55 protein-coding genes, 1 pseudogene and 2 riboswitches (2 of these 58 only partly in view) are annotated in these 56582 nt (G+C 65.0%); of the genes and pseudogenes, 39 read left to right on the top strand and 17 right to left on the bottom strand.

All coding sequences use genetic code 11. The annotated features are described in order from the left end of the window. From ribD to PSOLE_RS04320, 12 genes are all read left to right on the top strand, one after another. Nucleotides 1–205 carry the 3' end of a bifunctional diaminohydroxyphosphoribosylaminopyrimidine deaminase/5-amino-6-(5-phosphoribosylamino)uracil reductase RibD gene (ribD, locus tag PSOLE_RS04375; protein ID WP_074858114.1) on the top strand. The gene continues 911 nt to the left of window position 1, outside the view, so the window shows 205 of its 1116 coding nt (coding positions 912–1116); its start codon lies beyond the left edge, outside the window; the stop codon is at nt 203–205. A gap of 63 nt (nt 206–268) precedes the next feature. Continuing rightward, nucleotides 269–423, top strand: a riboswitch (FMN riboswitch). A 126-nt stretch (nt 424–549) separates the two neighbouring features. Next, on the top strand, nt 550–1212 hold the full coding sequence (locus tag PSOLE_RS04370) for a riboflavin synthase (RefSeq protein WP_003463215.1): 663 nt from the start codon (nt 550–552) through the stop codon (nt 1210–1212). A gap of 12 nt (nt 1213–1224) precedes the next feature. After that, the gene (ribBA, locus tag PSOLE_RS04365) at nt 1225–2304 is read left to right on the top strand and encodes a bifunctional 3,4-dihydroxy-2-butanone-4-phosphate synthase/GTP cyclohydrolase II (protein ID WP_074858116.1); all 1080 of its coding nucleotides are present in this window, start codon (nt 1225–1227) and stop codon (nt 2302–2304) included. A gap of 315 nt (nt 2305–2619) precedes the next feature. Then, entirely contained in the window at nt 2620–3096 is a 477-nt protein-coding gene (ribH, locus tag PSOLE_RS04360; protein ID WP_074858119.1) for a 6,7-dimethyl-8-ribityllumazine synthase, read from the top strand. Further along, nucleotides 3093–3572: a transcription antitermination factor NusB gene (nusB, locus tag PSOLE_RS04355; protein ID WP_003463208.1), complete on the top strand. Its 480-nt coding sequence runs from the start codon at nt 3093–3095 to the stop codon at nt 3570–3572. Before ribH ends, nusB begins: the two co-directional genes overlap by 4 nt. Next, complete coding sequence (gene thiL / locus PSOLE_RS04350; RefSeq protein ID WP_074858122.1) at nt 3569–4522, top strand: thiamine-phosphate kinase; 954 nt, start codon at nt 3569–3571, stop codon at nt 4520–4522. Before nusB ends, thiL begins: the two co-directional genes overlap by 4 nt. Nucleotides 4523–4537: 15 nt before the next feature. Then, nucleotides 4538–5065 carry a phosphatidylglycerophosphatase A family protein gene (locus PSOLE_RS04345; protein ID WP_074858125.1) on the top strand — a complete coding sequence of 176 codons (528 nt, stop codon included), beginning with the start codon at nt 4538–4540 and terminating at the stop codon, nt 5063–5065. Between the two features lie 46 nt (nt 5066–5111). After that, complete coding sequence (locus tag PSOLE_RS04340; RefSeq protein WP_244597219.1) at nt 5112–5807, top strand: substrate-binding periplasmic protein; 696 nt, start codon at nt 5112–5114, stop codon at nt 5805–5807. A gap of 18 nt (nt 5808–5825) precedes the next feature. Further along, a complete protein-coding gene (locus PSOLE_RS04335; RefSeq protein WP_003463199.1) occupies nt 5826–6470 on the top strand; it encodes a TIGR02281 family clan AA aspartic protease in 645 nt (214 codons plus the stop codon). A 111-nt stretch (nt 6471–6581) separates the two neighbouring features. After that, nucleotides 6582–7202, top strand: a complete 621-nt coding sequence (gene ribA / locus PSOLE_RS04330; protein WP_074858131.1) for a GTP cyclohydrolase II — start codon at nt 6582–6584, stop codon at nt 7200–7202. After that, a complete protein-coding gene (locus PSOLE_RS04325; RefSeq protein WP_074858134.1) occupies nt 7199–7612 on the top strand; it encodes an MFS transporter in 414 nt (137 codons plus the stop codon). The genes ribA and PSOLE_RS04325 overlap by 4 nt, the downstream gene beginning before the upstream one ends. 1 nt (nt 7613) lies before the next feature. Beyond that, on the top strand, nt 7614–8408 hold the full coding sequence (locus tag PSOLE_RS04320; RefSeq protein WP_074858136.1) for a cobalamin-binding protein: 795 nt from the start codon (nt 7614–7616) through the stop codon (nt 8406–8408). A 100-nt stretch (nt 8409–8508) separates the two neighbouring features. On the opposite strand, the gene PSOLE_RS04315 is transcribed toward PSOLE_RS04320, so the two are convergent. The 7 genes and pseudogenes from PSOLE_RS04315 to PSOLE_RS04280 form a co-directional block, all read right to left on the bottom strand. Further along, entirely contained in the window at nt 8509–10449 is a 1941-nt protein-coding gene (locus tag PSOLE_RS04315; RefSeq protein ID WP_074858139.1) for a TonB-dependent receptor, read from the bottom strand. Nucleotides 10450–10543: 94 nt separating this feature from the next. Continuing rightward, nucleotides 10544–10745: riboswitch (cobalamin riboswitch) on the bottom strand. Nucleotides 10746–10861: 116 nt separating this feature from the next. Then, on the bottom strand, nt 10862–12751 hold the full coding sequence (gene dxs / locus PSOLE_RS04310) for a 1-deoxy-D-xylulose-5-phosphate synthase (RefSeq protein WP_074858142.1): 1890 nt from the start codon (nt 12749–12751) through the stop codon (nt 10862–10864). An 82-nt stretch (nt 12752–12833) separates the two neighbouring features. Then, nucleotides 12834–13784: an alpha/beta fold hydrolase gene (locus PSOLE_RS04305; protein WP_074858145.1), complete on the bottom strand. Its 951-nt coding sequence runs from the start codon at nt 13782–13784 to the stop codon at nt 12834–12836. Between the two features lie 195 nt (nt 13785–13979). Continuing rightward, nucleotides 13980–14156: pseudogene (locus PSOLE_RS04300) on the bottom strand (biotin carboxylase N-terminal domain-containing protein); the annotation flags it as partial. 149 nt (nt 14157–14305) lie between these two features. Next, the gene (locus tag PSOLE_RS04295; protein WP_074858147.1) at nt 14306–15193 is read right to left on the bottom strand and encodes a polyprenyl synthetase family protein; all 888 of its coding nucleotides are present in this window, start codon (nt 15191–15193) and stop codon (nt 14306–14308) included. Continuing rightward, complete coding sequence (locus PSOLE_RS04290) at nt 15190–15432, bottom strand: exodeoxyribonuclease VII small subunit (protein ID WP_074858150.1); 243 nt, start codon at nt 15430–15432, stop codon at nt 15190–15192. The genes PSOLE_RS04295 and PSOLE_RS04290 overlap by 4 nt, the downstream gene beginning before the upstream one ends. 281 nt (nt 15433–15713) lie before the next feature. Beyond that, nucleotides 15714–16490, bottom strand: a complete 777-nt coding sequence (locus tag PSOLE_RS04280) for a sulfite exporter TauE/SafE family protein (protein WP_074858156.1) — start codon at nt 16488–16490, stop codon at nt 15714–15716. Nucleotides 16491–16635: 145 nt separating this feature from the next. Here PSOLE_RS04280 and pcaQ point away from each other — a divergent pair, with 145 nt between their 5' ends. From pcaQ to pcaC, 24 genes are all read left to right on the top strand, one after another. Continuing rightward, entirely contained in the window at nt 16636–17568 is a 933-nt protein-coding gene (pcaQ, locus tag PSOLE_RS04275; protein WP_074858158.1) for a pca operon transcription factor PcaQ, read from the top strand. Nucleotides 17569–17695: 127 nt separating this feature from the next. Then, nucleotides 17696–18415 carry a protocatechuate 3,4-dioxygenase subunit beta gene (pcaH, locus tag PSOLE_RS04270; protein WP_074858161.1) on the top strand — a complete coding sequence of 240 codons (720 nt, stop codon included), beginning with the start codon at nt 17696–17698 and terminating at the stop codon, nt 18413–18415. Between the two features lie 12 nt (nt 18416–18427). Then, nucleotides 18428–19036 (top strand): protocatechuate 3,4-dioxygenase subunit alpha, encoded by a 609-nt coding sequence (gene pcaG / locus PSOLE_RS04265; protein ID WP_074858163.1) that lies wholly within the window; start codon nt 18428–18430, stop codon nt 19034–19036. Then, on the top strand, nt 19026–20048 hold the full coding sequence (gene zapE / locus PSOLE_RS04260; protein WP_074858165.1) for a cell division protein ZapE: 1023 nt from the start codon (nt 19026–19028) through the stop codon (nt 20046–20048). The genes pcaG and zapE overlap by 11 nt, the downstream gene beginning before the upstream one ends. Next, nucleotides 20042–20989 (top strand): AEC family transporter, encoded by a 948-nt coding sequence (locus tag PSOLE_RS04255; RefSeq protein ID WP_074858168.1) that lies wholly within the window; start codon nt 20042–20044, stop codon nt 20987–20989. The genes zapE and PSOLE_RS04255 overlap by 7 nt, the downstream gene beginning before the upstream one ends. A gap of 161 nt (nt 20990–21150) precedes the next feature. Continuing rightward, nucleotides 21151–21996 carry an IclR family transcriptional regulator gene (locus PSOLE_RS04250; RefSeq protein WP_055987375.1) on the top strand — a complete coding sequence of 282 codons (846 nt, stop codon included), beginning with the start codon at nt 21151–21153 and terminating at the stop codon, nt 21994–21996. A gap of 348 nt (nt 21997–22344) precedes the next feature. Then, entirely contained in the window at nt 22345–23301 is a 957-nt protein-coding gene (locus PSOLE_RS04245; protein WP_074858171.1) for an AraC family transcriptional regulator, read from the top strand. A gap of 294 nt (nt 23302–23595) precedes the next feature. Next, entirely contained in the window at nt 23596–24957 is a 1362-nt protein-coding gene (benA, locus tag PSOLE_RS04240; protein ID WP_074858174.1) for a benzoate 1,2-dioxygenase large subunit, read from the top strand. Next, complete coding sequence (gene benB / locus PSOLE_RS04235; protein ID WP_074858177.1) at nt 24958–25446, top strand: benzoate 1,2-dioxygenase small subunit; 489 nt, start codon at nt 24958–24960, stop codon at nt 25444–25446. Between the two features lie 82 nt (nt 25447–25528). Beyond that, nucleotides 25529–26539: a benzoate 1,2-dioxygenase electron transfer component BenC gene (gene benC / locus PSOLE_RS04230; RefSeq protein ID WP_074858180.1), complete on the top strand. Its 1011-nt coding sequence runs from the start codon at nt 25529–25531 to the stop codon at nt 26537–26539. Between the two features lie 210 nt (nt 26540–26749). Further along, nucleotides 26750–27514, top strand: a complete 765-nt coding sequence (locus PSOLE_RS04225; RefSeq protein ID WP_074857016.1) for a 1,6-dihydroxycyclohexa-2,4-diene-1-carboxylate dehydrogenase — start codon at nt 26750–26752, stop codon at nt 27512–27514. 117 nt (nt 27515–27631) lie between these two features. Next, a complete protein-coding gene (locus tag PSOLE_RS04220; RefSeq protein WP_074857013.1) occupies nt 27632–28972 on the top strand; it encodes an MFS transporter in 1341 nt (446 codons plus the stop codon). Nucleotides 28973–29031: 59 nt separating this feature from the next. Next, nucleotides 29032–30153, top strand: a complete 1122-nt coding sequence (locus PSOLE_RS04215) for a muconate cycloisomerase family protein (protein WP_074857011.1) — start codon at nt 29032–29034, stop codon at nt 30151–30153. 16 nt (nt 30154–30169) lie between these two features. Continuing rightward, entirely contained in the window at nt 30170–30460 is a 291-nt protein-coding gene (catC, locus tag PSOLE_RS04210) for a muconolactone Delta-isomerase (RefSeq protein WP_074857008.1), read from the top strand. A 30-nt stretch (nt 30461–30490) separates the two neighbouring features. Further along, nucleotides 30491–31432 carry a catechol 1,2-dioxygenase gene (catA, locus tag PSOLE_RS04205; RefSeq protein ID WP_074857005.1) on the top strand — a complete coding sequence of 314 codons (942 nt, stop codon included), beginning with the start codon at nt 30491–30493 and terminating at the stop codon, nt 31430–31432. A gap of 120 nt (nt 31433–31552) precedes the next feature. Then, nucleotides 31553–32761, top strand: coding sequence for a benzoate/H(+) symporter BenE family transporter (locus PSOLE_RS04200; RefSeq protein ID WP_074857002.1), 1209 nt, complete (start codon nt 31553–31555; stop codon nt 32759–32761). An 85-nt stretch (nt 32762–32846) separates the two neighbouring features. Beyond that, nucleotides 32847–34127: an OprD family porin gene (locus tag PSOLE_RS04195; protein WP_074856997.1), complete on the top strand. Its 1281-nt coding sequence runs from the start codon at nt 32847–32849 to the stop codon at nt 34125–34127. A 52-nt stretch (nt 34128–34179) separates the two neighbouring features. Continuing rightward, on the top strand, nt 34180–35049 hold the full coding sequence (locus PSOLE_RS24905) for a methyl-accepting chemotaxis protein (protein WP_074856994.1): 870 nt from the start codon (nt 34180–34182) through the stop codon (nt 35047–35049). 125 nt (nt 35050–35174) lie between these two features. Further along, nucleotides 35175–36023, top strand: a complete 849-nt coding sequence (locus PSOLE_RS04185) for a CoA transferase subunit A (protein WP_074856988.1) — start codon at nt 35175–35177, stop codon at nt 36021–36023. Next, entirely contained in the window at nt 36023–36805 is a 783-nt protein-coding gene (locus PSOLE_RS04180; protein WP_045736180.1) for a CoA-transferase subunit beta, read from the top strand. The genes PSOLE_RS04185 and PSOLE_RS04180 overlap by 1 nt, the downstream gene beginning before the upstream one ends. Continuing rightward, on the top strand, nt 36802–38007 hold the full coding sequence (pcaF, locus tag PSOLE_RS04175) for a 3-oxoadipyl-CoA thiolase (protein WP_074856985.1): 1206 nt from the start codon (nt 36802–36804) through the stop codon (nt 38005–38007). Before PSOLE_RS04180 ends, pcaF begins: the two co-directional genes overlap by 4 nt. A 143-nt stretch (nt 38008–38150) precedes the next feature. Then, a complete protein-coding gene (locus PSOLE_RS04170; RefSeq protein WP_074856983.1) occupies nt 38151–39503 on the top strand; it encodes a 3-carboxy-cis,cis-muconate cycloisomerase in 1353 nt (450 codons plus the stop codon). Between the two features lie 9 nt (nt 39504–39512). Next, complete coding sequence (gene pcaD / locus PSOLE_RS04165) at nt 39513–40301, top strand: 3-oxoadipate enol-lactonase (protein WP_074856981.1); 789 nt, start codon at nt 39513–39515, stop codon at nt 40299–40301. Nucleotides 40302–40406: 105 nt separating this feature from the next. Next, complete coding sequence (pcaC, locus tag PSOLE_RS04160) at nt 40407–40802, top strand: 4-carboxymuconolactone decarboxylase (protein WP_074856978.1); 396 nt, start codon at nt 40407–40409, stop codon at nt 40800–40802. A gap of 80 nt (nt 40803–40882) precedes the next feature. Here pcaC and PSOLE_RS04155 read toward each other — a convergent pair whose 3' ends face one another. The 7 genes from PSOLE_RS04155 to pobA form a co-directional block, all read right to left on the bottom strand. Continuing rightward, a complete protein-coding gene (locus PSOLE_RS04155) occupies nt 40883–42577 on the bottom strand; it encodes an FAD-dependent oxidoreductase (RefSeq protein WP_074856975.1) in 1695 nt (564 codons plus the stop codon). A gap of 233 nt (nt 42578–42810) precedes the next feature. Continuing rightward, on the bottom strand, nt 42811–44745 hold the full coding sequence (locus PSOLE_RS04150; protein ID WP_074856972.1) for a methyl-accepting chemotaxis protein: 1935 nt from the start codon (nt 44743–44745) through the stop codon (nt 42811–42813). 107 nt (nt 44746–44852) lie between these two features. Further along, a complete protein-coding gene (locus PSOLE_RS04145; protein ID WP_074857024.1) occupies nt 44853–46094 on the bottom strand; it encodes an OprD family porin in 1242 nt (413 codons plus the stop codon). A 177-nt stretch (nt 46095–46271) separates the two neighbouring features. Beyond that, on the bottom strand, nt 46272–47594 hold the full coding sequence (locus PSOLE_RS04140) for a TRAP transporter large permease (RefSeq protein WP_074856969.1): 1323 nt from the start codon (nt 47592–47594) through the stop codon (nt 46272–46274). Further along, nucleotides 47591–48121, bottom strand: coding sequence for a TRAP transporter small permease (locus PSOLE_RS04135; RefSeq protein ID WP_244597218.1), 531 nt, complete (start codon nt 48119–48121; stop codon nt 47591–47593). Before PSOLE_RS04135 ends, PSOLE_RS04140 begins: the two co-directional genes overlap by 4 nt. A 58-nt stretch (nt 48122–48179) precedes the next feature. Further along, a complete protein-coding gene (locus PSOLE_RS04130) occupies nt 48180–49232 on the bottom strand; it encodes a TRAP transporter substrate-binding protein (protein WP_021489542.1) in 1053 nt (350 codons plus the stop codon). 206 nt (nt 49233–49438) lie between these two features. Next, nucleotides 49439–50629 (bottom strand): 4-hydroxybenzoate 3-monooxygenase, encoded by a 1191-nt coding sequence (gene pobA, locus PSOLE_RS04125; protein WP_074856967.1) that lies wholly within the window; start codon nt 50627–50629, stop codon nt 49439–49441. Between the two features lie 131 nt (nt 50630–50760). On the opposite strand from pobA, the gene PSOLE_RS04120 reads away from it, so the two are divergent. Then, entirely contained in the window at nt 50761–51630 is an 870-nt protein-coding gene (locus PSOLE_RS04120) for a helix-turn-helix domain-containing protein (RefSeq protein WP_074856965.1), read from the top strand. Between the two features lie 53 nt (nt 51631–51683). Here PSOLE_RS04120 and PSOLE_RS04115 read toward each other — a convergent pair whose 3' ends face one another. The 3 genes from PSOLE_RS04115 to PSOLE_RS04105 form a co-directional block, all read right to left on the bottom strand. Further along, nucleotides 51684–52685 (bottom strand): tripartite tricarboxylate transporter substrate binding protein, encoded by a 1002-nt coding sequence (locus PSOLE_RS04115; protein WP_074856962.1) that lies wholly within the window; start codon nt 52683–52685, stop codon nt 51684–51686. A gap of 69 nt (nt 52686–52754) precedes the next feature. Further along, nucleotides 52755–54269, bottom strand: coding sequence for a tripartite tricarboxylate transporter permease (locus tag PSOLE_RS04110; protein WP_074856959.1), 1515 nt, complete (start codon nt 54267–54269; stop codon nt 52755–52757). A 13-nt stretch (nt 54270–54282) separates the two neighbouring features. Continuing rightward, a complete protein-coding gene (locus PSOLE_RS04105; protein ID WP_074856956.1) occupies nt 54283–54753 on the bottom strand; it encodes a tripartite tricarboxylate transporter TctB family protein in 471 nt (156 codons plus the stop codon). 554 nt (nt 54754–55307) lie between these two features. Between PSOLE_RS04105 and PSOLE_RS04100 the strand changes: the two genes are divergently transcribed. Together PSOLE_RS04100 and PSOLE_RS04095 are read left to right on the top strand one after the other, a co-directional pair. Continuing rightward, a complete protein-coding gene (locus PSOLE_RS04100) occupies nt 55308–56084 on the top strand; it encodes an IclR family transcriptional regulator (RefSeq protein WP_074856954.1) in 777 nt (258 codons plus the stop codon). A gap of 280 nt (nt 56085–56364) precedes the next feature. Beyond that, on the top strand, nt 56365–56582 hold the 5' end (the start) of the coding sequence (locus tag PSOLE_RS04095; RefSeq protein ID WP_074856951.1) for a Gfo/Idh/MocA family protein. 838 nt of this gene lie beyond the right edge of the window; only the first 218 of its 1056 coding nucleotides appear in the window; it begins with the start codon at nt 56365–56367; the stop codon falls past the right edge of the window.

Below are 56582 nucleotides of genomic sequence, written 5' to 3'. Positions count from 1 at the left end.
GCCGCGTCTGGCCGGCGCTTTCGCCCGTTCCGGCTTGGTGGATGAGTACCGCATCTTCGTCGCGCCCAAGCTGCTCGGCTCCAGTGCGCGGCCGCTGTTCGAACTGCCGCTTAACCGCATGGCCGAAGCGCCGGAGTTGCAGATTCTCGATATTCGCGCCGTCGGCGACGACTGGCAGATCACCGCGGTACCCAAGGCCAGATAGCGCACGGGCCATGCGTCGCGGCGATAAATGTGATAAAACGCCACGCGGCCATTCATATGGCCGCAACGTTCTCAGGGCGGGGCGAAATTCCCCACCGGCGGTAATGGTTCGTAGAACCTAGCCCGCGAGCGCTCGCCACGGCACCTGCCAGGCGAGGTCCAGCAGACTCGGTGCGATTCCGGGGCCGACGGTATAGTCCGGATAAAGAGAGAGCGGGATTCCCTCCACGGGCGCCTCGTGCGTGTCCGCGAAATCCCTATCGATCGGCATTGCCCTGTTTTTGACCAAAACAGGAGTTCGTCCATGCTGTTCAGCAATACCTTCAACGTGAAACCGGAGGGCGCATGTTCACCGGCATAATCGAAGCCATCGGCAGTATCCGCGCCATGACGCCGAAAGGTGGCGACGTGCGCGTTTACGTGGCCACCGGAAAACTCGACCTGGGCGACGTCAAGCTCGGCGACAGTATCGCCGTCAACGGCATCTGCCTGACCGCCGTGGAACTGCCAGGCGACGGCTTCTGGGCCGATGTCAGTCGCGAGACGCTGGCGCGTACCGCCTTCGTCGACCTCAAACCCGGCAGCGCCGTCAATCTGGAAAAGGCCCTGACGCCCACCAGTCGCCTCGGCGGCCATCTGGTCAGCGGTCACGTCGACGGCGTCGGCGAGATCGTCTCGCGTGCCGATAACGCCCGCGCCGTGCAGTTCAAGGTGCGCGCGCCGCGTGAGCTGGCCAAGTACATCGCGCATAAGGGTTCGATCACCGTCGACGGCACCAGCCTGACCGTCAACGCGGTCGATGGCGCCGAATTCGAGCTGACCATCGTGCCGCATACCCTGGCCGAGACCATCATGGTCGACTACCAGGCCGGGCGTAAGGTCAACCTCGAGGTCGACCTGCTGGCACGTTACCTTGAGCGCCTGCTGCTCGGTGACAAGGCCGCAGAACCCAAGGCCTCAGGCCTGACCGAAAGCTTTCTCGCCGAACACGGCTACCTGAAGAATTGAGGAGACGCCCCGATGGCGCTCAATACCGCTGAAGAACTGATCGAAGACATCCGCGCCGGCAAGATGGTCATCCTTATGGATGACGAGGATCGCGAGAACGAAGGCGACATTATCATCGCCTCCGAATGCGTCACCGCCGAGCACATCAACTTCATGGCCCGTTTCGCCCGTGGCCTGATCTGCATGCCGATGACCCGCGAGCGCTGCGAGCTGCTCAAGCTGCCGCTGATGGCGCCGCGCAACGGTTCCGGCTTTGGCACCAAGTTCACCGTCTCCATCGAGGCGGCCGAAGGCGTGACCACCGGCATCTCCGCTGCCGACCGCGCACGCACCGTACAGGCTGCCGTGGCGCGCAATGCGGTGGCCGAGGATATCGTCAGCCCCGGCCACATCTTCCCGCTGATGGCCCAGCCCGGCGGCGTGCTGGCCCGTGCCGGCCACACCGAAGCGGCCTGCGACCTGGCGCGTATGGGCGGTTTCGAACCGAGCGGGGTGATCTGCGAGATCATGAACGACGACGGCACCATGGCCCGTCGCCCGGAGCTGGAGAAGTTCGCCGAAGAGCACGGCCTGAAGATCGGCACCATCGCCGACCTGATCCACTACCGCCTGATCCACGAGCGTACTGTCGAGCGCATCAGCGAGCAGCCGCTGGACACCGAGTTGGGTCAGTTCAATCTGGTGACCTACCGGGACGGCGTCGAGGACACCGCACACATGGCGCTGACCCTGGGCACCATCTGCGCCGAAGAGCCGACCCTGGTGCGCGTGCACAACATGGACCCGCTGCGCGACCTGTTCCTGGTCAACCAGCCGGGCCGCTGGAGCATGCGTGCGGCCATGGCCGAAGTGGCCAAGGCGGGTAGCGGCGTGGTGCTGCTGCTCGGCAATCCGTTGACCGGGCCGGAGTTGCTGGCACTGATCAGCCGTCAGCAGCCGGCCAACCCGGCGACCTATAGCACCGTGGGTGCGGGCTCGCAGATTCTGCGTGATCTTGGCGTGCGCAAGATGCGCCTGATGAGCTCGCCGATGAAGTTCAACGCGATATCCGGCTTCGATCTCGAAGTTGTAGAATACCTGCCGGCTGATTAAAAGCGGCCCGAAGGGCCAAAGCTGATGACCCTCTCCCTCTGGGAGACGACTGCATGGATGCAGGAGGTAGGGCGACGCAGGATGCTCAAGCCGAGGGTGCCCGCAGGGCGGGAGAGGGTATTTCGGTGTATATCGCATGCCCTCTCCCCCGACCCCTCTCCCGCAAGCGGGAGAGGGGAGCTAAAGCACGTAGCCCGGATGAAATCCGGGAAGATCGGCACACTGGCCCCGGATTGCATCCGGGCTACGCTGACAAACGAATTTTATTTTCGGAGCGCAAGGCGCTCCGGCTCTTTAACCCATGTGAGACCCGTCATGACCCTGAAGACCATCGAAGGTACCTTCATCGCCCCGCAGGGCAAATACGCCCTGGTGGTAGGCCGTTTCAACAGCTTCGTCGTCGAGAGCCTGGTCAGCGGCGCCATCGACGCCTTGGTGCGCCATGGCGTGCAGGAAAGCGACATCACCATCATCCGTGCGCCGGGTGCCTTCGAGATTCCGCTGGTCACCCAGAAGGTCGCCCAGCGTGGCGAATACGCGGCGATCATCGCCCTCGGTGCGGTCATTCGTGGCGGCACCCCGCACTTCGAATACGTGGCAGGCGAGTGCACCAAGGGCCTGGCCCAGGTTTCCATGGAATACGGCGTGCCGGTCGCGTTCGGCGTGCTGACCGTCGACTCCATCGAGCAAGCCATCGAGCGCTCCGGCACCAAGGCGGGTAACAAGGGTGCCGAAGCTGCGCTGTCTGCCCTGGAAATGGTCAGCCTGCTGGCGCAGTTGGAGGCCAAGTGAGCAACTCCGGTAACGGCCAGCCGGCCAAGAAGGGGCCCAGCGGCAAGATTCTCGCACGCCGTGAGGCCCGTACCCTGGCCATGCAGGCGCTGTATTCCTGGCACATTGCCGGGCAGCCGCTGAACGAGATCGAAGCGCAGTTTCGTGTCGACAACGATTTCAGCAAGGTCGATGGCGCTTACTTCCACGAAATTCTGCACGGCGTGCCGCGACAGAAGACCGAGCTGGACGAGGCCTTCACGCCGCTGCTCGATCGCCCGCTGGAAGAGATCGATCCGGTCGAGCTGGCCATCCTGCGCCTGTCCACCTACGAGCTGAAGAACCGCGTCGATGTGCCCTACAAGGTGGTGATCAACGAAGGTATCGAGCTGGCCAAGGTGTTCGGTGCCACTGACGGGCACAAGTTCGTCAACGGCATCCTCGACAAGCTCGCGCCCAAGCTGCGTGCGGCCGAAGTCAACGCCAACAAGCGGTGAATGAGTTCGAGCTGATCCGTCGCTATTTCGCCGCCGCCCGTTGCGCTCAGGGTGGTGACGGCGTGGTTCGCGGTATCGGCGATGACTGCGCCCTGCTGGCGTTGCCAGCGGGTGAGCAGTTGGCGGTGTCCACCGATACGCTGGTTGCCGGGGTGCACTTTCCCGACACCTGCGATGCCTTTCTTCTCGGTCAGCGTGCGCTGGCCGTCTCCGCCAGTGACCTGGCTGCCATGGGCGCTACGCCGCTCGCTTTTACTCTCGCGCTTACCTTGCCGAGCGCCAGTGAAACCTGGCTGGCCGAGTTCGCACGTGGCCTGCAACAGATGGCCGAGAACTGCTCGCTGGCGTTGGTCGGTGGCGACACCACGCGTGGCCCGCTGAGCTTGACGCTGACCGTGTTCGGCCGAGTGCCGAGCGGGCAGGCGCTGCTGCGCAGCGGCGCGCAAGTGGGCGATCTGCTTTGCGTGGGCGGCGCGCTGGGTGACGCCGCGGGCGCGCTGCCGCTGGTGCTGGGGCAGCGCGAGGCGGCGGCGGACATCAGCGAAGCCTTGCTGGCGCGCTACTGGTCGCCGCAACCGCAATTGGCTTTGGGGCAAGCGCTGCGTGGTCGCGCCACGGCCGCGCTGGATATTTCCGACGGCCTGTTGGCCGACTGCGGGCATATCGCCAAGGCTTCACAGGTCGCCCTTAAGATCGAACTGGAGCAAGTGCCGCTGTCTGCAGCGCTGCGCGCCTTTGCCGGTGAAGAGCAGGCGCGGGTCTGCGCGCTCGGTGGTGGCGATGACTACCGCCTGGCCTTTACCCTACCGCCAGCGTTGTTCGCCGACATTCAGCGTGACTGGCCTGACGTCAGGGTTGTCGGCCGTGTGCTGAACGGCACCGGGGTGCAACTGCTGGATGCCAACGGCCAGCCAATCGAGCCGCCGCGCGGCGGCTATCAACATTTCTGACAGGACGGAGTGCGTGTGACCGATCACCCCAACCAGGTTCCCGCCGAATACGTACCGCCCTCGGTGTGGCGCAATCCGTGGCACTTCATCGCCTTCGGCTTCGGTTCCGGCACGCTGCCCAAGGCGCCGGGTACCTGGGGCTCGCTGGTGGCGCTGCCGTTCGTGCCGCTGTGGCAGATGCTGCCGGACTGGGGCTACTGGCTGCTGCTCGGGGTCACCATGCTGTTCGGCTTCTGGCTGTGCGGTAAGGTCGCCGACGACCTGCGCGTGCACGACCATGAAGGCATCGTCTGGGACGAAATGGTCGGCATGTGGATCACCCTCTGGCTGGTGCCCGAGGGTTGGGTCTGGTTGCTGCTAGGCTTTCTCATGTTTCGTTTGTTCGACATCGTCAAGCCCTGGCCGATTCGCTGGATCGATCGCCACGTACACGGCGGTGTTGGCATCATGCTCGATGACATCATCGCCGGGGTCTTCGCCTGGTTGGCCATGCAGGGGCTGGTGTGGGGTTGGGATCGTTATGCAGCGCTGTTGGGCTTTTAGAGAGGCAAGCAAAGATGGCTGCGAGGCTGTTGGCATTGCTGCTGGCATGAGCGTAATCCTGACGGCGCATGCCGAACTGCAGCCGCCGGACGAGATTCAGGTGGCCAGCGAAGTCTGGGAAGGGCACACCAATGCCGACGGCCCGGGCATGGCCTGGGGTATCCTGCGTGAGGTGTTCGAGCCGGTCGGGGTGCGCTTGCATGTGCAGAGCGTGCCTTACACCCGTGCGGTAGGTCTGGTTCAGCGTGGCAGTGCCGATGCCTGGGTGGGTTCCTACCGCGATGAAATAGATGAAGGTGTGCTGTATCCGCGCTGGCATTACGACGGCGAGCGCGTCAGTGCACTCGGTCTGCGCGGCAAGCCGGCCCCCACGCTGGAGTCGCTCGGTGAGCTGCATCTGGCCTGGAAGCGCGGTTACGAATACCAGCGCTATCTGCCGAATGTGCGGCATTACCGGGAAGTTCGGCAGCATAGCGATATTCTTGGCATGCTTGATCAGGGGCATGCCGATTTCCATATCGACTCCCATTCGGAACTCGAGCTGCTGCTGGCGAATGTTGCGCGACGCGGCCGCTATCAGTTGGTCGAGCTGACCTGGTTGCCGCTTTACATCGGTTTTGCCGATAACGTCAGAGGGCGCGCCCTGGCCGAGCTGTTCGATCAGCGCATGGCGCTGCTGGTCAAGGCCGGGACGTTACGGCCAATCTTCGCGCGCTGGCAGCAGCCTTATCCCTTCGATTGAGCCGGGAGGCCGTCCTACATGCAGTTTCGTCACTGTCTCGCCGTGTTGGCGCTGTTGGGGTCGAGTGTTGTCTGCGCTGCTTCTCAGGTTCAGGTGGTTGGGCTGTTCCCCGGTGCCGCAGTGGTCAATGTCGATGGCCAGCGCAAGCTGGTGCGGGTCGGCCAGACCGGTCCGGGTGGGGTAGAGGTGGTCAGCGTCGACAAGCAGGGCGCGGTGCTGCGTGTCGAGGGTGTCGAGCGCGCCTATCCACTGAGTCGTGAATACAGTGCCGGTTTCGCCGAGCCGGTAAGGAAGCGTCTGAGCATCGCCAAGGGGCCAGGTGGTCACTACTGGATCACCGGTTCGGTCAACGGCCAAAGCGTGCCATTCCTAGTGGATACTGGTGCCACGTCGGTTGCTCTCAACGAAGCCCAGGCGCGCCGCCTAGGCATCGACTTTCGCGTCAGTGGGCAACCGCTCACGGTCAGCACGGCCAGTGGCACGGCGCGGGGCTGGCGGGTCCGCCTGGATCGGGTCAAGGTCGGCGATATCGAGGTGCTTGGTGTCGAGGCCGTGGTGTTGGAGGGTGGCGCGCCCGCCGAAGCATTGCTCGGCATGAGCTTCATGGGGCGGGTGGGCTGGCGCGAAGAACAAGGCATGCTGGTGCTCGAATCCAAGCTTTGAGGTTGCCATTGACCGTTTCGATACTGATGATCGGCAATTCTGACTGACCCGCCAGTGGGGGCTGCTGATACAATGCCGGCCCTGTTTCGTACTCATTGCCAGGAGCATCCGGTGTCCGTCGTGTTCGTCGCCGCCTCCCAACTGCCCACCCCCTTTGGCGTGTTCACCATGCATGGTTTCCTCGATGAGGCTACCGGCAAGGAACATGTCGCCCTGACCTTCGGCAACGTCGCCGACGGTGCACCAGTGCTCGGGCGTCTGCACTCCGAATGCCTGACCGGCGACGCGCTGTTCAGCCTGCGTTGCGACTGTGGTGCCCAACTGCAGGCTGCGCTGCAGGCCATCGCCAACGAAGGTCGCGGCGTGCTGCTGTATCTGCGTCAGGAGGGCCGGGGTATTGGTCTGCTGAACAAGATTCGCGCCTATGAACTGCAGGACGGCGGTGCCGATACCGTGGAAGCCAACGAGCGCCTGGGTTTCGGCGCCGACCAGCGTGATTACGCCATCTGCCTGCCGATGCTCGAGCATCTGGGCATCGACAGCCTCAAGCTGATGACCAATAACCCGCGCAAGGTCAAGGCGCTGGGCGACATGGGCATCGCCGTGGATCACCGTGTGCCGCTGCAGATTGCGCACAACCCCTACAACAAGCGCTACCTCGCCACCAAGGCCGGCAAGCTCGGTCATATGCTGGGCAATCAGCATCAGGGCGAGACCGAGGGCAGTCTGTGACCCGTGCTCAGGTCAAGCGCCGCCTGGCCCTGGCCTGGTGGCGTCAGCTGGCTGTGGCGCTGGCGCCTCTGTTCATGTTCAACCTGTTGTTCGGCGGAGGTAACGCCACGGTTCTGAGCATGCCGCTGTTCATTGCCGGCCTGGCCTCGATGTTCGTCAGCCTGCCGTTGTTCTCCGCCTACAAGCGCGCCCTGATCGCCACCGATAAGGCCCTCGACAGCGACGACGAACCAGCCGCCTGGCTGGAGCTGGATCGTGTGCGTTTGCGCGCCTTGCTCGGCGCGGCCCTGCCAGCCTGGATCGCCGCACTGGCCGTGCTGGTTGGCCTGGAGGCGATACCGCTGGTGCTGCTGGCGCTGTCCTCCATCGTTCTGCACAGCCTCTACCGCATACCTCGTCAACTCGGCTGAGATGCGTACGTGGCTGCTCGCCCTGTGCCTGTTGGCGCTGCCGTTGGCTGCCGCCGAACGGGTGATCAGCCTGGCGCCTTCGCTCAGCGAAATCATGCTCGACCTGGATGCTGCTGACCTGCTGGTCGGCGTGCTCGAAGGCGATGAGCGTCCCGCCGCGCTGGCGCACCTGCCCACTGTTGGTCGTTATGGTCAGCTGGAATTCGAGCGCCTGTTGCAGCTGGCGCCTGATCTGATCCTGATCGCACCTGGCAGCGTGCCGCCGGCGCAACAAGCGCAGTTGCAGCGTTTCGGTATCGACCTGTTGATCGTCGAGCCGCAGCGCCTTGACCAACTCGGCGAGGCCTTCGTGCGCATTGGCGAGCGAGTGGGCCGGACGGAGCAGAGCGAGCGGCTGGCGGCTGAGTTTCGCGCCGAACTGGACGCGCTGCGCCAGCGCTATCGGCGTGAGCAGCCCCTGACGGTGTTCTACCAAGTCTGGCACCAACCGCTCTACACCATCGGTGGTGAGCAACTGATCGGTGACGCCTTGCAGGTGTGTGGCGCACGCAACCTGTTCGATGACCTGCCGCAGCCGGCGCCTCAGGTCAGCGTCGAGGCGGTGCTGGCGCGTGACCCGGACGTGATACTCGGTGGCAGCAATGCCGAGCTGAGCGCCTGGCAGGCCTGGCCGCAGTTGCATGCGGTGCGCCGGGGGCAGGTATGGGCAGTGCCGGACAAGGGCCTGGAGCGGCCCAGCCGGCAGATACTGGGGGCTGTCGAGCGGTTGTGCGAGCTGATGAAGACTGCGCGATAGGCCTCCTGCGCGGTGCTTGATCGGGTAGGGCGGGTGCAACCCGCCAGCGCGATCAATGGCGGGTTGCACCCGCCCTACTAGCAACGTCAGCCGTTGTGCCTTAGAAGCGATAGCCGATGCTGAGCTGGACATCCTCGCGGGCGGCGGGGTACAGGCCCTTGTTGCCGGGCGTCCACTGGCTGTAGGTGGCGTAGCTGTCGTAGCGTTTGCCGGTGAGGTTGTTGACCCGCAGCTTGCCGACGAAGCCTTGCCGCTCGTAGCTCAGCGCCGCGTTGAACAGGGTGTGGCCGCCTTCGCGCGGGAGCTGCTGGGCGTCGTCGCTGGCGAGGTAGCGGGCACCGGTGTAGACCGCTTCGAGATAACCCGTGAGGCCCGGCAGTATCAGGTAGTTGAGGTTGGCGCTGGCGGTGTGGCGGGCCACCCAGGGCACTTCGTTGCCCCTGAAGCTGCCGGCGCGGTATTCGGAATCGGTGAAGCTGTACTGGCCGCCGATAGCCAGCCTGTCGCTCAACTGGCGGCGTGCTTCCAGCAGCAGGCCGTCGCGGCGGGTCTTGTCCAGGTTGATATTGGCGCCGGTGGCCAGCGGGTCCCAGGGCATGGGATTGGCGATGGCCGAGTCGTACATCAGTTCGTCGTTCAGGTCCAGGCGGTACAGGGTGGCCTGGTAGCTCTGGATCGCGTCGCGCCATTCGATGCCGCTTTCCCAGGAGCTGCCGGTCTGCGGCTTGAGGAAGGTCACGTCTGGCAGGACGAAGCCGTTTTCCTCGACGTTGGCCCAGCGCAGGACATCTTCGCGTTTGAGGAACAGGCGGGTCTGTTCGTTGGCCTGCCAGCTCAGGCCGATACTGCTGCTGCCTTCGCGGTCGTCGTGCCGGCGGTTGGCGGCATGGTCGCTATCTTCCACCTTGCTGCTGCGGTAGCCCAGGGTCAGGGTCAGATCGCTGCCCAGTTGCTGGCTGTATTGGCCGTACCAGTCCTTGAGGGTCTGCTCGGCATCGCTGCCCCAACTGGTCTGGTAATCGCTGACGATACGGTCGTGGCCCAGCAGCAGGGTGCTGCTGCCCAGCGGCGTGTCGAAGCGTCCGGTCAGACGCGGGCTGACGCTTTCGATGCGGGTGTCCTGGTCGTAACGCCCCACGCCGAAGCTGCCGACGCCGTCCTGGTCGCTGTGGCTGTAGTCGAGGTTGGCGGTCCAGATCGATCCCAGTTGCTGCTCGAGGGCCAGGCGGTGTACCTGGGTCTTGCTGTCGTTCCAGGCGCTGGAAACGCTCTGGCGACGATCCGCGCGGCGCTGAGCCAGGCTCAGGGCATCGGGGTAGAGCAGTTCGTCGTCGATGCTCTGGTATTCGTAGAGGGCGTGGCCGCTGTCGTGATCGTAACGCAGGCGGGTGAAGGCGCTGCTGTAGTTGGCATGGTTGTGGTCGCGGTAGTTGTCGCGGTTGCGTGTTTCGCCGCTGGCATAGAGTGAGAAGCCGGCGCCCAGGGGCTGGAAGATATGCCCGCGATAGGCCTCCAGGTCGTGACTGCCACGGCTGGCTTCCAGGTAGGCTTCGCGGCTTTGCGGCGTGCGCGTGACGATGTTGATGACGCCGCCGACCGCCTGGTCGCCATACAGCACGGTGCCGGCGCCACGGACGATCTCGATGCGCTCGATATTGGCCAGCGCCACGCTGTTCAGTGCCGGGCCGGACAGGTTTGGCTGGTTGAGGCGACGGCCATCGACCAGTACCAGGATGTTGTTTATGGCATTGTCACCGAAGCCGCGCAGGCTGATGACGGCGCGGTTGCCGTCGCCCATGATGTCGCGGATCTGCACGCCGGCCTGGCTGCGCAGCAGGTCGAGCAGCGAGGTGGCGGCGCTGTCGTCGATCTGTTGGCGGTCGATGACGGCGACGCTGGCCGGGGTGGTCTGCTGGATCGGTGTGGCGCGGGTGATTACCTGGGGTGGCAGTTCCAGAGCGCTTTCGCGGGCTTGATCGGTGGCGCCCAGGGTCAGGCTCGGCGCCAGGGCGATGGCCAGGGCAAGGCGGGACAGTTTCATTAATTATTTTTCCTCAAAGGTCGACAGACTTTCGAGGAGGGCAGGCGCAAGCGCGACGCAGGGCAGCGCTTGACGGTGCTGCCCTCCGCAACACCTGTCACAACGCACCAAGGCCGGTCTCCGGGCTGCCGACTCGCGCTGGTCTCACCTTCCCGGGCGCTTGCCCAGTGGTCTGTCGAGACAGCGTGCAATCGCGGGGATTGCGGTCGGTTTACCGTTGCGGGGGCAGCGCAGGTCTTTCACCTGCTTCCCGTTTAACGCCCAGAATCGGGCGAACCTCGGTACAGCAAAACGCCGCGCACCATAATGCGCGGGGGGCCAAAGCACAAGGCCGGGGCGGGCGTGGGAGCGGACTTGTCCGCGAAGCTTTTCCGCTCGTTTTATTCGCGGACAAGTCCGCTCCCACAGGGTTCTACAGCCGCGCCAGGCGCTCGCGCACCGCCGATTCGATGCCGGCCTCGTCGAGGCCGCACTCGGCGAGCATCTGGCTCGGCTTGGCGTGCTCGACGTAGTAGTCGGGCAGGCCCAGGTGCAGCATCGGCAGCTGGATGTTCTCGGCGACGAAGAATTCGCTGACCGCACTACCGGCGCCGCCCATGATGCTGTTTTCTTCGATGGTCACCAGCAGCTCGTGGCTGCCTGCCAGTTCGCGCAGCAGGGCTTCGTCCAGCGGTTTGACGAAGCGCATGTCGACCACCGTGGCATCCAGGGTTTCACCGACGCGCAGGGCTTCGGCCAGTTGCACGCCGAAGGCCAGCAGGGCGACGCCCTTGCCCTGGCGGCGCACCACCGCCTTGCCAATTTCCAGCGGCTCCAGGCCAGCATCGAGCGGCGCGTTGGGGCCGGTGCCGCGTGGATAGCGCACCGCCGCCGGGCCGTCGAACAGGTGGCCGGTGGTGAGCATGCGGCGCAGCTCGTTCTCGTCGCTCGGCGTCATCACCAGCATGCCGGGGATGCAGCGCAGGTAGGACAGGTCGAAGCTGCCTGCGTGAGTCGGGCCGTCTTCGCCGACCAGGCCGGCGCGGTCGATGGCGAACAGCACGTCGAGGTGCTGCACGGCGACGTCGTGGATCAACTGGTCATAGGCGCGCTGGAGGAAGGTGGAGTAGATCGCCACCACCGGCTTGGCACCTTCGCAGGCCATGCCGGCGGCCAGGGTCACGGCGTGCTGCTCGGCAATCGCCACGTCGAAGTAGCGCTCGGGGAAGCGCTCGCTGAACGCCACCAGATCCGAGCCTTCCTTCATCGCCGGGGTGATGCCAACCAGGCGGTTGTCAGCGGCGGCCATGTCGCACAGCCACTGACCGAATACGTTGGAGTATTTCGGGCCGCTTGGCTTCTTCGGAGCGGCTACCGGGGGCACCGGTTCCAGCTTGGTGATGGCGTGATAGCCGATGGGGTCAGCCTCGGCCGGGGCGAAACCCTTGCCCTTCTTGGTCACCACATGCAGGAACTGCGGGCCGTCGAGGTCGCGCATATTGCGCAGGGTGGCGAGCAGGGTCGGCAGGTCGTGGCCGTCGATGGGGCCAACGTAGTTCCAGCCCAGCTCCTCGAACAGGGTGCCGGGCACCAGCATGCCCTTGGCGTGTTCCTCGACCTTGCGCGCGATTTCCCAGGCGCCGGGCAGGCGCGAGAGGATCTTCTTGCTGCCCTCGCGCATGCTGGCGTAGGTGCGGCTGGAGATGATCTTGGCCAGGTAGTTGGACAGGCCGCCGACATTCTTGGAGATCGACATGTCGTTGTCGTTGAGGATCACCAGCATGTTGGCGCCGACGTCGGTGGCGTGATTCAGCGCCTCGAAGGCCATGCCGGCGGTCAGTGCGCCGTCGCCGATCACCGCCACGCTCTTGCGCTTCTCGCCCTTCAGGCGGGCGGCGATGGCCATGCCCAGCGCCGCGCTGATGCTGGTGCTGGAGTGGCCGACGCCGAAGGTGTCGTACTCGCTCTCGCTGCGGCGCGGGAAGGCGGCCAGGCCGTCCTTCTGGCGCAGACTGCCCATGCGCTCGCGACGACCGGTGAGGATCTTGTGCGGGTAGGCCTGGTGGCCGACGTCCCACACCAGGCGGTCATCGGGGGTGTCGAAGACGTAGTGCAGGGCGATGGTCAGCTCGATCACGCCGAGGCCGGCACCGAAGTGCCCGCCGCTCTGGCCAACGCTGTAGAGCAGGTATTGGCGCAGTTCGTCAGCGAGGGTTTCCAGGTCCGCTTCGGCCAGGCGGCGCAGTTCGTCCGGCGTGTTGGCGCTGTCGAGCAGCGGCGTCAACGGGCGCTCGCGGGGGATCTCGTGGAAAGTGGTCGGCATCAGGCGAATCGTTATAGGTGTAAAAGATGCGGCAGTTTACCTGATGCCAGGAAAACAGCCCAATCCGCTGACCACATCGGCGTTACCGGTAGTTTCGTGCGAGAAAATCCAGCAGCAGGGCGTTGACCCGCTCGCCGCATTCGGCCTGCAGCCAATGGCCGGCGCCGGGCAGGTCATGGCGTTCCAGGTGCGGCACCTTGTCGCCCATGCGTTTCAGCGTCGGCGCCTCGAAGCGGCCCACCGGATCATGCTCGCCGAGCAGGAATAGCGTTGGCTGCTCCACCTGAAGCTCGGCCAGGGCCTCGGTGCGTTGCCAGTTGCGCTCGAAGTTGCGGTACCAGTTCAGCGCGCCGCGAAAGCCGTGGCGCTCGAAGGTGCGCAGGTAGTGGGCGAACATCGCCTCGTTGCACCAGGGCGGCAGTGGCAGGTCATCCGGCATGCCATCGAACAGTCGCGCATCGGCTGGTTTGTCCGTTGCCAGCAGGGCATCGCCGAGGCCGCCGAGCAGCAGGCGCAGGCTGCGGCCGATGTCTTCGTCCAGCTCGGCCTCGGCCACGCCCGGTTGCTGGAAATACAGGATGTAGTGGAAACGCCCGGCGTAGGCCTCGCGCATCATCTCGATGGCCGGGCGTTTCGGCCGGCCGCCGAAGGGCACCGACAGCGCGCCGAGCGCCTTGACCCGCTGCGGCTCCAGTAGCGCCAGGTACCAGGCCACCGGCGCGCCCCAGTCGTGGCCGACCACCGCCACCTCGCGCTGGCCGAGCTTGTCCATCGCCGCCTGGATATCGCCGCACAGGGTGAGCAGGTCATAGGCCGCCGGATCGACCGGCGCGCTGCTGGCGCCGTAGCCACGCATTTCCGGGGCGAACACCCGATAGCCAGCGGCGGCCAGAGCCTCGATCTGTGGATGCCAGGCGTACCAGCATTCCGGGAAACCATGCAGCAGCCACACCGGCTTGCCGTGCTCGAGCCCGGCGCTGTACAGGCTCAGTTCGATGCCGTTAACGGCGAGCAGGCGATGGTCGATGTGCATGGATAATTCCTTGGCTATGTCTGAGTTAAGTGTTGGGGGGGTAAAGGGCCGTAGGGTGGGCCGGGCGGCGCTCCCTACAAGGCTCCGAACCTTCCCCGGAACTGCTTGGCAACAGCTAACGCGGATATAGCCAATTCCTTACCAGGTGTCGACGAAGGGACGTTTCTTGCCGTCGCGCCGGGTCGGACGCGGCGCCGCATTGAGGCCGCGTCCAGCCAGCGCAACGGCCTGGTCGGCCTTGCGTGTGTGCAGGCAGGTTCCGTCATCTTCGGCATATACCGCCACGCTGCGAATACCGAGGTCGGCGCAGGCCTGGGCGATACGGATGGCGATCTCGCCGCGGTTGGCGATCGGTAGGGCGGGGAAGGGCATGGCGGCTCCGGACGTCATGTCGTTATGGAGCCATCTTAGGAGGCTGGTCGCAGGGGTAAAGCAAGCCTTATGCGGCGATCATGCGGTCATAGATGACAATGATGGAGTGGGGCGGCTATCGCGGCTGAAGCCGCTCCCACAACAGCGGCCTAGTTGCGTCGTTCGACGATGTAGCGCGCCAGCTCGCGCAGCGGTTCGGCGCTGTTGCCGAACGGGCACAGCACGTGCAGGGCCTGGTCGCGCAGTTCCAGTGCGTAGTCCTTGGCGGCGTCGAGGCCAAGCAGGGCGGGGTAGGTGGGCTTGTCGTGGGCTTCGTCCTTGCCCTGCGTCTTGCCCAGGGTGGCGGTGTCGCTCTCCACGTCGAGGATGTCGTCCTGTACCTGGAAGGCCAGGCCGATGGCGCGGGCGTATTGCAACAGGGCCTTGTGCGCGAGCTCGTCGATGTTGCCACTGGCCAGGGCGCCGAGCGCCACGCTGGCTTCGATCAGCGCGCCGGTCTTGTGCCGGTGCATCACTTCCAGCGCCTGCTGGTCGAGCCTCCGGCCGACCGAGCCAAGGTCGATGGCCTGACCGCCGACCATGCCGGCCGGGCCTGCAGCCTGGCTCAGCAACTCGATCATCTGCAGGCGCGTCTCGGCATCCTGCGGATTGCGCCGGTGGTCGGCGAGCACTTCGAAGGCCAGGCTTTGCAGACCATCGCCAGCAAGGATGGCACTGGCTTCGTCGAAGGCCTTGTGGGTGGTCGGCTGACCGCGACGCAGGTCGTCGTCGTCCATCGCCGGCAGATCGTCGTGCACCAGCGAGTAGGCATGGATCAGCTCCACCGCACAGGCAGCGCCATCGGCACGTTCGAGATCACCTTCGAGAGCCTCGCAAGCGGCATAGACCAGCAGCGGGCGCACGCGCTTGCCGCCGTTCATCACGCTGTAGCGCATGGCCTGGTAGAGGCGCTCGAGTTCTGCGCGCGGTGCTTGGAACAGCTGTTCCAGAGCGGTATCGACGCGACTCTGGCAGCGCTTCTGATACGCCGCAATCATGCGGGCTCGTCCGTATCGAAGGGGGTGGGCTGCAACTCACCATCGCGCTCGAGCAGTATCTGCACCTTCTGCTCGGCCTGAGCCAGCGCGGCCTGGCATTCGCGGGTCAGGCCGATGCCCTGCTCGAAGGCGGTCAGGGAGTCTTCCAGCGACAGCTCGCCGCTCTCCAGGCGCTCGACCAGCGTCTGCAGTTCGGCGAGGGAGTGTTCGAAGTCGGGGGCGGCTTTCTTGCGGGCCATGGTGGCTGGTCTCGGGAAGCGTAGAATCGGGCGCGACACTAGCAGAGGCGCGCTTCTCGGGCAAATCAGCGGGTTTTGGAGGCGCAGAGCCGCGCGCCTGGGGAATGTCGATTCAACGCGATCGTTCGTAGGAGCCCCGCCTCGGGGCGAAGCTTTTCAAATTCGCGGCGCCTTGATTCGCGGCGGGGCGCCGCTCCTACACATTCGATACGTCGACGCCTGACTGAGTGGCATCAGGCGTGCTCGGACACTGTCCGGTCTATTTTTCGCAGGGCTGGTTTTTACGCGGAGAAGTAGGTGCTCCAGAAGTAGTACAGGGTCATCGTGCTGCCGACCAGGATGACGAAGCTGCGCAGCAGTGCCGGCGGCAGCTTCTCGCCCAGTGCACCACCGGCATAACCGCCGATGGTGGCACCGGTGAGCAGGATCGCTAGCTCGTACCAGCTGACCCGGCCGGCGATCACGAAGGTCAGCGTGGCGATGCTGTAGATCACTGCCGAGATCAGGTTTTTCAGTGCGTTGGCGCGGGCCAGCGGGTGGCCTTCGATGGAAAACGCGGCCAGCTGCAGGATGCCCATACCGGCGCCGAAGTAACCGCCGTAGATCGAAACGCCGATATGCGCGCCCAGCGACAGTGGCGTATGCGGCGGATGTGCGGATGCCTTGTTCTTGCGCCGCTCGGCCAGCCAGCGACCCAGCCATGGGCTGGCAGCGAACAGTGCGGTGGCGGCCAGCAACAGCCAGGGGATCAGCACGCGGAACACGTCGTCGCCCCCGGCCAGTAGCAACAGGCCGCCGAGCAGGCCACCGGCCAGACCGGCCAGAAGCAGCGGAAGCAGGTAGCGGCCCAACGGCCGCAATGAGGCGCGCGCGGCCCAGGCACCGGCCAGGCTGGCCGGCCACAGGGCCACGGCGTTGGTGGCGTTGGCCGTTACCGGCGGCAGGCCGGCGGCGAGCAGGGCGGGGAAGGAGAAAAAGGTGCCGCCGCCAGCCAGGGCATTCATGCCCCCAGCGGCGAAACCGGCGAGGGCCAACAGCAGCAGATCGAACAGAGTCATTGGGCAGGCTCGCACAAAAAAGGTGCAGCATAGAGCTGACCCTTCGGTCAGCCAAGTGCGACTAAAGTGACGAACCTGCCAATTGTCGTCTGTGCCAGGCCTATGCTTTGCGGCATCATCGCAGCACCTGTATTCGGTACCCGCGATGAATATCGACACCCGTATCAAATTCCGTCACCTGCTGTGCTTTCTCGAGATCGCCCGCCAGCGCAGTTTCGCCAAGGCGGCCGATGCCCTGGCGGTCAGCCAGCCAGCGATTTCCAAGACGCTCAAGGAGCTGGAGGAAATCCTCGAGGCCAGTCTGTTCGAGCGGGGCAGGAACGGGGTGAGTCTGACCGCTGCCGGGGTGGCCTTCATGCGTTACGCCGGCCCCTGCGTGCAGGCGCTGCGGGATGGCGTGAATAGCCTGCGCGAAGGCGAGCACGAGGCTGGGCAGGTGCGCGTGGGCGTGCTCTCTACCGTCGAGAGCCTGCTGATTCCCGAGGTGGTGCGGCGCCTGCATCAGCGTCACTCGGCGCTGGTGGTCAGCGTTGCCATTGGGCCGGGCACCTACCTGCTCGGTCAGTTGCGCGTCGGCGAGCTGGACCTGGTGGTCGGGCGCATGACCGACAGCCCGGATATCCAGGGCCTGACGTTCGAGCACCTGTACAGTGAGTCGATGACCCTGGTGGTACGCCCGAGGCATCCGTTGCTGGCTGCCGGAGAGGATGCGTTGGGGCGGTTGGGTGATTACCCATTGGTATTGCCGACCACCGGCACCACCATCCGCAAGCATGCCGACAGCCTGTTCGTGCAGTGTGGGCTGACGCCTTCGCGGCAGCGTCTGGAAACCCTCTCGCCGGCCTTGAGTCGGCGCTACGTCCTGTGCAGCGATGCGCTGTGGGTGGCGCCGCAGGACGCTGTATGCCTGGACGTACAGCGTGGCGAGTTGGTCGAGTTGCAACTGCCGGTGCGTGAGCCTGGTGGCTCGGTGGGCATCTGCCGTAACAGTGCGCTGGGTCTGTCACTGGTGGGGGAGCGCTTCTGCGATGTGCTGCGCGAGGTGGCGCAAGCCTACCGCGAGGGCGCTTTTCCATAACCATTTGGTTATGTTTTGACGGCGTCTTTTCAATGTTCATCTAGGCAGGTTTGGCTGAGACTGCGCCAACTCCCTGGGGAACCTGCGCCCTGGGAAAACTCCACAATAGCCATAACAGGAGTGCACCATGCCTGCCGAGGACAACCGCCGCTTTGCCATTCGCGACCGCAACTGGCATCCGAAAGCCTTCACCCCCGATTATAAGACTTCCATCGCCCGTTCACCGCGCCAGGCGCTGGTGAGCATTCCGCAGTCGATTTCCGAGACCACCGGCCCGGACTTCTCGCACCTGAAGTTCGCCGAGCACGACAACGATTTGCTGCTCAACTTCAACAACGGTGGGCTGCCCATCGGCGAGCGCATCATCGTCTCCGGCCGGGTCATGGACCAGTACGGCAAGCCGATCCCGCATACCCTGGTGGAGATGTGGCAGGCCAACGCCGGCGGCCGCTACCGCCACAAGAACGACCGCTATCTGGCGCCGCTCGATCCCAACTTCGGTGGTGTCGGCCGCGCGCTGACTGACAGCGAAGGCCGCTACATCTTCCGCACCATCAAGCCCGGCCCCTATCCGTGGCGCAACAACCCCAACGACTGGCGCCCGGCGCATATCCACTTTTCGCTCAATGGCCCATCGATCTCCACGCGCCTGATCACCCAGTTGTATTTCGAGGGTGACCCGTTGATTCCGCTGTGCCCGATCGTCAAGGCGATCGCCAACCCGGACGCAGTGCAGACGCTGATCGCCAAGCTGGATATGAGCACGGCCAATCCGATGGATTGCCTGGCCTACCGCTTCGACATCGTGCTGCGCGGCCAGCGCCAGACCCATTTCGAGAATCGTTAAGGAGGGATGACCATGCCTGTTGAATTGTTGCCGGAAACCCCTTCGCAAACCGCCGGCCCTTACGTGCACATCGGCCTGGCCCTGGCCGCTGCCGGCAACCCGACCCGTGAGCAGGAAATCTGGAACCAGATGGCGGGGCCCGACGCGCCCGGCGAGCACATCGTGCTGGTTGGCCACGTCTATGACGGCAACGGCCACCTGGTGCGCGACGCCTTCCTCGAACTCTGGCAGGCCGACCACCAGGGCCACTACGACGAGGATTACGACCAGTCCAAAGCGTTCAATGGCTTTGGTCGCACTGCCACCACCTTCGATGCTGGCAGCGAATGGTTCGCCTACACGGTCAAACCGGGCGTGGTGCACAACGCCGCCGGCGTGCCGATGGCGCCGCACGTCAACGTCGCGCTGTTCGCCCGTGGCATCAACATCCACCTCAATACTCGCCTGTATTTCGAGGACGAGGCAGAGGCCAACGCCAAGGATCCGGTGCTCAATCTGATCGAGCAGCCGCAGCGCCGCGAAACGCTGATCGCCAAGCGCTGCGAAGTCGATGGCAAGCCGGCCTATCGCTTCGATATCCGCATTCAGGGTGAGGGCGAGACGGTCTTCTTTGACTTCTGATTTGTGCTCGCAGGCCGCGCGCTTCATCGAGGCGCGTGGCCTGCATCTGGACGATGCCCAGCAACGGATGCTAGGCCGCCTGGCCGATTGGCTGCAGGCACGCCTGCGGCCGTCTGGCTGGCGGCGTCGGCCTGCGGCTGGCGCCTACCTGTGGGGCGGTGTCGGGCGTGGCAAGAGCCTGGTGCTGGAGGCGCTGTTTCAGGCTGCACCCTGTCAGGCCAAGCGCCGCGTGCATGTTCATGCGTTCCTGCAGGAAGTGCAGCAACGCATGCTGCGCCATACCGGGCAAACCGACCCGTTGCAGCGCGTAGCCGACGAACTGGCCAACGAAGCCCGGCTGCTGTTTCTCGACGAATTTCACGTACACGACATTGGTGATGCGATCCTGCTCGGGCGCCTGCTGCAGCCGTTGATCGAGCGCGACTGTATCCTCCTGTTCAGCTCCAACTACGCCCCGTCACAGTTGTGCCCCAACCCGCTGTATCACAGCCGTTTCAAGCCGTTCGCCGACCTGTTGCAGCGCCGCTGCCTGGTGCTGCAGATGGATGCCGGCCCCGACTATCGTGCCCGCAGCACACAGCACTGGGGGCTTTACCTGCAAGGTCCGGCCAGGCTGCTGGAGGCGCGCCTGGCGTACCTGCCGGTCACGTCGCAGCTGCTTGTGCAGCGCCGTACTCTGACACTGCGCGGCATGGACGAGCGAACGATCTGGCTGGATTTCTCCGTACTGTGCCGGCAGCCGCTGGCCAGCAGTGATTACCTGCAGCTATGCCAGCGCTTCGCGCACATCGCCATCGGCGAGTTGCCCGCACTGGGGCGTTGTACGCTGGACGAGCAGCAGCGCCTGATCAACTTCGTCGACATCGCCTACGACAGCGGCTGCGAGCTTTGGCTGCAGGGGCCGCACAGCCTCGAGACGCTGTGCGCCGATGTCGGTCATGGCGACTTTTCTCGCACCCGCAGTCGCCTGGCGCAGCTGCGCCAGGCGCCCATGGAGAGCCTGGCATGCTAGCGGTTCTGAGCATTACCGCACCGATCTTCATCCTCATCGGCCTGGGCTTCTTCTCGGCCCGAATCGCGCTGGTCAACCGTGACCAGGTGCGTGGTATGGGTACCTTCGTCATCTACTTCGCGCTGCCTTCGCTGGTGTTCAAGGCGCTGGCCGAGCGCAGCCTGAGCGAGGTGCTCAACGGCCCCTACCTGGCCGCCTATGCCATGGCGTCGCTGAGCCTGTTCGGCATCGGTCTACTGCTGGCGCGGCGTTGGCGCGGGCAGGGCCTTTCCAGCAGCGCGATCCTGGCCATGGGCATGGCCGTGCCCAACAGCGGTTTCGTCGGTTACCCCATCGCGGTGATGGTGATCGGCCCCACGGCAGCGCTGGCCATGGCGCTGGGCATGCTGGTGGAGAACCTGCTGATGATTCCGCTGGCACTGGCCATCGCCGAAGCGGGTCGGCAGAACGGACAGGGCTGGACGGTGGTGCGTGAAACGGCGCTGCGCCTGCTGCGCAATCCGTTGATCATCGCCATCGTGCTGGGGCTGGGCATGTCGCTGCTGGAACTGCGCCTGCCAGTGGTGCCGGCACGGGTCATCGAGATGCTGGCCGCGGCCTCGGCACCGGTGGCGCTGTTCGTCATCGGCGCCACGCTCAACGGCATGAAGGCCGGCGGTATGGCGGCGGATCTGGCACAGACCTCCATCGGCAAACTGATTCTGCATCCGCTGCTGATGTTTGCTGCGCTGAGCCTGGTGCCGGGCATCGATCCGCTGCTGATGGTCGCCGGTGTGCTGTTCGCCAGCGCACCGATGTTGAGCGTGTTCCCCATCCTCGGCCAACGCTTCGGCCTGGAAGAACGCTGCGCCGCCGCGCTGGTGGGGTGCACGGTGCTGGCCTTCTTCAGCATCAGCGGTCTGCTTGCGCTGTTGCGTTGGCAAGGCTTGCTGCCGGGCTGAGGCTGGCTACGAACTGTGGGAGGCGCTTCAGCGGCGAGAATCATCGACAGCGGTCGCGGCTGAAGCGCCTGCCACAGGGGCGCTCATCGTTCGGCACTATTTGCGATTACCGCACGACAGTTCGATAATCGCCTGGCACCGTCGACCGCCCCGGAGGTTCCATGAGCGATACCCGTCCGCCCCTGTCCAGTCTTGCACCGCCGCCCTACGTATCGCCGGCCAAGCGCATCGAGGAGTTCGCTGGCGACCCCAACTTCATGACCTCCCTGGCCCGTGGCCTGGCGGTGATCAACGCGTTCCAGGAGCGCAAACGCCACCTAACCATCGCGCAGATCAGCCACCGCACCGAGATTCCTCGTGCTGCCGTGCGCCGCTGTCTCTACAGCCTGATGAAGCTGGGCTACGTCACCACCGACGGGCGCACCTATTCACTGCTGCCCAAGGTGCTGACCCTGGGCCACGCCTACCTGTCGTCGACGCCGCTGGCGGTGTCCGCCCAGCCCTATCTCGACCGCTTGAGCGAGCAGTTGCACGAGGCCTGCAACCTGGCCACTCTGGAAGGCGAGCAGGTGCTCTACATCGCCCGCTCGGCGATTCCGCAGCGGCTGATCTCGGTGGATCTCAGCGTCGGCAGCCGCCTGCCGGCCTACTGCACATCGATGGGGCGCATCCTGCTCGCCGCGCTGGACGACGACCAACTGCAGGACTACCTGGCCCACGCCGAGCTGCAGCCCAAGACCAGTCGCACCCTGCACACGCCCGAGGCGCTGTGGGAGTGCCTGCAGCGCGTGCGCCACCAGGGCTGGTGCATCGTCGACCAGGAGCTGGAGCAGGGCCTGCGCTCGCTGGCGGTGCCGGTGTACGACTCGGCCGGCCACGTGTTGGCGGCGATGAACGTCAGCACCCACGCCGGCCGCGTGCCGGTCAGCGAGCTGGAGAAGCGCTACCTGCCGCTAATGCTCAGCGCCAGCCGCGAGCTCAGTAGCCAGTTGTTCCGGCCGGCCTGAGCGGCCGCCTCGACGCTTGTTCGTAGGAGCCGCGCCCCGCGGCGAAAGCGATCGAGCAGACAACGCAGAACGACAAGGCTTCGCCTCGGGGCGGGGCTTCTACGAAGACTGCCGGTGTCGCCGGCCTATTGCGTCAGTTCACGAAAGCGGGCGGTAATCGCCCGCGGCGATATTCGTCCAAGGTCCGATTGCCTAAGCTCGCCGAACCGCTAACCTGCTGCGGTCAACCGTTGATCGGTTTGTGATCAGGTGCGGGCCATTTGCCTGTATCTATGGTTTGAGCGAGGAGGGCTGCGTGGCCCGTCAGTACTCGCCAATCAAATAACAACGATAAGAGCGCCGTGAGTCATGGACTGTCGCCTGCTGAACGAGAAGAGTCGGCTGTTCGCCAATGCCGACCCCTATGCGGTATCCGACTACGTCAACCAGCATGTCGGCTCGCATTGCATTCGCCTGCCCAGCAGTGGCCGTCCGGCCGCCAGCCTCAGCCATCGCAGTTTCGCCAGCCTCGACCTGTGTCGCATCAGCTACGGTGGTAGCGTGCGCGTCACCTCGCCAGCGCTGGAGACCATCTACCATCTGCAGGTGTTGCTGCAGGGTCACTGCCTGTGGCGCGGCCACAGCCAGGAGCACTACTTCACCCCCGGCGAACTGCTGCTGATCAACCCGGACGATCCGGTCGACCTGACCTATTCCGACGACTGCGAGAAGTTCATCGTCAAGCTGCCGGCCCAGCTGATCGAGCGCGCCTGCAGCGACAACCACTGGCAGCGTCCGGCCGACGGCGTGCGCTTCGCCTCGCGCCACCAATTGCAGCAGCTCGAAGGCTTCACCAACCTGCTCGGCCTGGTCTGCGACGAGGCCGAGAGCGAGCAGTCGCTGCCCTCGGTGCAGGAGCACTACACGCGGATCATCGCCAGCAAGCTGCTCGGCCTGCTCGGCAACAACGTCAGCCGCGCGGAGCTGGCCGAGAGCAACCCCTCGTTCGAGCGCCTGGTGCAGTTCATCGACGACAACCTCAAGCAGGACATCAGCCTCGAGCAGCTGGCCCAGCTTGCCCATATCAGCCCGCGCTCGCTCTATGGGCTGTTCGACAAGCACCTGGGCACCACGCCCAAGCACTACATCCGCCAGCGCAAGCTGGAGCGGGTGCACGCCTGCCTCAGCGACCCCTCGGCCAAGGTGCGCAATATCACCGAGGTGGCGCTGGATTACGGCTTCCTTCATCTCGGCCGTTTCTCCGAGAGCTACAAGAGCGCCTTCGGCGAGCTGCCCTCCGATACCCTGCGTCGCCGCGAGTCCTGATCGCTCCGCGTGTTTTCGGTGCCCACGGCACACCCTACGAGCGGGTAGCTTGTCCACCGATAAAACACGCGCCGTATCTCTTCCGGTTGGCTACAGGTGGAAAACGCTTCGCGGCTTTCCACCCTACGTTTTCCACCTTCCGAACTTCTGCCGAGGCCACGGCTGACGAGGCTTCTACGACCTTGGTCGCACTCTGCAGAAAACGGATAAAGGTCCTGCACTAACTGGATATTGTCGAACAATCGAGCGGCATAGCCTTGGAACCGTTGAAACAATAACAACGGAGCCATGGCCATGAACCTGGGACTCGACTACCTCAATAGCCTGCTTGAAGAAGACAAGGACAAGGGCATTTTCCGCTGCAAGCGCGAGATGTTCACCGACCCCCGGTTGTTCGACCTGGAGATGCAGCACATCTTCGAGGGCAACTGGCTGTACCTGGCTCACGAGAGCCAGATCCCCAAGGTCAACGACTACTACACCACCCACATGGGGCGCCAGCCGATCTTCATCGCGCGCAACAAGGACGGTGAGCTCAACGCCTTCATCAACGCCTGCAGTCATCGCGGCGCCATGCTGTGCCGCTTCAAGAGCGGCAACAAGGCCAGCTACACCTGCCCCTTCCACGGCTGGACCTTCAACAACAGCGGCAAGCTGCTCAAGGTCAAGGACCCCAAGGAAGCCGGCTACCCGGACAGCTTCAACTGCGACGGCTCGCACGACCTGAAGAAGGTCGCCCGCTTCGAGTCCTACCGCGGCTTCCTGTTCGGCAGCCTGCGCGAGGACGTGGCGCCGCTAGAGGACTTCCTCGGCGAGTCGAAGAAGATCATCGACATGATCTGCGACCAGTCCAGCGAGGGCCTGGAAGTGCTGCGCGGCTCCAGCACCTATGTCTACGAGGGCAACTGGAAACTGCAGGCGGAAAACGGCGCCGACGGCTACCACGTCACCGCCGTGCACTGGAACTACGCCGCCACCCAGCAGCAGCGCAAGCTGAAAGAGGCCGGCGACGACATCCGCGCCATGAGCGCCGGCGGCTGGGGCAAGAAGGGCGGCGGTTTCTACTCCTTCGAGAACGGCCACCTGCTGCTCTGGACCCGTTGGGACAACCCCGAGGATCGCCCGCTGTTCGCCGACCGCGAGCGCCTCGCCGCCGAGTTCGGCGAAGCCCGCGCCGACTGGATGATCGGTCACTCGCGCAACCTCTGCCTGTACCCCAACCTGTACCTGATGGACCAGTTCGGCTCGCAGCTGCGCATCGCCCGCCCGCTGTCGGTGGACAAGACCGAAGTGACCATCTACTGCATCGCGCCCAAGGGCGAGAGCGCCGAGGCCCGTGCCCGGCGCATCCGTCAGTACGAGGACTTCTTCAACGTCTCCGGCATGGCCACCCCCGATGACCTGGAGGAGTTCCGCGCCTGCCAGCAGGGCTTCGCCGGCCGCGCCATGGAGTGGAACGACATGTCCCGCGGCGCCAAGCACTGGATCGACGGCGCCGACGATTCGGCCCGGGAGATCGACCTGCAGCCGCTGCTGTCCGGTGCGCGCACCGAGGACGAGGGCCTGTTCGTGCTGCAGCACCACTACTGGCAGCAGCAGATGATCCAGGCGGTGAAGAAAGAACAGGACCAACTGATCCACGTGGAGGGTGCGTAAATGAGCCTTTCCTATGACGCCGTGCGCGACTTTCTCTACCGCGAGGCGCGCTACCTGGACGACAAGCAATGGGATGAGTGGCTGGAGCTGTACGCCCCGGACGCCGAGTTCTGGATGCCGGCCTGGGACGATGCCGACCAGTTGGTGGAGAACCCGCAGACCGAGATCTCGCTGATCTGGTACGGCAACCGCAGCGGCCTGGAGGACCGGGTGTTCCGCATCCGCACCGAGCGCTCCAGCGCCACCATTCCGGACACCCGCACCTCGCACAACATCAACAACATCGAGATCGTCGAGCAGGGCGAGGGCCTGACCAAGGTGCGCTTCAACTGGCACACCCTGAGCTTTCGCTACAAGACCGTCGATCACTTCTACGGCAGCAGTTTCTACACCTTGGATACCCGCGGCGAGAACCCGCTGATCAAGGCCAAGAAGGTGGTGCTGAAGAACGATTACGTGCGCCAGATCATCGACGTCTACCACATCTGAATCCGCTGCAGCGCTGCCGGCGGGAGCCCTCGGCTCCCGTCGCGGGCTTCTGCACGCCGCCAACCGCATAGCGAGGTGCGCCATGAGCCACAAGATCGCCCTTAATTTCGAAGACGGGGTCACCCGCTTTATCGACGCCAACCTGGGTGAAACGGTGGCCGACGCCGCCTACCGCCAGGGCATCAATATCCCGCTGGACTGCCGCGACGGTGCCTGCGGCGCCTGCAAGTGCTTCGCCGAAGCCGGCCAGTACGACCTCGGCGAGGAATATATCGAGGACGCCCTGAGCGAGGCCGAAGCCGAGCAGGGCTATGTGCTGACCTGCCAGATGCGCGCCGAGAGCGACTGCGTGATCCGCGTGCCGGCGTCGTCGCAGCTGTGCAAGACCCAGCAGGCCAGCTTCGAGGCGGCCATCAGCGCGGTGCGCAAGCTCTCCGACAGCACCATCGCCTTGTCGGTCAAGGGCGAGGCGCTCAGCCAGCTGGCCTTCCTGCCGGGGCAGTACGTCAACCTGCAGGTGCCGGGTAGCGAGCAGAGCCGCGCCTACTCCTTCAGCAGTCTGCCGAAGGACGGTGAGGTCAGCTTCCTGATCCGCAACGTGCCGGGTGGGCTGATGAGCAGCTTCCTGAGCAACCTGGCCAAGGCCGGCGACAGCATCAGCCTGGCCGGCCCGCTGGGCAGCTTCTACCTGCGCGAGATCAAGCGCCCGCTGCTGCTGCTGGCCGGCGGCACCGGCCTGGCGCCCTTCACCGCGATGCTGGAGAAGATCGCCGCCGAAGGCTGCGCGCACCCGCTGCACCTGATCTACGGCGTGACCCACGACCATGACCTGGTCGAGCTGGACAAGCTGGAAGCCTTCGCCGCGCGCATCCCCGGCTTCACCTTCAGCGCCTGCGTGGCCAGCCCGGAGAGCAGCTACCCGCACAAGGGCTACGTCACCCAGCACATCGAACCCAAGCACCTCAACGACGGCGAGGTGGACATCTACCTGTGCGGCCCGCCGCCGATGGTCGAGGCGGTCAGCGCCTACATCCGCGAGCAGGGCATCGCCCCGGCCAATTTCTACTACGAGAAGTTTGCCGCCAGCGCCTGAGGCACGCAGCCCGGTGCTTTTGTAGGAGCGGCCGGGCGGCGTACCGCTTTAGCCGCGAACCAGTGTGCAAGAGCTTCGCGGCTAAAGCCGCTCCTACGAGTTTGGCGATCAGATCGAGAGTCGTAGCCCGGATGAAATCCGGGGTAAGTCCACGAACCAGCCCCGGATTGCATCCGGGCTACGGTCGCACCATTTGATTGAGGTCGACAGATGAACAAGCGTTTCCAAGACAAAGTCGCCGTGGTCACCGGCGCCGCCCAGGGCATCGGCCGCCGCGTCGCCGAGCGGCTGCTGGAGGAGGGCGCGCAGGTGGTGGCGGTGGACCGCTCCGAGCTGGTGTTCGAGCTGGCCGAGCATGAAGGCGTGCTGTGCCTGACTGCCGACCTGGAGCAGGCCGGCGACTGCCAGGGCGTGATGCGCGCGGCGGTCGAGCGCTTCGGCCGCCTCGACGTCCTGATCAACAACGTCGGCGGCACCATCTGGGCCAAGCCGTTCGAGCACTACGAAACGGCGCAGATCGAGGCCGAGGTGCGTCGCTCGCTGTTCCCCACGCTGTGGTGCTGCCACGCCGCGCTGCCGCAGATGCTGGCGCAGGGCAGCGGCGCCATCGTCAACGTCTCCTCCATCGCCACCCGCGGGGTCAACCGTGTGCCCTACGGTGCGGCCAAGGGCGGGGTCAACGCACTGACCGCCTGCCTGGCGTTCGAGACCGCCGAGCGCGGTATCCGCGTCAACGCCACCGCCCCCGGCGGCACCGAGGCGCCGCCGCGGCGCATCCCGCGCAACGCCGCCGAGCCGAGCGAGCAGGAGCAGGCCTGGTACCAGCAGATCGTCACGCAGACCGTCGAGAGCAGCCTGATGAAACGCTACGGCAGCATCGACGAGCAGGTCGGCGCGATCCTCTTTCTCGCCTCCGACGAGGCCTCCTACATCACCGGCGTGACCCTGCCGGTGGGCGGAGGGGATCTGGGCTGACGCATCACCTGTAGGAGCCCGCTTGCGGGCGATCCATCAAGAGCATCGCCCGCAAGCGGGCTCCTACAAACACCAACCGAACCGTTCACAACAAAAACAAAACCGAGAACCGATGCCATGCGACAGATAGACGTTCACCCCGTTATCGACAACGCACGCTTTTCCCGCTTCCACTGGATGGTCATGGCGCTCTGCGCGCTGCTGCTGATCTTCGACGGCTACGACCTGTTCATCTTCGGCGTGGTGCTGCCGTCGATCATGCAGGAGTGGGGCCTGACCCCGTTGGAAGCCGGCGCCCTGGGCAGCTACGCGCTGTTCGGCATGATGTTCGGCGCCCTCGGCTTCGGCACCCTGGCCGACCGGATCGGGCGCAAGAAGGGCATCGCCATCTGCTTCGTGCTGTTCTCCACGGCGACCATCCTCAATGGCTTTGCCAGCAACCCCACCGAGTTCGGCATCTTCCGCTTTATCGCCGGCTTAGGCTGTGGCGGGCTGATGCCCAACGCCGTGGCGCTGATGAACGAGTACGCGCCCAAGCGCCTGCGCAGCACCCTGGTGGCGGTGATGTTCAGCGGTTACTCGCTGGGCGGCATGCTCGCCGCCGGCGTGGGCATCTACATGCTGCCGCGCTTCGGCTGGGAGTCGATGTTCTTCGCCGCCGCCGTGCCGCTGCTGCTGTTGCCGCTGATCCTGTGGAAGCTGCCGGAGTCGGTGGGTTTCCTGGTGCGCCAGGGTCGCCATGAGCAGGCCCGCGCGGTGCTGGCCAAGGTCGAGCCGGGCCTGGCCCTCGACGCCGCCGACCAGTTGCTGATGAGCGATGCCAAGGGCCAGGGCGTCGGCGTCTTCGAGCTGTTCCGTGACGGCCGCGCGCTGCGCACCCTGTGCCTGTGGCTGGCGTTCTTCTGCTGCCTGCTGATGGTCTACGCGCTGAGCTCCTGGCTGCCGAAACTGATGGCCAACGCCGGCTACAGCCTGGGTTCGAGCCTGTCGTTTCTGCTGGCGCTGAACTTCGGCGGTATGGCCGGGGCGATTCTCGGCGGCTGGCTGGGCGACCGTTTCAACCTGGGCAAGGTGATGGTGGCCTTCTTCGTCGCCGCCGCCGCCTCGATCAGCCTGCTCGGCTTCAACAGCCCGACGCCGGTGCTCTACGGCCTGATCTTCATCGCGGGCGCCACCACCATCGGCACGCAGATCCTGCTGTACGCCGGCGCCGCGCAGTTCTACGGCCTGTCGATCCGCTCCACCGGTCTCGGCTGGGCCTCGGGCATCGGCCGCAACGGCGCCATCGTCGGGCCGCTGCTCGGTGGTGCGCTGATGGCGATCAACCTGCCGCTGCAACTGAACTTCATCGCCTTCGCCGTGCCCGGCGCCATCGCCGCCCTGGCCATGGCGGTGTTCACCCTCAGCGGCCAGCGGCGCCAGGCGGCGTCCGCGGCGATGGCGGCGGCCAAGGCCTGAGCCTTTTAACCCTCGATCCCTCTCCCGCAAGGAGAGGGGCGACTGACTGGAAGAGTGAAATGAGCCACGTCCTGATCGAAAGCCTGACGGCGACCATCGTCGACCTGCCGACCATCCGCCCGCACAAGCTGGCCATGCACACCATGCAGAACCAGACGCTGGTGATCATCCGCCTGCGCTGCAGCGACGGCGTCGAAGGCATCGGCGAAGCCACCACCATCGGTGGCCTGGCCTACGGCAACGAGAGCCCGGAGAGCATCAAGCAGAACATCGACAGCCACCTGGCGCCGGCGCTGCGCGGTCAGGACGCGGCCAACGTCAACGCCTGCATGCAGCGCCTGGACAAGCTGGCCAAGGGCAACACCTTCGCCAAGTCGGGCATCGAGAGCGCGCTGCTCGACGCCCAGGGCAAGCGCCTGGGCCTGGCGGTCAGCGAGCTGCTCGGCGGCCGCGTGCGCGACAGCCTGGAGGTGGCCTGGACCTTGGCCTCAGGCGACACCGCCCGCGATATCGACGAGGCGCAGCAGATGCTCGCCATCCGCCGCCACCGCATCTTCAAGCTGAAGATCGGCGCCGGCGAACTGCAGCGCGACCTCAACCACGTCATCGCCATCAAGCAGGCGCTCGGCGACTGCGCCAGCGTGCGGGTCGACGTCAACCAGGGCTGGGACGAGTCCCAGGCCATCCGTGCCTGCCGGGTGCTGGGCGACAACGGCATCGACCTGATCGAGCAGCCGATCGCACGCATCAACCGCGCCGGCCAGGTGCGCCTCAACCAGCGCAGCCCGGCGCCGATCATGGCCGACGAATCCATCGAGAGCGTCGAGGACGCCTTCAGCCTGGCCGCCGACGGCGCCGCCAGCGTGTTCGCCCTGAAGATCGCCAAGAACGGCGGCCCGCGCGCCGTGCTGCGCACTGCGGCCATCGCCGAAGCGGCCGGTATCGCCCTGTACGGCGGCACCATGCTCGAAGGCGCCATCGGCACCCTGGCCTCGGCCCACGCCTTCGTCACCCTCAAGCAGCTGACCTGGGGCACCGAGCTGTTCGGCCCGCTGCTGCTGACCGAGGAAATCGTCAGCGAGCCGCCGGTCTACCGCGATTTCGCCCTGCAGGTGCCGCGTACCCCCGGCCTCGGCCTGACCCTGGACGAAGAGCGCCTGGCGTTCTTCGCTCGCAAGTGAAACGGAGGAAATCCTGATGCTGTTCCAGGTAAAGATGACCGTAAGGCTGCCGGCCGACATGGACCCGGCACGCGCCGCGCAGATCAAGGCCGAGGAGAAGGAACTGGCCCAGCGCCTGATGCGCGAGGGCACCTGGCGCCACCTGTGGCGCATCGCCGGGCACTACGCCAACTACAGCGTATTCGACGTGGCCAGCGTCGAGGCGCTGCACGACACCCTGCTGCAACTGCCGCTGTTCCCCTACATGGACATCGAGGTCACGCCGCTGTGCCGGCATCCCTCGTCGATCCATGCCGACGACCGCTGATTTCCCAGAACAACAACGAGGTACGCCACCATGACCGTGAAAATCTCCCACACCCAAGACGTGCAGAACCTGTTCCGCGAGGCCTGCGGCCTCAACAACGAGCAGGGCAGCCCGCGCCTCAAGCAGCTGATGCTGCGCATCGTCGGCGACGCGGCGAAGATCATCGAAGACCTGCAAGTGACCGACGACGAATTCTGGCAGGCGGTGGACTACCTCAACCGCCTCGGCGCGCGCAGCGAGTTCGGCCTGCTGGTGCCGGGCCTGGGCCTGGAACACTTCCTCGACCTGCTGCAGGACGCCAAGGACGCCGAGGCCGGCCTCAGCGGCGGCACCCCGCGCACCATCGAAGGCCCGCTGTATGTGGCCGGCGCCCCCCTGGCCGAGGGCCAGGTGCGGATGGACGACGGCAGCGAAGACGGCGTGGCCACGGTGATGTTCCTCGAAGGCGTGGTGCGTGACACCCAGGGCAAACCGGTGGCCGGTGCCGTGGTCGACCTGTGGCACGCCAACACCAAGGGCAACTACTCCTACTTCGACCAGAGCCAGAGCGACTACAACCTGCGCCGGCGCATCGTCACCGACGCCGAGGGCCGCTACCGCGCACGCAGCATCGTGCCCAGCGGCTACGGCTGCGACCCGCAGGGTCCGACCCAGGAATGCCTCGATCTGCTCGGCCGCCACGGCCAGCGTCCGGCGCATATCCACTTCTTCATCTCCGCGCCGGGCCATCGCCACCTGACCACCCAGATCAACCTGGCCGGCGACCAGTACCTGTGGGACGACTTTGCCTACGCCACCCGCGAGGGTCTGGTCGGCGATATCCAGTTCGTCGAGGACGAAGCCGCCGCTCGTGATCGCGGCATCCAGGGCCCGCGCTTCGCCGAGCTGACGTTCGACTTCCAACTGCAGAAGGCCCCGCAGGCCAAGGCCGAACGCCGCAACGCACGGCCGCGCGCCCTGCAGGGCGTCTGAGCCCCCGAGCCCTCGCCCGCTCGCGGGTGAGGGCGGCACCCAGGGCCGTGCGGCACGGCCCCCGGGCGTAAACAACAAGAGCGTTTCCCAAGAAGCGCCAGCCTGACCTTGCGAGGGACCATGAAAGCCCTGCTCAAAGACTTCAGCCTGCCCGCCCTGGTGGCCGGGCTGCTCGCCACCACCATCTCCTGCGCCGGGCCGCTGGTGCTGATCTTCCATGCCGCGGAAAGCGCCGGCCTGTCGCAGGCGCTGCTGTCGTCCTGGGTCTGGGCGATTTCCATCGGCAGTGGCGCGCTGGGCCTGCTGCTCAGCCTGCGCTACCGCACGCCGGTGGTGATCGCCTGGTCGATCCCCGGCAGCGCGCTGCTGGTCGGCGCCCTGCCGGAACTGGGCCTGAACCAGGCGATCGGCGCCTACCTGGTGGCCAACCTGATCCTGTTGCTGATCGCCCTCAGCGGTAGCTTCGATCGGCTGATCGCCAAACTGCCCGGCTCCATCGCCGCCGGTTTGCAGGCCGGCATCCTGTTCGCCTTCGGCATCGAGGTGTTCAAGGCGCTGCCCGAACAGCCGCTGCTGATCGTCAGCATGTTCGTCACCTATCTGCTGCTACGGCGCATGGCACCGCGCTATGCGGTGGCCGGCGTATTGCTCGTGGGCGCGGGGCTGACCCTGCTCGGCGGCCAGCTGCGCAGCGAGGCGCTGGTGCTGCAGCTGGCCACGCCGCAGTGGATCGCCCCCGAGTTCAGCCTCGCCGCCACCCTCAACCTGGCGCTGCCGCTGGTGCTGGTGGCGCTGACCGGGCAATTCATGCCGGGCATGGCGGTGCTGCGTGGCGCCGGTTACCAAACCCCGGCCAGCCCGCTGATCGGCGCCAGCGCCATCGGCGGCGCGCTGCTGGCGCCGTTCGGCTGCCACGGCCTGAACCTGGCGGCGGTCACCGCCAGCCTCTGTACCGGTCGCGAGGCCCATGAAGACCCCAAACGGCGCTATGTGGCCGCGGTGGTCGGCAGCCTGGCCTACCTGCTGCTGGGCATCGCCGGCGCCACCCTGGTGTCGCTGTTCGCCGCCTTTCCCGCGGCGCTGATCGCCGCCCTGGCCGGGCTGGCGCTGTACGGCGCGTTCAGCGAGGCGCTGGCGCGCAGCCTGAGCGAGCCCAAGGAGCGCGACGCCGGGCTGTTCACCTTCCTGGTGACGGCCTCCGGGGTGAGTTTCCTCGGCCTGTCGGCGGCCTTCTGGGGCCTGCTGTTCGGCCTCGCCGCGCACCTGCTGCTGCGCCTGCGCAAGCCGGCCGCCATTGCCAGTCCCGCCGGCGAGCCGGCCAGGGAATAACCCCCAATCCATTCCCCCGAACCGGCAACCCCTGGGCTGCCGGGCGGGTTTCTGCAACCTCGATAACAACAAGAGCACGCTACCGATGAAACACAGCCCACGCCTTTGCCTGCTGTCCACCGCCATTGCCGCCTGCCTGCCGAGCCTGAGCCAGGCCGGCGAGGGCGGGTTTATCGACGACGCCAGCGCCACGCTCACGGCGCGCAACTACTACTTCAGCCGCGACTTTTCCGACATAGTCGGGCCGAACCGGCAGTCCAAGGCCGAGGAGTGGGCGCAGGGTTTCATCCTCAACGTCAAATCCGGCTACACCCCGGGGCCGGTGGGTTTCGGCGTCGACGCCATCGGCCTGCTCGGCCTCAAGCTCGACAGCAGCCCGGATCGGGTCAACACCGGCCTGTTGCCGACCCGCGAGAGCGGCAAGGCCGCCGACGACTACAGCCGTCTGGGCCTGGCGGCGAAGCTGCGCCTGTCCAAGACCGAGCTGAAAGTCGGCGAGCTGCAGCCCAACCTGCCGGTGCTGACCTACTCGGACATCCGCCTGCTGCCGCCCAGCTACCAGGGCGTGAGCCTGGTTTCCAACGAGCTGGCCGGGCTGACCCTGCAGGCCGGCCACCTCAATTCCACCAGCCTGCGCAACGAGGCCGGCGACGACCAGATGCTGGCCATGCTCGGCCACCTGCCGCAGCGCGCAGCGAGCAGCGACGCCTTCAACTACGCCGGCGGCGACTACGCCTTCAATGCCGGGCGCACCTCGCTCGGCGCCTGGTACGCGCAGCTGGAGGATATCTACCAGCAGCGCTTCCTCGGCCTCAAGCACAGCGAGCCGCTGGGCGCCTGGACCCTCGGCGCCAACCTCGGTTTCTACGACTCGGCCGACGACGGCAAGCAGTTGCTCGGTGAGATCGACAACCAAGCGCTGTTTGCCCTGCTGTCGGCCAAGCACGGCGGCCACACCTTCTATGTCGGCTACCAGGCGATGTTCGGCGATGACGCCTTCCCGCGCGTATTTGCCAACGTCAGCCCGCTGGGCAACGAGGTGCCGACTTTCGAGTTCGCCTCGGCCGACGAGCGCTCCTGGCAGGCGCGTTACGACTACGACTTCGCCGCCATGGGCGTGCCCGGGTTGGTGGCCGGGGTGCGCTATATCCGCGGCGACAACGTCGACGCCCAGGCCACCAACCGCGGCGGTGCGCGCTACGAGGGCAAGGATTGGGAGCGCGACCTGGACATCGGCTACACCCTGCAGAGCGGCGCGCTCAAGGGCCTCGGCGTGCGCGTGCGCAACGTCACCGCGCGCTCCAACTACCGCAGCGATATCGACGAGAACCGGCTGATTTTCAGCTACACCTGGAACCTCCTCTAAACCCGTCCCCAGGCGCCCGCCCAGGGCGCCTGGCACCTGCCGGAGAACCCTTATGATCGCAACGCTACTCGCCCTGCTCGCCGCCGGCTGCGCCGCCGTGCTCCTGGCGCTGGCCGGCGAACCGCTGGCCCAAGGTCTGGCGGCCCTGGCGCTGCTCGCCGGTCTCGGCGCCGCCTGGCGGCGCAGGCCCACCCCGGCGGCCAGCCCGGAGCCCTGCATGGCGCCGTTGGCCGAGCCCGAACCGGCGCTCGCGCCGCCGCCGTTGCCTGTCGTGCTGCCGGAACCACGGCTCGATCTGGCGCCGCTGCTGGCGCGCCTGGCCGAGCTGGAACAGGCCATCGCCGCCAGCCGCGACGACATGCAGTACGCCGATCAACTGGCGCGCGGCGCCGGCGACAAGGTGCAGGGCAGCGCCGAGAGCATCCGCGCCGCCACCGCCACCATCGAGCGCCTGGCCGGGCATATGGCGCCGGTGACCCGGGTGTTCGACGACCTCGGCGAGCAGACCGAGCGCATCGGCAGCATCGTCGGCAGCATCCAGGACATCGCCAAGCAGACCAACCTGCTGGCGCTCAATGCCGCCATCGAGGCGGCGCGCGCCGGCGAGCAGGGCCGCGGTTTCGCCGTGGTGGCCGATGAGGTGCGCCACCTGGCGCAACGCGCCAACGCCGCCAGCGAACAGATCCGCCAGATCGTCGGCAGCCTGCAGCAGGCCGCCGAAGGCGCGCGCAGCGGCCTGCGCCGGGTCGAGGAGGACAGCCGCGCCGGCCTCGGGCAATCGGCCGACGCCCTGCAGGCCATGGCCGAGATGCGCGAGGGCGCCAGCGCACGGCTGGCCATCGTGCAGCGCATCGTCGCACGCCTGGCCGCGCAGCAGGCGCTGGCCCTGGGCATGCGCGCGCAGCTGGAGAACGACCCCTGATCAGGAATGGTTCGATAATCGCACCATAAGGCGATTATCGGATTGTTCCGCTGCATGGCGCGCCCTAATCTGAACTCACCGTCACCCTGCCCGGTGGCACCTGCAACCCAAGCGAGAACAACACGATGGCCGACATCATCACCCTGGGCGAAGCCATTTCGCGCCACGTCAACGACGGCGACTGCGTCGCCCTCGAAGGCTTCACCCATTTGATCCCCACTGCCGCCTCCCACGAGCTGATCCGCCAGGGCAAGAAAGACCTGCACCTGGTACGCATGACCCCGGACCTGGTCTACGACCTGCTGATCGGCGCCGGCTGCGGGCGCAAGCTGACCTTCTCCTGGGGCGGCAACCCCGGCGTCGGCTCGCTGCACCGCCTGCGCGACGCGGTCGAGAAGAAGTGGCCGAACGCCCTGGAGATCGACGAGCACAGCCACGCCGACCTGGCCAACTCCTACGTCGCCGGCGCCTCGGGCCTGCCGTTCGCCCTGCTGCGCGCCTATGCCGGCTCGGACCTGCCCAAGGTCAACCCGAACATCAAGTTCATCGATTGCCCCTTCACCGGCGAGAAGCTGGCCGCCACCCCGGCGGTGCGCCCGGACGTCACCGTGATCCACGCGCAGAAGGCCGACCGCAAGGGCAACGTGCTGCTGTGGGGCATCCTCGGCGTGCAGAAGGAAGCGGCCCTGGCGGCCAAGCGCTGCATCGTCACGGTCGAGGAGATCGTCGACGACCTCAAGGCGCCGATGAACGCCTGCGTGCTGCCGAGCTGGGCGCTGACCGCCGTCTGCCACGTGCCCGGCGGCGCCCACCCGTCCTACGCCCACGGCTACTACGAGCGCGACAACCGCTTCTACCAGGCCTGGGACCCGATTGCCCGCGACCGCGAAACCTTTACCGCCTGGATCGATACCTATATCCGCGGCACTGCCGATTTCGCCGAGTTCCAAGCCAAGATTGCGGAGGCCAAGTGATGAGCGACTACAGCACTAATGAAATGATGACCGTGGCGGCCGCCCGCCGCCTGAAGAACGGCGCGGTCTGCTTCGTCGGCATCGGCCTGCCGTCCAAGGCCGCCAACCTGGCGCGCCTGACCTCCTCGCCGGACGTGGTGCTGATCTACGAATCCGGCCCGATCGGCGCCAAGCCCAGCGTGCTGCCGCTGTCGATCGGTGACGGCGAGCTGGCCGAAACCGCCGACACCGTGGTGCCCACCGGCGAGATCTTTCGCTACTGGCTGCAGGGTGGGCGCATCGACGTCGGTTTTCTCGGCGCGGCCCAGGTCGACAAGTTCGGCAATATCAACACCACGGTGATCGGCGACTACCACAACCCGAAGGTGCGCCTGCCCGGCGCCGGCGGCGCGCCGGAGATCGCCGGCAGCGCCAAGGAAGTGCTGATCATCCTCAAGCAGTCGCACCGCACCTTCGTCGACAAGCTGGCCTTTATCACCTCGGTCGGTTTCGGTGAGGGCGGTGATCATCGTCAGCAGCTCGGCCTGCCCGGCAAGGGCCCGGTCGGCATCATCACCGACCTGTGCATCATGGAGCCGGAAGCCGGCAGCAACGAATTCGTGGTCACCTCGCTGCACCCGGGCGTGACCCGCGAGCAGGTGATCGAGAACACCGGCTGGGCCATCCGCTTCGCCGACAATCTGGCCGTGACCGAGGCGCCGAACGACACCGAGCTGGAAGCGCTGCGCGCCCTGGAAGCGCGCACCGCCGCCGCCCATGGCCAGGCCGGGGGTGAGGAATGAGCCGCGACGTATTCATCTGCGACGCCGTGCGCACGCCGATTGGTCGCCTCAATGGCGCGCTGTCGGCGGTGCGCGCCGACGACTTGGCGGCGATTCCGCTCAAGGCGCTCATCGAGCGCAACCCGCAGGTCGACTGGTCGGCAGTCGATGAAGTGTTCATGGGCTGCGCCAACCAGTCCGGCGAGGACAACCGCAACGTGGCGCGCATGGCGCTGCTGCTCGCCGGCCTGCCGGAAACGGTGCCGGGGGTGACCCTCAACCGCCTGTGCGCCTCGGGCATGGAGGCGGTCGGTGCTGCCTTCCGCGCCATCGCCTCGGGCGAGATGGAGCTGGCCATCGCGGCTGGCGTCGAGTCCATGACTCGCGCGCCTTACGTGATGGGCAAGGCCGACAGCGCCTTTGGCCGCGGCCAGAAACTGGAAGACACCACCCTGGGCTGGCGCTTCGTCAACCCGCTGATGAAAGCGCAGTACGGCGTCGACCCGATGCCGGTCACCGGTGACAACGTCGCCGAGGACTACGGCGTCAGCCGCGCGGACCAGGATGCCTTCGGCCTGCGCAGCCAGCAGCGTGCGGCGGCGGCTCAGGAGAGTGGTTACTACGCCGAGGAAATCGTCCCGGTGGTGATCAAGACCAAGACGGGCGAGATCGTCGTCGACCGTGACGAGCACCCGCGTGCCGACACCACCGCCGAAGGACTGGCCAAGCTCAAGCCGGTCAACGGCGAAGGCAAGACCGTCACCGCCGGCAACGCCTCAGGCCTTAACGATGGCGCCTCGGCGATGATCCTGGCGTCCGCCGAAGCGGTGCAGAAGTACGGCCTCAAACCGCGCGCCAAGGTGCTGGGCATGGCCAGCGGCGGCGTGGCGCCACGCATCATGGGCGTCGGCCCGGTGCCGGCGGTGCGCAAGCTGTTGGCGCGGCTGAACCTGAGCATCGAGCAGTTCGACGTGATCGAGCTGAACGAAGCTTTCGCCGCCCAGGGCCTGGCCGTCACCCGCGACCTCGGTTTGCCGGACGACAGCGCCAAGGTCAACCCGAACGGCGGCGCCATCGCCCTCGGCCACCCGCTGGGGATGAGTGGCAACCGCCTGGTGCTCACCGCCGTGCACCACCTGGAGAAGACCGGCGGTAAGCTTGGTCTGGCGACCATGTGCGTAGGCGTCGGCCAGGGCCTGGCGTTGGCCATCGAGCGGGTGTGACGCTCTGAACCTTGTGGGCGGCGCTTCAGCGGCGACGCTTTTCATCCGTCGCGGCTAAAGCCCCTCCCACAGACGACCTCCGTGCGCGGCGCCGCCGGTTGATGCCACACTAGCCGTACATTTTCCCCAGGAGCGTTGCGCGCGTGAGCAACCAACTTTTCGATGCCTATTTCACCGCCCCTGCCATGCGCGCGATCTTCTGCGACGCCGGGCGGGTGCAGGGCATGCTCGATTTCGAGGCCGCCCTGGCACGGGCCGAGGCGCGCGTCGGGCTGATCCCCACAGAGGCCGTGGCGCCCATCGAGTCGACCTGCAAGGCCGAACTCTACGACTATCCGGCGCTGGCCCAGGCCATCGCCACGGCGGGTAATTCCGCCATCCCGCTGGTCAAGGCACTGGGCAAGCGCATCGCCGCCACTGACCCCGAAGCCGAGCGTTACGTGCATCTTGGCGCTACCAGCCAGGACGCCATGGACAGCGGCTTGGTGCTGCAACTGCGCGCAGCCATCGGCCTGTTGGAAAGCGATCTGGCGAAGCTGGCCGATGCCCTGGCGGCGCAGGCCGAGCGCCATATCGACACTCCGCTGGCAGGGCGCACATGGCTGCAGCAGGCCACGCCGGTCACCCTCGGCATGAAGCTGGCCGGTGTGCTCGGCGCCGTTACCCGCCATCGTCAGCGCCTGAGCGAACTCAAGCCGCGCCTGCTGAGCCTGCAGTTCGGCGGCGCCTCTGGCAGCCTGGCGGCGCTGGGGGAGGCCGGTTGGGCGGTCAGCGGTGCGCTGGCGCAGGAGTTGGAGCTGACTCTGCCCGAGCAGCCCTGGCACACCCAGCGTGATCGTCTGGTGGAATTTGCCAGCCTGCTGGGGATGATCGCCGGCAGTCTGGGCAAGCTGGGGCGTGACCTCAGCCTGCTGATGCAGACCGAAGCTGGCGAAGTCTTCGAGCCGTCGGCGCCGGGCAAGGGCGGCTCGTCGACGATGCCGCACAAACGTAATCCGGTCAGCGCAGCGGTGTTGATCGGTGCCGCGACGCGAGCGCCGGGCCTGGTGGCGACCATGTTCGCCGCCATGCCGCAGGAGCATGAGCGCAGCCTCGGTCTGTGGCACGCCGAGTGGGACACCCTGCCGGAGCTGTGCTGCCTGGTCTCCGGTGCCTTGCAGCAGGCGCTGCTGGTGGTGCCGGGGCTGGAAGTGGATACCGCACGTATGCGCGCCAATCTTGAGCTGACCCAGGGGCTGGTGCTGGCTGAGGCGGTGAGCATCGCCCTGGCGCAGAAGATCGGCCGCGACGCGGCTCATCACCTGATCGAACAATGCTGCAAACAGGCGGTGCGTGAGGGCGTTCATCTGCGCGCCGTGCTCGGCGCCAATGCCGAGGTCAGCGCACAACTCTCTGCTGCCGAGCTGGATTCTCTGCTCGATGCGGCGCATTACCTGGGCCAGGCCCGCCGCTGGGTCGAGCGCGCCGTTGCCGAACACACGCAATTTTCCTCTTAGGAGTTGTCCATGCCTGCCATACGTCTCGCCGATGGCGATTTGAACTACCTACTAGAAGGCCCGGCCGGTGCGCCGGTGCTGGTGTTGTCCAACTCGCTGGGCACCGACCTGCATATGTGGGACGCGCAGATTGAAGCCTTCACCCAGCACTTCCAGGTGCTGCGCTACGACACCCGTGGTCATGGCGCCTCGCTGGTGAGCGAAGGCCCATACAGCATCGAACAGAACGGCCGCGACGTGCTGGCCCTGCTCGATGCGCTGGGCATTGCCAAGGCGCATTTCTGCGGGCTGTCCATGGGCGGCCTGATCGGCCAGTGGCTGGGTATCAACGCGCCCGAGCGCATCGAGCGCCTGGTGCTGTGCAACACCGCCGCCAAGATCGGCACGCCAGAAGTGTGGAACCCGCGCATCGAGACGGTGCTGGCCGAGGGCGAGCAGGCCATGCGCGGGTTGCGTGATGCCTCGATCGCGCGCTGGTTCACCGCTGATTTCGCCGAGGCCAATCCGGGCAAGGTCGAGCCCATCGTCGGCATGCTGGCGCAGACTTCGCCCGAAGGCTACGCAGCCAACTGCGCGGCCGTGCGCGATGCCGACTACCGCGAGCAGTTGGGCGCCATCCGTGCGCCGACGCTGATCGTCTGCGGCAGTGGCGACCCAGTCACCACCACCGAGGACGGCCGTTTCATGCAGGCGCGTATCGCTGGCGCTGAACTGGTGGAGTTCTATGCCGCGCACCTGTCCAACGTGCAGGCTGGTGATGAGTTCAGCCAACGCGTACTGGATTTCCTGCGCGCCTGAACACTGCATCTTTACCTGTAGGAGCGAGCTCTGCTCGCGAACATTGCGACGCAAGCGCTTCGCGAGCAGAGCTCGCTCCTACAGATCCAATTCGAGGATTGATCGATGGACGAGAAACAACGCTACGAAGCCGGCATGCAGGTACGCCGCGCGGTACTCGGTGACGCCCATGTCGACCGCAGCCTGGAGAAGCTCACGCCGTTCAACAGTGAGTTCCAGGAGATGATCACCCGTCACGCCTGGGGCGATATCTGGACGCGCCCGGGTCTGCCGCGCCATACCCGCAGCCTGATCACCATCGCCATGCTGATCGGCATGAACCGCGAGGGCGAGCTGACGCTGCATCTGCGTGCGGCGAAGAACAACGGGGTGAGCCGCGAGGAGATCAAGGAAGTGATCATGCAGAGCGCCATCTACTGCGGCATTCCAGCGGCCAACGCCACCTTTCACTTGGCCGAAGCCGTTTGGGACGAGCTGGGTGTGGAATCGCTGCAGGACTGATCCCGCGAGCAATGGAGCGCTGCCCGGACCACGCATCCGGGCGGCGCTTTTTTATGCCTGCTATCCGTGGCTGGTGAACCTCAGATCGTGGCCGCGTGGCGTCCGGCGATATAGCCGAAGGTCAGCGCCGGCCCAATGTTGATGCCGCCCGAGGGGTAGTGTCCGCCCAGGGGGCTGGCCATATCGGTGCCTGCCGCATACAGCCCCGGTATCGGTTGGCCACCAGCGTCCAGCACCCGCGCATGCCCATCGGTGCGTAGACCGGCGAAGGTGCCGAAGCAGCCCGGCTGTACCTTCACCGCATAGAACGGCCCCTGCTCGATGGGTGCCACGCAGGGGTTGGGGCCGTCGTGCTGGGCATCGCCGCTGCGACGATTGAAGGGCGTGCTGCCGCGGCCGAACAGCGGGTCTTCGCCTTGACGCGCATGACGATTGAATTCGCTGACGGTGGTGGCCAGACCAAGCGGGTCGATGCCACAGGCAATAGCCAGTTCTTCGAGGCTGTCACCGCGTTTGAGATAGCCATTGCGTATATGCGGCGATAGCGGCAGCGGTGCCGGGCGCGCGAAGCCCAGGCCATAACGGCGCTGGAAACGGTGGTCGCAGATCAGCCAGGAGCATGCTTCCTGCTCCTCGGGGATGGCCTTGAGCATGGCGTCGACGTAATCGTAGTAACCACCGGCCTCGTTGACGAAGCGCTGGCCGTTTTGCAGCACGCCGATGATGCCGGGCTTGCCGCGATCGATGATGTGCGGGAAATGGCCGACGCTGCCGTCGGGGTAGGGCACCTTGGACACCGGAGCCCAAGCCACCGGCGAGCGCAGGTCGTCGGCCACGCGTCCGCCAGCGGATTCGCCCAGGCGCAGACCGTCGCCGGAGCAACTGAGCGGCGGCAGGGCGAGGTTGTCGTGACCGCTGGCATCGCGCGGGAACATCGCCTGGCGCCGCTCCGGATCGTTGGGAAAACCGCCAGCAGCCAGCACCACCGCTTTGGCGCGGATAGTCTTTTCCTCGCCAGCATGCAGCACCACGGCGCCGCATACGCTGCCGTCTTCGATGATTAGGCGCTGCGCGGGCGTGGACTCCAGCATCTGCACGCCCAGGTCCTGCGCCGAGCGGGCCAGGCGGGCGACCAGCGCCACGCCATTGACCAGGTGCATGGCCCGGCTATAGCGAGCCAGATGGTAGAGGTGGCTGGTGAAGCGCCGGATCACGTGCAGCAGCGCCTTGGACGAGCGGGTCATGTTGAGGAAGGCGGCCAGGTCAGCGCCGGCCATGATCGGCATGCCCATGAAGGATGTCTCGCGCATGGTCTTGCGCAGGCGTGGCAACAGGTCGAGCACCTCGCGGCCATCGTAGGGCGCGGCGATCACCTGATGACCGCCGGTAGCAGCGCCGGGCGTGTCGCCGTGCATGTCGGGGATGCCATTGCCATCGACGAACTGCAGCGCGGTGTGCTGCTCGAAGAAGGCCACCATGTCCGGGCAATTCTGCAGAAAGGCGTCCACCAGCTCGGGGCGATAATGCTCGCCCAGCTCGTTGCGCAGGTAGGTACGCGGCTGCTCGATGTCTTCGACGATGCCGGCGCGCTGGGCCAGCGGGTTGCGCGGCGCCCACAGCCAGCCGCCGGACCAGGCGGTCGCGCCGCCCAGCACCGCGTCCTTCTCCACCAGGATCACCCGTTTGCCCAGGTGCGCGGCGCTGACCGCAGCGGCCAGCCCGGCCGCGCCGGAGCCGACCACCAGCAGGTCGCAGTCGAGTGGGGCATTGGACATGGCAGATCTCCGCATTTGTTATTTATTGGAACTTGGTTCCGGATTTTATGTGTCGACTGTCGAGGCGCCAAGCACTGTCGGATGATTCACCCGGGAAGTCGTGCGGTTAGCGGTCAATTATTGACGGTGTAGCGCGGATGCAATCCGCGAAAGGCCAGTAATTGCGTCTTGCTCATGGGTCGAGATGGTGGACAAGCTGCGCGTCGTCCACCCTTGCTGCTCAGCTCCAGCCCTCAGGTACGAAAGCGACCGATGCGCAGCTGCAACTCGCCACCCAGCCTGGCCAGCTCGGCGCTGGACAGTGCAGTTTGTTCGGTCGCGTTGGCGCTTTGTTCGCCGATGCTGCGCACGTTGTCCAGGCTACGGTTGATTTCCATCGCCACCGCACTCTGCTGCTCGGCGGCACTGGCGATCTGCTGGTTCATCTGCTCGATCAGCGCAACGGCCTGATTGATCTGCGTGAGACTCTGGCCGGCCCGCTCGACGCTGCTCACTGCATCCTGGCTGAGGCTCTGGCTGGCCTGAGTCTGAGCGACGGCCTGTTGCACGCGATGCTGCAGGCTGGCAATCAGCGCTTCGATCTCGCTAGTCGAGTCCTGGGTGCGGCGCGCCAGGGCGCGTACTTCATCGGCGACCACGGCGAAGCCGCGGCCTTGTTCACCGGCGCGCGCCGCTTCGATGGCGGCGTTGAGCGCGAGCAGGTTGGTCTGCTCGGCGATGGACTTGATCACATCCAGCACGCTGCCGATGCGTTGGCTCTCACCTTGCACCTGGCCGACGGTCTGCCCGGTGTGCGCCACTTCGTTGGCCAGGCGCTCGATCTGCTCGACGACCTGACGCACCTGGCGATCACCGTCGCGGGTTTGCGCTTCGGCCTGTTGTGCGGCTTGCGAGGCGTGCTCGGCGTCACCCGCCACCTGCTGCACGCTGGCGACCATTTGCTGCATGGCGCTGGCGGTCTGGCCGGACTCTTCACTCTGTTCGCGCACCCCCGCACGGGTCTGTTCGCTGACGGCCGACAGCTGTTCTGCTGCCGCGGCAATCTGCGTGGCGCTGCCGCCTATCTGCTCGATCAGTTCGCGCAGGTGGTCGCGCATGTTGTGCAGCGCCCCGAGAAGCTGGCCGACTTCGTCACGCCGAATGGCGCTGCGAACACCGCTGAGGTCGCCGGCTGCAACCTGTTGCGCCAGCAGCAGGCAATGCTGCAACGGCCCGACAATCAGGCGGCGAATCAGCCAGCTGGCGAGCAGCGCCAGCAGCAAGGCGGCGGCGGTAAGCAGGGCAAGAGCCTGCAGCGACGTGTGATTGCCTTCATGCATGACGCGTTGCTGGTGCTGCTGCAGATCGCTGCCTTGCTGCAACATGCCCTGCGCCAGATCGGTCAGTTGGCTGCGGCGTTGCTGCTCTGCCTCACGACTCTGGCGGTAGTGCTCGAAGGATTCGCGGTAGCTGTCGAGCGCGCGCAGCGCTTCGTCCAGGGAGGCCTGCTGCAGGGCTGCCAGTTGCGTGCGCAGTTGCTGCGCCGCCTCGGTCATGGTCACGAACCGCGCTTGCCAGAGGTCGGCATCGGCGTTGTCAGCACTGCGGATGAACTGCCCCTCCGCCAGGCGCAGTAGCAACAGCATATGGCTCAGGCGGGCTGCCGCCTCGGCCTGGTCGAGACTGTTCTGTGCGCCAGTTTCGCCGTCGAGCAGTTGGTCGCGGATCAGGTTGAACTGGTCCTGAGTGACCATCTCGAACTGGATCAGCGCCTCATCGGCGCGTATCGCCATCCCGGTCTGCGCCGTGCCGGCTTGAGACTGGGTAGCACGCAATTGGGTGAATTGCTGCAGGTAGGCGTCGTTGCCTCGTTGCAGTTGTTGGAACTGCTCGGTATCGCTGGCGATGTCCGTCAGGTCTGCGGCGATACGTGCGTGCTGCTCGGTGATTGCCACCTCATGGCCAGCCAGCGGCGCCAGCAGGTAGTCCTTTTCCAGCAGGCGCAGTTGCAGGATCTGCTGCTTGAGGTCCGCGACCTGCAGCGATTGCCCGGCATGCCCGAGAATCTCGCTGGCGGTGCGCCAGCCACCCAGAGCCACTGCCAGGGTCAGCAGCATGACCAGCGAGAAACCCAGCAGGAGTTTGTGGCCGACCTTGAGGTCGGCACTGCGTTCGATAATCCAGCGCATGGTGGTACTTCCTCGAACAGGTGCACATTAAAAAAAAGCCCGTCACGAGGACGGGCTGAACGTGCCGTAACACTAGGAGTCACTTGTGCAGCGATGCCGCGTGATGCTTACAGGAGCGAAAGCGGGTAGTTGATGATCAGGCGGTTCTCGTGGATGTCCTGAGCAGTGCCATCACGGCGTACGTCAGAGTTGCGCCAGCGGATGCTCAGATTCTTGAGGTTGCCTTCCTGGATGGTGTAGGCCAGCTCGGATTCACGGCCCCATTCCTCGGCGTTCTCGCGGGTTTTCACGCCATTGGTGTAGACGTCGATGTTGCTACCGCTGACGTAACGGTTCATCAGGGTCAGGCCCGGAATGCCGAGTCCGGCGAAGTTGTAGTCGTGGCGGATCTGCCAGGAACGTTCTTCCGGGTTGTCGTAGCTGTTGGTGAAGCCGTCGTTGACCAGAGTGCCGCCGCTGGCGCCGTCGATACGCATGAACTTGGTATCGCCGCTCAGGCGCTGATAAGCCAGGGTGAAGGTGTTGTTGCCGGTCTTGGCAGTGAACGCGCCCTGGTAGACCTTGTTGTCCAGCTTGCCGGCCTTGGCCGCGCCTTCTTCCTTGCCGGTGACATAGCCGAGGTTGGCGCCCAGCACCCAGTCGCCGACCGGTTGGCTGTGGGTCAGTTGCACGTAGCTCTGCTTGTAGACGTCTTCGAGGCGTGCGTGCCAGACGCCAACCATGGTGTTGTTGCCGTTGAAGCGGTACTCACCACCACCGAAGTTGAAGTCATCGCCTGCTACGCCGTTGAACGACATGTCTTCGCGGCTGGCATCGTGACGCTGGCTGTTCTTCCAGAACTGGCCACCGTACACAGTCAGACCGTCGATCTCGTTGGACGTCAGCTGTGCGCCCTGGAAGGTTTGCGGCAGCGAGCGACCGTCGTCTGCACGCAGGATCGGCAGTACGGCGAACCACTCACCGACCTTCAGTTCGGTCTTGGAAATCTTGGCTTTCGCCGCCACGGCGGTACGGCCGAACTGGTCAGCAGCCTGGCCGTCGTCGTGAATAGGCATCAGTTGGGTGTTGGCAGCGCCGCGGTTGCCGTCCAGCTTGATGCTGTAAAGGCCGAGCACATCCAGGCCGAAACCGACGGTGCCTTCGGTGAAGCCGGAACGGGCATCGAGAATGAAGCTCTGAGTCCAGCCTTCGGCCTGGCCCTGACGCTCGCGATTAGTTGCCGGGCCGATCATCGGATCAGTGCCGTTCAGGTAATTGCGGTTGAAGTAGTAGTTACGCAGGCCGAGTGTGACCTTGGCGTCTTCGACAAAGCCGGCGGCCTGGACTCCGACCGAGAGGCTGGAGGCCATGATGGCAACGGCAATTGCACTTGGAGCGAGGTACAGAGCTGTTTTCATTGTTATCGTTTCCTTTTTCAAGGTTGAAAGCTCCCCTCCGTAGCGGCGGATACGCTTCTACATCGGGGAGAGTGGTGGCAGTTATTCGGGGTTCAGCGAGGTTCGCCTGAATGCATTACGGGTCCTCTGTCAGGTCAGCCAGCGCACGAGGCACAGGGTGATCGATGGGAAGAGCACGAGGATGACCACGCGCACGATGTCTGAAATCAGGAACGGCACGATGCCCCTGAAGGCGTCACGCATGGGAATGTCACGCGCCATGCCGGCAATCACGTACACGTTCATGCCCAGAGGCGGGGTAACCATGCCGATCTCCACCACCATCAGGGCCAGGATGCCGAACCAGATGGCCTTCTCGGTCTGGTCCAGACCATAGAAGTCCAGCCCCATGATCACCGGGAAGAAAATCGGGATGGTCAGCAGGATCATCGACATGGTGTCCATCACGCAGCCGAGGATCAGGTACAGGATGAGTATCCCGGCCAGCACCAGGAAGGGCGGCAGACCTGCACCGCTGATCGCTTCGGCGATGAAGTTGGGCAACTGCGAGATGGCCAGGAAAGCGTTCATCACATCGGCGCCCAGCAGGATCATGAAGATCATCGCGGTGGTGATGCCGGTACCCAGTAGCACTTCCTTGAGTTCGGCCAGGCGCATCTTGCCCAGCGTGAATGCGAAGAAACCGGTGCCCACGGTACCGATGGCTGCTGCCTCGGTAGGGGTGAACCAGCCGCCGTAGATGCCACCGAGTACGATCAGGAAAATCAGCAGTACCGGCCACACACCCTGCTGCGCCTGCAGTCGCTGTTTCCAGCTCGAGCGCTCCTGTGCGGGGCCGGAGTCCGGGAACAGGCGCACATAGATGGCGATGGCGATCATGTAGCCGATGACGGCGAGAATGCCCGGCACGAAGGCGGCCATGAACAGCGTGGAGATGTTCTGCTGGGCGAGGATGGCGTAGATCACCAGCACCACCGAGGGCGGGATGAGAATGCCCAGGGTGCCGCCGGCTGCCAGGCAACCCACTGCCAGCGAGTTGGAGTACTTGTAGCGACGCAGCTCCGGCAGGGCCACCTGACCCATGGTCGCCGCGGTCGCCACCGATGAGCCACAGACCGCGCCGAAGGCTGCGCAGGAGCCGATGGCGGAGATCGCCAGGCCACCGCGCCAGTGCCCGACCATGGAGGCTGCGGCACGGAACAGGCCGGTAGCCAGACCACCACGCGAGGCGAACTGCCCCATCAGCAGAAACAGCGGGATCACCGACAGGTCGTACACGGTATAGCGGGCGTAGGCCACCGTCTTCAGGTAGTTGAGCAAGGGGTCCCAGCCGCTGATCGAGACGTAGCCGCCAATACCGGTCAGCAGCATGGCGATGGCGATCGGAATACGGATGGCCAGCAGAACCAGGAGGAAGGCGAGAAAGAGTCCGCCCAATACGACGCTGCTCATTGCTGGCCTCCCTCACCACGCTGGTCGAGCCAGGCGGTGTACAGGGAAACGACGGCCAGCAGGACGAAAGACGGCGCGAACGGCGTCATCGACCACCACATCGGAATGCCCATGATGATCGACTCTTCACCGTTGCGGTAAGTGTCCAGCGTGCCGATTACCGAGCGCCAGGCCAGCAGCGCTGCACAGGCGGCCATCAGCAGACAGCCGAGCGTGTCGAGATAGCGCCGGGTGGTGGCCGAGGCGCGCAAGGTGAAGGCGTCGACGATGACGTTGCTACGACGCAGCTGGCACAACGGCAGGAAACTCACCACGGCAATGCCGCAGCCCATCTGCACCAGCTCGACATCGCCGAGCAGTGGCGCGTCGAACAGGCTGCGCATGATGATGCTGTAGGCCGACAGCAGGGTGATGGCGACCAGCACCAGGCCACCAGCCAGTGCCAGCCAGCGTGCCAGGACATCGAGCAACTGACCGAACGGGCGCATGTGCTGAGGCTGCCCGGGCAAGGCAGGGTTTTCGATCATGAGAGAACTCCGCAAGACCGGCACCGCAGGTGCCGGCCAACACAACGAGGGTTAACGATCAGTGCGGCAGCTTGGCGTTGTAGCTTTCGATCAGGTCGCGCACTTCTTGCAGCAGCGCAGCACCGTTGTCGTTGCCCTTGCTCTCGACTTCCTTGATCCAGTCGTTGTCCAGCTTGCGGCCGATGGCCATCCACTTGGCCTGTTCTTCGGTGGGCAGTACATAGATCTCGTTGCCACGCGATTGCGCCAGCTTGTGCCCGGTCTCGATCACGTTGGTATCCCAGATATGGCCGGCCTGGCGTGAGAGCTCACGACCGCTGTTGGCGTCGATGATCTTGCGCAGGTCATCGGGCAGGCTGGCGTACTTGGCCGGGTTCATCGCCAGTACCAGCGCGGTGTGCATCAACGCTGGCTGACCCGGCGCCATTTCGGTGTGGTACTTGACCAGTTCCTGCAGCTTCAGTGCAGGGACCACGTCCCAGGGCAGCACGGCGCCGTCGACCACACCCTTGGACAGCGCTTCCGGCACCTGCGGTACCGGCATGGCCACCGGGGTGGCACCGAGCATGGAGATCAGCTTGGTGGAGATGCGGTTGGCCGAGCGCAGTTTCAGGCCACGGAAGTCGGCCAGACTACGCACCGGTTTCTTCACTGTGTGCAGCAGCGCGCCATCGGTCAGGTGAGTCGCGAGCAGATGCACGTCGGCGAACTCCTTCTGCCCGTGGGCTTCGAGGAAATCCCACATGGCCTGGCTGCTGGCTTCCGAAGAGCGGCTCATGAACGGCATCTCGAATGCCGATGCCAGCGGGAAGCGGCCGCTGGTGTAGCCAGGCAGGGTCCAGACGATGTCGGCGACGCCGTCACGCGCCTGGTCGATCAGTTGCGGCGGGGTGCCGCCCAACTGCATGGAAGGGTAGAACTGAAACTGGATCCGACCATTGGATTCGGCGGTGATCTTCTCTGCCCAGGGCTTGAGAAAGTCGGCCTGGGTCACCGAGTGCGCCGGCAGGAAGTGGTGAACCTTGAGGGTGACCTCGGCCTCGTCGGCGTTGGCCCAGGTCATGACGCTGGTGGCAAGCAGCGTCAGCAAAGCCTTGGAAAGCTTGTGCATCGCAAATGTCCTTTCTTATTCATTGTTAGTAGGCGACTCAGGTACAGCCAAACTCGGCTGCAATACTGCTGCCGCTAGGATTCGCTGTTCGCATGGTGCGAGTTAGCGAGGGGCTATTCAATTCGATTAACGACTTAGTGTGCGATAAACGAACGAATTGCGTGTGCCCGAAGCCTGCTTGGAAGGCCTTGGGCGAATATCGCTCATCACTCCTGTTCGATGGGCTCGTAGGGCAGGCCGACGTAGTTCTCGGCGATGGTTCTGCGGCCGGCTTCGGAACTGACGAAGTAGTCCAGCTCGGTCTCCTGCATGCGGCGGCTGAAGGCATCGGTATCGGGGAAACGATGCAGCATCGAGGTCATCCACCAGGAGAAACGCTCGGCTTTCCAGATACGCCTCAGACAGATCGCCGAGTAGCGTTCGAGCAGATCAGTGCGGCCTTCTCGGTAGACCTTGAGCAAAATGCGATAGAGGGTGCTGACGTCACTCGCCGCTAGATTGAGCCCCTTGGCACCGGTTGGCGGCACGATGTGCGCGGCATCACCCAGCAGAAACAAGCGGCCATACTGCATTGGTTCGACGACGAAGCTGCGCAGTGGCGCGATGCTCTTCTCGATCGAAGGACCGGTGATCAGCTGACTGGCAACCTGGTCTGGCAGGCGGCGCTTGAGTTCGTCCCAGAAGCGCTCGTCGGACCAGTCCTCGACCTTCTCTTCGGCGGCGACCTGCACGTAATAGCGAGTGCGTGTCGGTGATCGCATGCTGCACAGGGCGAAGCCGCGCTCATGGTTGGCGTAGATCAGTTCTTCATGCACCGGGGGTGTGTCGGCCAGAATTCCCAGCCAGCCGAACGGGTACACCCGCTCGAATTCCTTGAGCACACCAGCCGGTATTGATTGCCGCGATACGCCATGGAAGCCGTCGCAGCCTGCGATGTAATCGCACTCCAGACGCTGGGAGCGGCCTTCGTGCTCAAAGGTCAGATAAGGGCGTTCGCCCTTGAGTTCGTGCAGTTGCACCTCGCTGGTGTTGTACAGGGTGATTGCGCCACTGGCTTGGCGAGCCTCCATCAGGTCGCGGGTGACTTCGGTCTGGCCGTAGACCATCACGCCTTTGCCACCGGTCAGGGCTTTGAGATCGATGCGTTCGCAGCGACCATCGAAGGCCAGCTGGAAGCCGTCGTGCGGCAGGCCTTCGCGATCCATGCGTGCGGCAACGTCGGCTTCGCGCAATAGATCGACCATGCCCTGCTCGAGTACACCAGCGCGGATACGACCGAGTACATAGTCCGGGCTCTGGCGTTCGAGAATGATGTTGTCGATGCCGGCGTTGTGCAGCAGTTGGCCGAGAAGCAGGCCGGAAGGGCCTGCGCCGATGATGGCGACCTGAGTGTTCATTATTGTTCTCCAGTAGGTCATCGGCTTTACGCCGATGACAGGCTCAGGTCTGTATTTTTTGTGGATGCACCTTGGGTTAGAAGGCAATATCGGAAAATATTCTTGGACTTTTCGATGATTTAAGCGCCGCCATGACCGCTTCGAAAGCTTCCCTGGTACCGGTATTCAAACTGTACGGTGAGACGGCTGCATGGCCGACACCTGACCTCATCCACTGCGAATCGATTCCCGAGCGCAGCCAGCTGCACGGCTGGGAGATCAAACCGCATCGCCATGGCGATCTGCTGCAGTTGCTCTATGTGCAGGCGGGTGAAGCGGAGCTGGAAATCGAAGGGCAAGTACGCCAGGTAGACCGCGCTTCGTTGCAGGTCGTGCCGGCGCTGTGCGTCCACGGTTTTCGCTTTTCCTGCGATGTTCAAGGCTACGTACTGAGCCTGGCGCAGCCGCTGGTCGAGCAACTGGCTCAGCCATTGGGTCTGCAGTGGTTGCAGGCTCCGGTGTGCTTTGAGGTGGACGAGCAGCGGCGTTATCTGGATGCGCTGTTCGAGTCGATCAGTCAGGAGTACGGCCGCCTGCAACCTGCGCGAGAACTGATGCTGCAGTCGCTGATCAGCGTCCTGCTGGTTGCTGTCGCGCGACGCCAGCTGGCACGAAGCGAGGCGCAGGAACCGGCGGATGGGCGAGGGCGTGAGCATGTGCAGGCATTCGTGCAATTGCTCGAAACGCACTTTCGCGAGCATCTGCCCATCGAGCATTACGCGTCGCGCCTGGGCATCAGCACTGCGCATCTAAATGCGTTATGCCGGCGATTGGCCGGACAGTCCGCGCTGCAGCTGATCAATCAGCGTCTGCTGCTCGAGGCAAAGCGTTGCCTGGTGTACACCACCATGACCGTAAGCCAGGTCTCGGACAGTCTGGGCTTTTCCGAGCCGGGCTATTTTTCGCGCTTTTTCAAACGAGGCACCGGGCTGGCGCCGAAGGCATTTCGCCTGCATCGCTGAGCAGCGATGCAGGCGAAAGGAAGGCGGGCGCCGAAGGCACCCGTAGGCGGGAATCAGGGCTTGGCGATGCCGACCGAGTCCGGGGAGATCTCGATGGCCTTGGCCTTGTACATCGACCAGGTGGTGACCGACTGCCAGCGCTTGAGGAACTCCTCGGCTTCGGCGCCGTTGAGGTTCAGGCTCTGTGCACCGAAGTTCTTCAGGAAGCCCTGGAACTCGGGATTGGCCACGGCCTTGGCGTAGGCATCGACCAGCTTCTGCTTGACGTCATCCGGGGTGTCCTTGCGTACGAAGGCGCCCCAGAACGGACCCCACGGCAGGTACTCTGCGATGGCCGGCAGCGACTTGGTGATCGGCTCCACGCCCGGCAGCTCCGGGGTTTCCTCGGTGGCGAACACGGCCAGGGCCTTGAGCTTGCCGCTGCGTACCAGCTCGCGCGCGGCGGCCAGGCTCAGCGGCATGAAGTCGATATGATTGCCCATCAGTGCGGTGATACCGGGGCCGTCGCCGCCGAAGGTCACTTCACGCACTTTCAGCTCGTCCACAGCGTTGATCATCGCGCTGACGGTGCTCGGTAAGCCGCCGGCACCAGTGGAACCCATGCGCAGGGTGTCCGGGTTGGCCTTGGCGGCAGCCATCAGCTCAGCCATGTTGTTGAACGGCGCGTCGGCGTTGGCGGCGATCACCACCACGTTCTGGCCAATGATGCTCACCGGGTAGAAGTCGGCGTAGTCGAAGTCGGCCAGTTTCAGCACTTTGTACAGCTGCGGGTTCTCTGCGCCGAGCAGGACGGTGTAACCGTCAGGACGCTGGGTCTTGACGAAGGTGCTGCCGATCACGGCGGTGCCGCCCGGACGGTTGTTGAGGATGAACTTGCCGCCCAGTTCTTTTTCCACGTAGGGCGTCAGGCTGCGCATGACGTTGTCGGTAGCACCGCCGGCGCCCCAGGGAATGACCGCCTGGATGCTGCGCTCGGGGTATTCGGCATGGGCCGGCAGAGCCATAGTCAGGGCGCTGAGGCCGAGGGCGGCGCCGGTCAGAAGGGATTTGAACATCGGGACTCTCCATCGCTTGTTGTTGTGAGCCCCAGTCAAGGTCGGGGCACACCTGTTGGTGCTCGTGTGTCAGCCGCGCGTGGAGGCGGGGCTGAACTTGCTCTTGAGTTTCTTCAGTAGCGGGGTGTTGCCCAGCAGAATCAGCACTACCGCACTGGTCAGGATCAGCGACAGCGGGCTGGTGACCAGACCCTGCAGTAGCTCCCCCGGGTGATCGCCGGCCGAGGACATCGCCTGGCGATACGAGGTGTCCATCAGCGGGCCGAGGATGGCGCCGAGGATGATCGGGCCCATCTGGAAGCCGAAGATCTTCAGCAGGTAGCCGAGCACACCGAAGCCGAGCATCCAGTACACCTCGGTCATGCTGCTGTTGATCGAGTAGGTCCCGACCACGCAGAGCACCAGGATCAGCGGGATCAGCACGGCCTTGGGCATTTCGACGAACTTGGCGAACAGCTTGATGCCCATCAGGCCGAAGATCATCAGAAACACGTTGGCCAGCAGCAGGTTGCCGACGGTGAAGTAGAAAATGTGCGGGTTCTCTACCATGAGCATCGGGCCGGGGTTCAGACCATGCACGACCAGTGCGCCGATGATCACCGCCGTAACCGCGTCGCCAGGCATGCCCAGAGTCAGCATCGGCACGTAGGCGCCACCGACCGCTGCGCTGTTGGCGGTTTCCGGGGCGACCAGGCCTTCGTAGGCTCCCTTGCCGAATGGTTTGGACGGATTTTTCACGGTGCGCTTGGCATGGTCGTAGGCCATCAGTGCAGCGATGTCACCGCCGACGCCCGGCAACACGCCGACCACCACGCCGATGATCGAGGTGCGGATCGACAGCGGCAGGAATTTCAGAACCATGGCGAAGGACGGCAGGATCTTGTCGACCTTCTGCCGAATCACCGGGCTGTCCAGGTTATGCAATTGATAGAAGGCCTCGGCGACGCCGAACAGGCCGATCATCAGCACCACGTAGTGGATGCCGCCCATCAGTTCGACCTGGCCGAGCGTGAAGCGCCCTTCGGCGGTGACCGGGTCCATGCCTACCAGACCGATGATCGCACCCAGTGCTGCAGCGAAGATGCCCTTGGCCAGTGAGCCTTCAGATAGGCTGCCTACCAGCAGCAGGCCGATGGTCGCCACCAGAAAGTAGTCGCGCGGAGCGAACCGCAGAGCCAGATCGCCGATCAGCGGTGCGGCACTGGCGAGCATGATGGTGCCGACGATGCCGCCGACCACCGACATTACGGTGCTCAGGCCGATGGCGCGTCCGGCTTCGCCCTGTTGTGCCAGTGGGTAACCATCGAAGGCCGTGGCCACTGAGGAGGGCGCGCCGGGGATGTTCAGCAGGATGGCGCTGCGCGAGCCACCGTAAACGCCGCCAATGAAGATGCCGACGATCAGCGCCAGGGCGTCGTTGACGTCCCAGGAGAAGGTGAAGGACACCAGGATGGACACTGCCATGGTCACCGACAGGCCTGGGATGGCGCCGATATAGATGCCGGCAAAGGTGCCCAGCGCAGTCAGCATCAGCAGCTGCGGATCACTCCAGGCCATCAGCAGGTAGGAAAAGGTATCGCTCATCTCGGGTGCCTCGTTATGGCAGGTAAACGCTGAAGGCCAGGCTGAACAGCAAATAGATCAGCACCAGCAACACAGCTGCGATCAGGATGGCGTTGAGAACGCGGCCATTGCGCAGGTAGACGATCGACAGCACCAGGAAAAGGAAGGTACTGACGTAGAAACTGACCCACTGAATAGCCGCCAGGTACGTCACGGCCAGCAGGCCAAAGATCAGCACAGCTCTGGGGAAATGCTGGCTACGGAACTGCTGGAAGGCATCGAGCCAGCCACTGCAGTCGGGGCGTGCCTTGCCAACCAGTTCGAAGGCAATCTTCACCGCCGACAGGATCATTACCAGCGCCACGCCGATAGGAAAGGCGCCTGGAGAGTTGGCCGAGGAGAAGCCGGAAATCTGGTAGGCCAGGTAGAAGATCACCAGGCTGAACACCAGCAGCAGGGCGCAGAACGTGCGCTCGCCGACCAGCATCTTGTCTGTCTTGTTCATGCTATCGCTCCGACAGAATGGGGGAGGGTAAGGGGCTGAGTCAGGCTTTGCGTGCAGGTAGCAGTCTGGCAAGCAGCGAGCTGATCAGGCGCGGCCGGAAGCTCCTGTGCATGTCATGACAGGCAGGGGCGAGGACGGGCATGGCTAGCGTCGATAGGGAGGACCAGTCGTCGAGCAACGAGCTGGTGGCCGGGCAAGGAGTGGCCCTGGCTGTGGCATGGGAGGCCGGGGCACGCAGGTGCATAGGCTGTGACATGACAATTGACCTTCTTATATTTATTGGCTGCTGAAAGATTCGAAGCGTGATGCACCAGGCAGAAGATCGCTTCGTTTTCAGGCGTGGTCAGAATAGTGAGCCGACCAGGCTGGCCATTTCAATTCGCTAAACGGGGTTCTGTTCGATAACCGAACAAGAACGAACCAGTTAGTACATTACGCGTTGCGTCGGCAGTATCGCGCGTCCGCGTCCCTGCATCCAGAGGCAGGCGTGCGTCTGGCTCGCATCGGCGGGCGCTTGTCTCTTAGAATCGGCGCAAATTTTCCAGGACTCTCTCATGGCCGGCAGTCAGATTGAACGCGCGCTCAGCCTTCTCGAAAGCCTCACTCGCGACGCCCGTGGCGTGCAGATGCAGGTTCTGGCCGATGAGCTGGATATTCCCAAGAGCGCCACGCATCGCATGCTCGCCGAGCTGATTCGCCTGGGTTACGTACGCCAGGATGCGCTCACCAGTCGCTATCGGCTTTCCACCAAACTGGTGGCGCTGGGCTTTCGCTATCTGACCAACAGCGGCGCTGATGTGGTGCAGCCGATTCTCGATGGCCTGGCCGAAACCAGCGGCGAGCTGGTACGCCTTGGCGTGATAGAGGGCGAGCGCCAAACCTGGATTGCCAAGAGCCAGGGCGCCCGTTCCGGCCTGCGCTACGACCCTGACATGGGGCGTGACGCGCCGCTGTTCTACACCGCATCCGGGCACGCCTGGCTTGCCAGCATGAGCGATGCAGAAGCGTTGGCGTTGGTGGCGCGGCAGGGTATCGCCGACCCTGCCGACGTCGGCCCAAATGCGCCACGCAACGAACAGGAGTTGCTGCAGCGCCTGGCTCTGGCGCGTCAGCAGGGTTATGCCTGGGTCATGGAAAGTTCGTCGATCGGCACCGCAGCGCTGGCTGCAGTAGTGCGTGACCCGCGTGATGGTCGGGTGATCGGTGTGCTCAGCATCGCCGGCCCGAGCGCACGTTTGCCGCTTGCGCGCATGCACGAGCTGGCCGCAGATCTGCTGGCTGCTGCCGACGAGTTGTCCGCTGCCAGCCCTGCCTCCGAGTTGTTCGCCTGATCGGCTAGAAACGGCACGCCCGCACCCACGTCATTGTAGGAGCGGCTTCAGCCGCGAAGCACGGTGATTCGCTGCGGAGGCCGCTGCTACGGCCTGTCGAATCCGATTCCTTTGCCGGTTTCGGTGCGCACGGCACACCCTACGACGTTTCCGTACCGCGCAAAGCTCCTCTGTATTTTCGTCTTGCGTAAATTTTGGAACTGAGTTCTAAATATTAAAAAGGTCTGCGCCTGATGCATGGGGTGCGCCTGCGTGAGAACGACAACAAGAGGATCGCCGCGTGACTTCCCCTTTGCGTATTGCCCTGATCGGCGCCGGTGTCATGGGCCGTCAGCACTACCAACACCTGCAGGCTCTGACCGAGGCGCAACTTTGTGCCATCGCCGATCCAGGCCCGCAAGCGGCTGACTTCGCGGCCGAATGCGGCGTGCCGTATTTCGCCGATCACTTGCAGATGCTGGAGCAGGCGCGACCCGAGGCGGTGATCGTCGCTAACCC

Source organism: Pseudomonas oleovorans subsp. oleovorans (assembly GCF_002197815.1).
GTDB classification, from domain to species: domain Bacteria; phylum Pseudomonadota; class Gammaproteobacteria; order Pseudomonadales; family Pseudomonadaceae; genus Aquipseudomonas; species Aquipseudomonas oleovorans.
Note: the sequence above shows the minus strand (reverse complement) of the source record. Positions and strands in the feature narration are given on the sequence as shown.

Bases quoted from the DNA above. Each gene is read 5' to 3' on its own strand.
- PSOLE_RS04245 (WP_074858171.1), top strand. From the start codon at position 22,345: ATGGACTGTCGCCTGCTGAACGAGAAGAGTCGGCTGTTCGCCAATGCC.
- ribBA (WP_074858116.1), top strand. From the start codon at position 1,225: ATGGCGCTCAATACCGCTGAAGAACTGATCGAAGACATCCGCGCCGGC.
- PSOLE_RS04255 (WP_074858168.1), top strand. From the start codon at position 20,042: ATGCTAGCGGTTCTGAGCATTACCGCACCGATCTTCATCCTCATCGGC.
- pcaQ (WP_074858158.1), top strand. From the start codon at position 16,636: ATGAATATCGACACCCGTATCAAATTCCGTCACCTGCTGTGCTTTCTC.
- PSOLE_RS04320 (WP_074858136.1), top strand. From the start codon at position 7,614: ATGCGTACGTGGCTGCTCGCCCTGTGCCTGTTGGCGCTGCCGTTGGCT.
- PSOLE_RS04130 (WP_021489542.1), bottom strand. From the start codon at position 49,232: ATGCACAAGCTTTCCAAGGCTTTGCTGACGCTGCTTGCCACCAGCGTC.
- PSOLE_RS04335 (WP_003463199.1), top strand. From the start codon at position 5,826: ATGCAGTTTCGTCACTGTCTCGCCGTGTTGGCGCTGTTGGGGTCGAGT.
- PSOLE_RS04280 (WP_074858156.1), bottom strand. From the start codon at position 16,490: ATGACTCTGTTCGATCTGCTGCTGTTGGCCCTCGCCGGTTTCGCCGCT.
- PSOLE_RS04370 (WP_003463215.1), top strand. From the start codon at position 550: ATGTTCACCGGCATAATCGAAGCCATCGGCAGTATCCGCGCCATGACG.
- PSOLE_RS04105 (WP_074856956.1), bottom strand. From the start codon at position 54,753: ATGAACAAGACAGACAAGATGCTGGTCGGCGAGCGCACGTTCTGCGCC.
- pcaG (WP_074858163.1), top strand. From the start codon at position 18,428: ATGCCTGTTGAATTGTTGCCGGAAACCCCTTCGCAAACCGCCGGCCCT.
- benA (WP_074858174.1), top strand. From the start codon at position 23,596: ATGAACCTGGGACTCGACTACCTCAATAGCCTGCTTGAAGAAGACAAG.
- PSOLE_RS04225 (WP_074857016.1), top strand. From the start codon at position 26,750: ATGAACAAGCGTTTCCAAGACAAAGTCGCCGTGGTCACCGGCGCCGCC.
- catA (WP_074857005.1), top strand. From the start codon at position 30,491: ATGACCGTGAAAATCTCCCACACCCAAGACGTGCAGAACCTGTTCCGC.
- PSOLE_RS04145 (WP_074857024.1), bottom strand. From the start codon at position 46,094: ATGGCCTCCAGCCTCTCGGTCGGAGTCCAGGCCGCCGGCTTTGTCGAA.
- PSOLE_RS04150 (WP_074856972.1), bottom strand. From the start codon at position 44,745: ATGCGCTGGATTATCGAACGCAGTGCCGACCTCAAGGTCGGCCACAAA.
- PSOLE_RS04195 (WP_074856997.1), top strand. From the start codon at position 32,847: ATGAAACACAGCCCACGCCTTTGCCTGCTGTCCACCGCCATTGCCGCC.
- PSOLE_RS04180 (WP_045736180.1), top strand. From the start codon at position 36,023: ATGAGCGACTACAGCACTAATGAAATGATGACCGTGGCGGCCGCCCGC.
- PSOLE_RS04120 (WP_074856965.1), top strand. From the start codon at position 50,761: ATGACCGCTTCGAAAGCTTCCCTGGTACCGGTATTCAAACTGTACGGT.
- pcaF (WP_074856985.1), top strand. From the start codon at position 36,802: ATGAGCCGCGACGTATTCATCTGCGACGCCGTGCGCACGCCGATTGGT.
- ribH (WP_074858119.1), top strand. From the start codon at position 2,620: ATGACCCTGAAGACCATCGAAGGTACCTTCATCGCCCCGCAGGGCAAA.
- PSOLE_RS04340 (WP_244597219.1), top strand. From the start codon at position 5,112: ATGAGCGTAATCCTGACGGCGCATGCCGAACTGCAGCCGCCGGACGAG.
- PSOLE_RS04295 (WP_074858147.1), bottom strand. From the start codon at position 15,193: ATGATTGCGGCGTATCAGAAGCGCTGCCAGAGTCGCGTCGATACCGCT.
- PSOLE_RS04185 (WP_074856988.1), top strand. From the start codon at position 35,175: ATGGCCGACATCATCACCCTGGGCGAAGCCATTTCGCGCCACGTCAAC.
- PSOLE_RS04290 (WP_074858150.1), bottom strand. From the start codon at position 15,432: ATGGCCCGCAAGAAAGCCGCCCCCGACTTCGAACACTCCCTCGCCGAA.
- PSOLE_RS04315 (WP_074858139.1), bottom strand. From the start codon at position 10,449: ATGAAACTGTCCCGCCTTGCCCTGGCCATCGCCCTGGCGCCGAGCCTG.
- PSOLE_RS04200 (WP_074857002.1), top strand. From the start codon at position 31,553: ATGAAAGCCCTGCTCAAAGACTTCAGCCTGCCCGCCCTGGTGGCCGGG.
- pcaD (WP_074856981.1), top strand. From the start codon at position 39,513: ATGCCTGCCATACGTCTCGCCGATGGCGATTTGAACTACCTACTAGAA.
- benC (WP_074858180.1), top strand. From the start codon at position 25,529: ATGAGCCACAAGATCGCCCTTAATTTCGAAGACGGGGTCACCCGCTTT.
- PSOLE_RS04115 (WP_074856962.1), bottom strand. From the start codon at position 52,685: ATGTTCAAATCCCTTCTGACCGGCGCCGCCCTCGGCCTCAGCGCCCTG.
- dxs (WP_074858142.1), bottom strand. From the start codon at position 12,751: ATGCCGACCACTTTCCACGAGATCCCCCGCGAGCGCCCGTTGACGCCG.
- PSOLE_RS04135 (WP_244597218.1), bottom strand. From the start codon at position 48,121: ATGATCGAAAACCCTGCCTTGCCCGGGCAGCCTCAGCACATGCGCCCG.
- pcaH (WP_074858161.1), top strand. From the start codon at position 17,696: ATGCCTGCCGAGGACAACCGCCGCTTTGCCATTCGCGACCGCAACTGG.
- PSOLE_RS04100 (WP_074856954.1), top strand. From the start codon at position 55,308: ATGGCCGGCAGTCAGATTGAACGCGCGCTCAGCCTTCTCGAAAGCCTC.
- benB (WP_074858177.1), top strand. From the start codon at position 24,958: ATGAGCCTTTCCTATGACGCCGTGCGCGACTTTCTCTACCGCGAGGCG.
- PSOLE_RS24905 (WP_074856994.1), top strand. From the start codon at position 34,180: ATGATCGCAACGCTACTCGCCCTGCTCGCCGCCGGCTGCGCCGCCGTG.
- pobA (WP_074856967.1), bottom strand. From the start codon at position 50,629: ATGAACACTCAGGTCGCCATCATCGGCGCAGGCCCTTCCGGCCTGCTT.
- PSOLE_RS04305 (WP_074858145.1), bottom strand. From the start codon at position 13,784: ATGCACATCGACCATCGCCTGCTCGCCGTTAACGGCATCGAACTGAGC.
- PSOLE_RS04220 (WP_074857013.1), top strand. From the start codon at position 27,632: ATGCGACAGATAGACGTTCACCCCGTTATCGACAACGCACGCTTTTCC.
- PSOLE_RS04250 (WP_055987375.1), top strand. From the start codon at position 21,151: ATGAGCGATACCCGTCCGCCCCTGTCCAGTCTTGCACCGCCGCCCTAC.
- PSOLE_RS04215 (WP_074857011.1), top strand. From the start codon at position 29,032: ATGAGCCACGTCCTGATCGAAAGCCTGACGGCGACCATCGTCGACCTG.
- PSOLE_RS04110 (WP_074856959.1), bottom strand. From the start codon at position 54,269: ATGAGCGATACCTTTTCCTACCTGCTGATGGCCTGGAGTGATCCGCAG.
- PSOLE_RS04155 (WP_074856975.1), bottom strand. From the start codon at position 42,577: ATGTCCAATGCCCCACTCGACTGCGACCTGCTGGTGGTCGGCTCCGGC.
- pcaC (WP_074856978.1), top strand. From the start codon at position 40,407: ATGGACGAGAAACAACGCTACGAAGCCGGCATGCAGGTACGCCGCGCG.
- catC (WP_074857008.1), top strand. From the start codon at position 30,170: ATGCTGTTCCAGGTAAAGATGACCGTAAGGCTGCCGGCCGACATGGAC.
- PSOLE_RS04140 (WP_074856969.1), bottom strand. From the start codon at position 47,594: ATGAGCAGCGTCGTATTGGGCGGACTCTTTCTCGCCTTCCTCCTGGTT.